The sequence below is a fragment of the Streptococcus sp. 2_1_36FAA genome (assembly GCF_000161955.2).
GTDB classification, from domain to species: Bacteria; Bacillota; Bacilli; order Lactobacillales; family Streptococcaceae; genus Streptococcus; species Streptococcus gordonii.
This window is the reverse complement of record NZ_KI391974.1, coordinates 340,824-398,494: the sequence shown is the minus strand read 5'-3', so window position 1 is coordinate 398,494 and position 57,671 is coordinate 340,824. Positions and strand designations below refer to the sequence as shown.

At 39.6% G+C, this 57,671-nt stretch carries 58 protein-coding genes, 4 pseudogenes and 1 other annotated feature (1 of these 63 only partly in view); of the genes and pseudogenes, 50 read left to right on the top strand and 12 right to left on the bottom strand.

Annotated features, from left to right (window positions below; genetic code table 11):
• On the top strand, window positions 1-1,045 hold the 3' portion of the coding sequence (locus tag HMPREF0847_RS04375) for a hypothetical protein (protein ID WP_008808985.1). It extends 584 nt beyond the left edge of the window; only the last 1,045 of its 1,629 coding nucleotides appear in the window; the start codon falls outside the window, past its left edge; the stop codon is at window positions 1,043-1,045.
• A gap of 21 nt (window positions 1,046-1,066) precedes the next feature.
• On the opposite strand, the gene HMPREF0847_RS04370 is transcribed toward HMPREF0847_RS04375, so the two are convergent.
• The gene (locus tag HMPREF0847_RS04370; RefSeq protein WP_008808984.1) at window positions 1,067-2,008 is read right to left on the bottom strand and encodes a polysaccharide deacetylase family protein; all 942 of its coding nucleotides are present in this window, start codon (window positions 2,006-2,008) and stop codon (window positions 1,067-1,069) included.
• Between the two features lie 119 nt (window positions 2,009-2,127).
• Here HMPREF0847_RS04370 and HMPREF0847_RS04365 point away from each other — a divergent pair, with 119 nt between their 5' ends.
• The 9 genes from HMPREF0847_RS04365 (at window position 2,128) to HMPREF0847_RS04330 (ending at window position 10,295) form a co-directional block, all read left to right on the top strand.
• Window positions 2,128-3,414, top strand: a complete 1,287-nt coding sequence (locus HMPREF0847_RS04365) for a homoserine dehydrogenase (protein WP_008808983.1) — start codon at window positions 2,128-2,130, stop codon at window positions 3,412-3,414.
• Between the two features lies 1 nt (window position 3,415).
• Window positions 3,416-4,282 (top strand): homoserine kinase, encoded by an 867-nt coding sequence (gene thrB / locus HMPREF0847_RS04360; RefSeq protein WP_008808982.1) that lies wholly within the window; start codon window positions 3,416-3,418, stop codon window positions 4,280-4,282.
• A 90-nt stretch (window positions 4,283-4,372) separates the two neighbouring features.
• Complete coding sequence (locus HMPREF0847_RS04355) at window positions 4,373-5,296, top strand: hypothetical protein (RefSeq protein WP_008808981.1); 924 nt, start codon at window positions 4,373-4,375, stop codon at window positions 5,294-5,296.
• A gap of 96 nt (window positions 5,297-5,392) precedes the next feature.
• Entirely contained in the window at window positions 5,393-6,301 is a 909-nt protein-coding gene (gene murB / locus HMPREF0847_RS04350) for a UDP-N-acetylmuramate dehydrogenase (RefSeq protein WP_008808980.1), read from the top strand.
• A 9-nt stretch (window positions 6,302-6,310) separates the two neighbouring features.
• On the top strand, window positions 6,311-6,466 hold the full coding sequence (locus tag HMPREF0847_RS11225) for a hypothetical protein (RefSeq protein WP_008808979.1): 156 nt from the start codon (window positions 6,311-6,313) through the stop codon (window positions 6,464-6,466).
• A 47-nt stretch (window positions 6,467-6,513) separates the two neighbouring features.
• Window positions 6,514-7,671, top strand: a complete 1,158-nt coding sequence (locus HMPREF0847_RS04345; RefSeq protein WP_008808978.1) for an ABC transporter ATP-binding protein — start codon at window positions 6,514-6,516, stop codon at window positions 7,669-7,671.
• The gene (locus tag HMPREF0847_RS04340; RefSeq protein ID WP_008808977.1) at window positions 7,652-8,458 is read left to right on the top strand and encodes an ABC transporter permease; all 807 of its coding nucleotides are present in this window, start codon (window positions 7,652-7,654) and stop codon (window positions 8,456-8,458) included. Before HMPREF0847_RS04345 ends, HMPREF0847_RS04340 begins: the two co-directional genes overlap by 20 nt.
• Window positions 8,455-9,228 carry an ABC transporter permease gene (locus HMPREF0847_RS04335; RefSeq protein ID WP_008808976.1) on the top strand — a complete coding sequence of 258 codons (774 nt, stop codon included), beginning with the start codon at window positions 8,455-8,457 and terminating at the stop codon, window positions 9,226-9,228. Before HMPREF0847_RS04340 ends, HMPREF0847_RS04335 begins: the two co-directional genes overlap by 4 nt.
• Window positions 9,225-10,295, top strand: a complete 1,071-nt coding sequence (locus HMPREF0847_RS04330) for an ABC transporter substrate-binding protein (protein WP_008808975.1) — start codon at window positions 9,225-9,227, stop codon at window positions 10,293-10,295. Before HMPREF0847_RS04335 ends, HMPREF0847_RS04330 begins: the two co-directional genes overlap by 4 nt.
• 33 nt (window positions 10,296-10,328) lie before the next feature.
• Here the strand turns inward: HMPREF0847_RS04330 and HMPREF0847_RS04325 are convergent, their stop codons facing one another.
• Together HMPREF0847_RS04325 and HMPREF0847_RS04320 are read right to left on the bottom strand one after the other, a co-directional pair.
• Entirely contained in the window at window positions 10,329-10,736 is a 408-nt protein-coding gene (locus HMPREF0847_RS04325) for a DUF6556 family protein (protein WP_008808974.1), read from the bottom strand.
• 283 nt (window positions 10,737-11,019) lie between these two features.
• A pseudogene (locus tag HMPREF0847_RS04320) lies at window positions 11,020-11,670 on the bottom strand (putative PEP-binding protein); the annotation flags it as partial.
• Between the two features lie 141 nt (window positions 11,671-11,811).
• Here HMPREF0847_RS04320 and HMPREF0847_RS04315 point away from each other — a divergent pair.
• The 7 genes from HMPREF0847_RS04315 (at window position 11,812) to HMPREF0847_RS04285 (ending at window position 16,536) form a co-directional block, all read left to right on the top strand.
• The gene (locus HMPREF0847_RS04315) at window positions 11,812-12,954 is read left to right on the top strand and encodes a cysteine desulfurase family protein (protein ID WP_008808972.1); all 1,143 of its coding nucleotides are present in this window, start codon (window positions 11,812-11,814) and stop codon (window positions 12,952-12,954) included.
• A 3-nt stretch (window positions 12,955-12,957) separates the two neighbouring features.
• Complete coding sequence (thiI, locus tag HMPREF0847_RS04310; protein ID WP_008808971.1) at window positions 12,958-14,172, top strand: tRNA uracil 4-sulfurtransferase ThiI; 1,215 nt, start codon at window positions 12,958-12,960, stop codon at window positions 14,170-14,172.
• A 74-nt stretch (window positions 14,173-14,246) separates the two neighbouring features.
• A complete protein-coding gene (locus HMPREF0847_RS04305) occupies window positions 14,247-14,846 on the top strand; it encodes a hypothetical protein (protein ID WP_008808970.1) in 600 nt (199 codons plus the stop codon).
• A gap of 106 nt (window positions 14,847-14,952) precedes the next feature.
• Window positions 14,953-15,040: a sequence feature (ribosomal protein L21 leader region), on the top strand.
• A 39-nt stretch (window positions 15,041-15,079) separates the two neighbouring features.
• Entirely contained in the window at window positions 15,080-15,394 is a 315-nt protein-coding gene (rplU, locus tag HMPREF0847_RS04300; RefSeq protein ID WP_008808969.1) for a 50S ribosomal protein L21, read from the top strand.
• A gap of 15 nt (window positions 15,395-15,409) precedes the next feature.
• On the top strand, window positions 15,410-15,754 hold the full coding sequence (locus tag HMPREF0847_RS04295; RefSeq protein ID WP_008808968.1) for a ribosomal-processing cysteine protease Prp: 345 nt from the start codon (window positions 15,410-15,412) through the stop codon (window positions 15,752-15,754).
• 17 nt (window positions 15,755-15,771) lie between these two features.
• Window positions 15,772-16,065: a 50S ribosomal protein L27 gene (gene rpmA / locus HMPREF0847_RS04290; RefSeq protein WP_003032879.1), complete on the top strand. Its 294-nt coding sequence runs from the start codon at window positions 15,772-15,774 to the stop codon at window positions 16,063-16,065.
• A 165-nt stretch (window positions 16,066-16,230) separates the two neighbouring features.
• Window positions 16,231-16,536 (top strand): rhodanese-like domain-containing protein, encoded by a 306-nt coding sequence (locus HMPREF0847_RS04285; protein WP_008808967.1) that lies wholly within the window; start codon window positions 16,231-16,233, stop codon window positions 16,534-16,536.
• 59 nt (window positions 16,537-16,595) lie between these two features.
• Here HMPREF0847_RS04285 and HMPREF0847_RS04280 read toward each other — a convergent pair whose 3' ends face one another.
• Together HMPREF0847_RS04280 and HMPREF0847_RS04275 are read right to left on the bottom strand one after the other, a co-directional pair.
• Window positions 16,596-17,123 carry a hypothetical protein gene (locus tag HMPREF0847_RS04280; RefSeq protein ID WP_008808966.1) on the bottom strand — a complete coding sequence of 176 codons (528 nt, stop codon included), beginning with the start codon at window positions 17,121-17,123 and terminating at the stop codon, window positions 16,596-16,598.
• 229 nt (window positions 17,124-17,352) lie between these two features.
• Entirely contained in the window at window positions 17,353-18,165 is an 813-nt protein-coding gene (locus tag HMPREF0847_RS04275; RefSeq protein WP_008808965.1) for a Cof-type HAD-IIB family hydrolase, read from the bottom strand.
• A 122-nt stretch (window positions 18,166-18,287) separates the two neighbouring features.
• On the opposite strand from HMPREF0847_RS04275, the gene lepA reads away from it, so the two are divergent.
• From lepA to HMPREF0847_RS04235, 8 genes are all read left to right on the top strand, one after another.
• The gene (lepA, locus tag HMPREF0847_RS04270; RefSeq protein ID WP_008808964.1) at window positions 18,288-20,111 is read left to right on the top strand and encodes a translation elongation factor 4; all 1,824 of its coding nucleotides are present in this window, start codon (window positions 18,288-18,290) and stop codon (window positions 20,109-20,111) included.
• A gap of 44 nt (window positions 20,112-20,155) precedes the next feature.
• Complete coding sequence (locus HMPREF0847_RS04265) at window positions 20,156-20,791, top strand: hypothetical protein (protein WP_008808963.1); 636 nt, start codon at window positions 20,156-20,158, stop codon at window positions 20,789-20,791.
• Window positions 20,792-21,509: 718 nt separating this feature from the next.
• Window positions 21,510-22,301 carry a nicotinamide riboside transporter PnuC gene (gene pnuC / locus HMPREF0847_RS04260; protein WP_008808962.1) on the top strand — a complete coding sequence of 264 codons (792 nt, stop codon included), beginning with the start codon at window positions 21,510-21,512 and terminating at the stop codon, window positions 22,299-22,301.
• 372 nt (window positions 22,302-22,673) lie between these two features.
• Complete coding sequence (locus HMPREF0847_RS04255; RefSeq protein WP_008808961.1) at window positions 22,674-23,168, top strand: YkgJ family cysteine cluster protein; 495 nt, start codon at window positions 22,674-22,676, stop codon at window positions 23,166-23,168.
• A gap of 197 nt (window positions 23,169-23,365) precedes the next feature.
• A complete protein-coding gene (locus HMPREF0847_RS04250) occupies window positions 23,366-24,199 on the top strand; it encodes an AraC family transcriptional regulator (RefSeq protein ID WP_020992667.1) in 834 nt (277 codons plus the stop codon).
• A 243-nt stretch (window positions 24,200-24,442) separates the two neighbouring features.
• Entirely contained in the window at window positions 24,443-25,132 is a 690-nt protein-coding gene (locus tag HMPREF0847_RS04245; RefSeq protein WP_008808959.1) for a YjjG family noncanonical pyrimidine nucleotidase, read from the top strand.
• Window positions 25,133-25,174: 42 nt separating this feature from the next.
• Window positions 25,175-27,004 (top strand): excinuclease ABC subunit UvrC, encoded by a 1,830-nt coding sequence (gene uvrC / locus HMPREF0847_RS04240; protein WP_008808958.1) that lies wholly within the window; start codon window positions 25,175-25,177, stop codon window positions 27,002-27,004.
• Window positions 27,005-27,123: 119 nt separating this feature from the next.
• Complete coding sequence (locus tag HMPREF0847_RS04235) at window positions 27,124-27,426, top strand: hypothetical protein (protein ID WP_008808957.1); 303 nt, start codon at window positions 27,124-27,126, stop codon at window positions 27,424-27,426.
• Here the strand turns inward: HMPREF0847_RS04235 and HMPREF0847_RS04230 are convergent.
• The 4 genes and pseudogenes from HMPREF0847_RS04230 to HMPREF0847_RS11570 form a co-directional block, all read right to left on the bottom strand.
• Window positions 27,410-28,277: pseudogene (locus HMPREF0847_RS04230) on the bottom strand (IS30 family transposase); the annotation flags it as partial. The gene HMPREF0847_RS04235 and the pseudogene HMPREF0847_RS04230 sit on opposite strands and share 17 nt — an antisense overlap.
• Window positions 28,278-28,438: 161 nt before the next feature.
• Window positions 28,439-29,575 (bottom strand): L-lactate oxidase, encoded by a 1,137-nt coding sequence (gene lctO, locus HMPREF0847_RS04225; protein WP_008808955.1) that lies wholly within the window; start codon window positions 29,573-29,575, stop codon window positions 28,439-28,441.
• 74 nt (window positions 29,576-29,649) lie between these two features.
• The gene (locus HMPREF0847_RS11345; RefSeq protein WP_061600770.1) at window positions 29,650-29,835 is read right to left on the bottom strand and encodes a hypothetical protein; all 186 of its coding nucleotides are present in this window, start codon (window positions 29,833-29,835) and stop codon (window positions 29,650-29,652) included.
• Window positions 29,747-29,989, bottom strand: a pseudogene (locus HMPREF0847_RS11570) (helix-turn-helix domain-containing protein); the annotation flags it as partial. The gene HMPREF0847_RS11345 and the pseudogene HMPREF0847_RS11570, both read right to left, overlap by 89 nt.
• Before the next feature lie 272 nt (window positions 29,990-30,261).
• Between HMPREF0847_RS11570 and HMPREF0847_RS04215 the strand changes: the two are divergent.
• The 18 genes and pseudogenes from HMPREF0847_RS04215 (at window position 30,262) to HMPREF0847_RS04135 (ending at window position 42,594) form a co-directional block, all read left to right on the top strand.
• The gene (locus HMPREF0847_RS04215) at window positions 30,262-30,549 is read left to right on the top strand and encodes a hypothetical protein (protein WP_008808953.1); all 288 of its coding nucleotides are present in this window, start codon (window positions 30,262-30,264) and stop codon (window positions 30,547-30,549) included.
• Window positions 30,550-30,685: 136 nt separating this feature from the next.
• Complete coding sequence (locus HMPREF0847_RS11565) at window positions 30,686-30,775, top strand: hypothetical protein (protein WP_392391709.1); 90 nt, start codon at window positions 30,686-30,688, stop codon at window positions 30,773-30,775.
• Complete coding sequence (locus HMPREF0847_RS11340; protein WP_198011732.1) at window positions 30,738-30,971, top strand: hypothetical protein; 234 nt, start codon at window positions 30,738-30,740, stop codon at window positions 30,969-30,971. Before HMPREF0847_RS11565 ends, HMPREF0847_RS11340 begins: the two co-directional genes overlap by 38 nt.
• An 11-nt stretch (window positions 30,972-30,982) precedes the next feature.
• Window positions 30,983-31,438 (top strand): DUF4274 domain-containing protein, encoded by a 456-nt coding sequence (locus tag HMPREF0847_RS04205; protein WP_008808951.1) that lies wholly within the window; start codon window positions 30,983-30,985, stop codon window positions 31,436-31,438.
• A gap of 300 nt (window positions 31,439-31,738) precedes the next feature.
• Window positions 31,739-32,125, top strand: a pseudogene (imm48, locus tag HMPREF0847_RS04200) (Imm48 family immunity protein).
• Between the two features lie 195 nt (window positions 32,126-32,320).
• Entirely contained in the window at window positions 32,321-32,866 is a 546-nt protein-coding gene (locus HMPREF0847_RS04195) for a hypothetical protein (RefSeq protein ID WP_008808949.1), read from the top strand.
• Window positions 32,867-33,122: 256 nt separating this feature from the next.
• Entirely contained in the window at window positions 33,123-33,968 is an 846-nt protein-coding gene (locus HMPREF0847_RS04190; RefSeq protein WP_008808948.1) for a metallophosphoesterase family protein, read from the top strand.
• Window positions 33,969-33,974: 6 nt separating this feature from the next.
• Complete coding sequence (locus HMPREF0847_RS04185) at window positions 33,975-35,636, top strand: hypothetical protein (protein WP_008808947.1); 1,662 nt, start codon at window positions 33,975-33,977, stop codon at window positions 35,634-35,636.
• Window positions 35,637-35,750: 114 nt separating this feature from the next.
• Window positions 35,751-36,356, top strand: coding sequence for a nitroreductase family protein (locus HMPREF0847_RS04180; protein ID WP_008808946.1), 606 nt, complete (start codon window positions 35,751-35,753; stop codon window positions 36,354-36,356).
• A gap of 45 nt (window positions 36,357-36,401) precedes the next feature.
• Window positions 36,402-37,805, top strand: a complete 1,404-nt coding sequence (pepV, locus tag HMPREF0847_RS04175; protein ID WP_008808945.1) for a dipeptidase PepV — start codon at window positions 36,402-36,404, stop codon at window positions 37,803-37,805.
• Between the two features lie 53 nt (window positions 37,806-37,858).
• Entirely contained in the window at window positions 37,859-38,443 is a 585-nt protein-coding gene (locus tag HMPREF0847_RS04170; protein WP_008808944.1) for a uracil-DNA glycosylase family protein, read from the top strand.
• A 12-nt stretch (window positions 38,444-38,455) separates the two neighbouring features.
• Window positions 38,456-38,944, top strand: coding sequence for a prolyl-tRNA synthetase associated domain-containing protein (locus HMPREF0847_RS04165; RefSeq protein WP_008808943.1), 489 nt, complete (start codon window positions 38,456-38,458; stop codon window positions 38,942-38,944).
• 52 nt (window positions 38,945-38,996) lie between these two features.
• Complete coding sequence (locus HMPREF0847_RS04160; protein ID WP_008808942.1) at window positions 38,997-39,320, top strand: TfoX/Sxy family protein; 324 nt, start codon at window positions 38,997-38,999, stop codon at window positions 39,318-39,320.
• 160 nt (window positions 39,321-39,480) lie between these two features.
• Entirely contained in the window at window positions 39,481-39,930 is a 450-nt protein-coding gene (locus tag HMPREF0847_RS04155) for a MarR family transcriptional regulator (protein ID WP_008808941.1), read from the top strand.
• A gap of 174 nt (window positions 39,931-40,104) precedes the next feature.
• The gene (locus HMPREF0847_RS04150; RefSeq protein WP_008808940.1) at window positions 40,105-41,097 is read left to right on the top strand and encodes a zinc-binding alcohol dehydrogenase family protein; all 993 of its coding nucleotides are present in this window, start codon (window positions 40,105-40,107) and stop codon (window positions 41,095-41,097) included.
• A complete protein-coding gene (locus HMPREF0847_RS04145; RefSeq protein WP_080512850.1) occupies window positions 41,066-41,380 on the top strand; it encodes a rhodanese-like domain-containing protein in 315 nt (104 codons plus the stop codon). Before HMPREF0847_RS04150 ends, HMPREF0847_RS04145 begins: the two co-directional genes overlap by 32 nt.
• 116 nt (window positions 41,381-41,496) lie before the next feature.
• Window positions 41,497-42,243 (top strand): LD-carboxypeptidase LdcB/DacB, encoded by a 747-nt coding sequence (ldcB, locus tag HMPREF0847_RS04140; protein ID WP_008808938.1) that lies wholly within the window; start codon window positions 41,497-41,499, stop codon window positions 42,241-42,243.
• Between the two features lie 60 nt (window positions 42,244-42,303).
• The gene (locus HMPREF0847_RS04135) at window positions 42,304-42,594 is read left to right on the top strand and encodes an AraC family ligand binding domain-containing protein (protein WP_008808937.1); all 291 of its coding nucleotides are present in this window, start codon (window positions 42,304-42,306) and stop codon (window positions 42,592-42,594) included.
• An 83-nt stretch (window positions 42,595-42,677) separates the two neighbouring features.
• Here the strand turns inward: HMPREF0847_RS04135 and HMPREF0847_RS04130 are convergent, their stop codons facing one another.
• Window positions 42,678-43,550 carry an N-acetylmuramoyl-L-alanine amidase family protein gene (locus tag HMPREF0847_RS04130; protein ID WP_008808936.1) on the bottom strand — a complete coding sequence of 291 codons (873 nt, stop codon included), beginning with the start codon at window positions 43,548-43,550 and terminating at the stop codon, window positions 42,678-42,680.
• Window positions 43,551-44,352: 802 nt separating this feature from the next.
• Here HMPREF0847_RS04130 and HMPREF0847_RS04125 point away from each other — a divergent pair.
• Both HMPREF0847_RS04125 and HMPREF0847_RS04120 read left to right on the top strand, forming a co-directional pair.
• Window positions 44,353-46,341: a cell wall protein gene (locus HMPREF0847_RS04125; protein WP_008808935.1), complete on the top strand. Its 1,989-nt coding sequence runs from the start codon at window positions 44,353-44,355 to the stop codon at window positions 46,339-46,341.
• Window positions 46,342-46,563: 222 nt separating this feature from the next.
• The gene (locus HMPREF0847_RS04120; RefSeq protein ID WP_008808934.1) at window positions 46,564-47,991 is read left to right on the top strand and encodes a CAP domain-containing protein; all 1,428 of its coding nucleotides are present in this window, start codon (window positions 46,564-46,566) and stop codon (window positions 47,989-47,991) included.
• Window positions 47,992-48,145: 154 nt separating this feature from the next.
• Here HMPREF0847_RS04120 and HMPREF0847_RS04115 read toward each other — a convergent pair whose 3' ends face one another.
• A complete protein-coding gene (locus HMPREF0847_RS04115; protein ID WP_002895374.1) occupies window positions 48,146-48,388 on the bottom strand; it encodes a type B 50S ribosomal protein L31 in 243 nt (80 codons plus the stop codon).
• Window positions 48,389-48,486: 98 nt separating this feature from the next.
• Window positions 48,487-49,431: a DHH family phosphoesterase gene (locus HMPREF0847_RS04110; protein WP_008808932.1), complete on the bottom strand. Its 945-nt coding sequence runs from the start codon at window positions 49,429-49,431 to the stop codon at window positions 48,487-48,489.
• A 116-nt stretch (window positions 49,432-49,547) separates the two neighbouring features.
• Here HMPREF0847_RS04110 and HMPREF0847_RS04105 point away from each other — a divergent pair, with 116 nt between their 5' ends.
• The 5 genes from HMPREF0847_RS04105 to HMPREF0847_RS04085 form a co-directional block, all read left to right on the top strand.
• Window positions 49,548-49,991, top strand: a complete 444-nt coding sequence (locus tag HMPREF0847_RS04105) for a flavodoxin (protein ID WP_008808931.1) — start codon at window positions 49,548-49,550, stop codon at window positions 49,989-49,991.
• 150 nt (window positions 49,992-50,141) lie between these two features.
• Window positions 50,142-51,308, top strand: coding sequence for an AI-2E family transporter (locus HMPREF0847_RS04100; RefSeq protein WP_008808930.1), 1,167 nt, complete (start codon window positions 50,142-50,144; stop codon window positions 51,306-51,308).
• Window positions 51,298-52,533: a tetratricopeptide repeat protein gene (locus HMPREF0847_RS04095; protein WP_020992664.1), complete on the top strand. Its 1,236-nt coding sequence runs from the start codon at window positions 51,298-51,300 to the stop codon at window positions 52,531-52,533. The genes HMPREF0847_RS04100 and HMPREF0847_RS04095 overlap by 11 nt, the downstream gene beginning before the upstream one ends.
• Window positions 52,534-52,653: 120 nt before the next feature.
• Window positions 52,654-53,373: an acetolactate decarboxylase gene (gene budA, locus HMPREF0847_RS04090; protein ID WP_008808928.1), complete on the top strand. Its 720-nt coding sequence runs from the start codon at window positions 52,654-52,656 to the stop codon at window positions 53,371-53,373.
• A gap of 319 nt (window positions 53,374-53,692) precedes the next feature.
• Window positions 53,693-57,671, top strand: a 3,979-nt coding sequence (locus HMPREF0847_RS04085) for a CshA/CshB family fibrillar adhesin-related protein (protein ID WP_020992663.1), incomplete at its 3' end; no start/stop codon positions are given.

The window sequence follows — 57,671 nt, the reverse complement described above, 5'->3', positions numbered from 1 at the left end:
TATTCTTTTGGGAGTGACCAATCTCTTGATTTTTGGATCAATTATTTTGGTCAATACTCAAAATAGAGAATTACTGCTTAAAGATACAGGTAGTTATTTGCCACCGATGGAAGCCTTTTATTATTTTGGTGTTGCTCCTTTTGAGGCCCAATCTCTTATTGGAATTGGTGCCTGGGCCTTGGTTGCCGTGCTTCTGTTTTCAATCGTAAAATGGAAGGTTCTACCAGAGTTTTATGAAGCTGCTTTGAAAACTTCTGAGACTGTTAATAAGAAACAACGTGTTCGTAAATTTCAACTTGGAAATCAGAAGTCATTCCCTCGCTTTGTTTGGAGCTATCAGCTTAGCTTGATCAGTGACGGTTCTGTTTTTCTTCAATCAGTCTTTATGTCTAGTGTTATGCCTTATCTCTTCATACTTCCTGGACTAATGGGCTTTATTCGGGGAGGAGGATTTGAGCTTAGCCCGTACTTAACACCGAAGTTTCTGTTACCATTGATGTTGATCACGGTGTTCATTGCTACTTTTAATGCAGGTTCGACCAACTTAACTATGATTGGGATTTCCTTGGAGCGCGAGAATTTTTCCTATTTGAAAGTACTTCCCTTTGATATGAAAGCATATCTTCGCTTAAAATTCTGGTATCTTTTCTTGATCCAGTCAATCTTGCCTCTCTTGATATTTGTTGTGGTCAACCTATTATTGGGCACCCATTGGTTATCTCTTTTGGTTATGGTCCTTGTCTGGATCAGTAATTGTTTAGCATGGAGTATCTGGGGCTTCCAACGGGACCATCGTCTCTTGGTTACCAACTGGTCTAACGTCACAGAATTATTCAACCGATCTAACAATACTCTAAAGACAATTATTGCTTTTCTAATCTTATTTGTTTTTATTGCCGCAATTGGTGGTTCCTATGCCTTGATATTCTACCTAAAAGAAGCAATAGTCTATGGTATTACCTTAGGATTTTTCCTTATTATCATGGTCCTTTCTGGTCTTCTCTATTTTCACTATGCGAATAAATTTAAAAAGGCTCTTGAATGAGAGCCTTTTTTGTTATGGTCTTTAATTTGCTATCTCATCTAGGAGACTCTGTGCAGTGGTCGTTGGATTGACACGAACACGATTGAGTGATAGAAGTCCGTCTGAGAGAGAAGCCAAGCCATTATTGGTCGTCAACCCCATTTTATATCCTAACTTTTCTGCAAGCTGAAGAGTTGTCTCACTGTAACGGCCAGAAGGATAAGCCACGGTAGTGGTTGTCTGAGAAAGATTACGATCTAAATACTCTTTAGAATCTTGTAATTCTGAGTTTTGAGTATCAGCACTAGATACGGATAAATCTGGATGGTTCACGGTATGATCTTCAAAAGACATGCCGTTTTTTTTCATTTCTTTGATCTCATCAAGTGTTAGAATATCTTCGCGACCTGCTTGAACAAAACCTGTAATGACATTGTTAGTAGCCTTCATTTGGTATTTTTGTAGGATAGGATAGGCTTGAGTATAGAAGTCCTTAAGACTATCATCAAAAGTCAACCAAATGACCTTCTTATTCTCTGGGAGGACATTTTCAGTCAAGGCCTTATAAGCTTCAGCAGGAGAAAGAGTGTAGTATCCTGCTTCTTTCAAAGCTTTTAAGTGGCTTTCAAAAGTTTCTGGATCAACAATTAGTCCAGAGTTAGCGGCTTCAGAAGGATCCATGACATGGATAGCATGATACATCAAGATAGGCAATTTAACAGGTTTATCTTGCTTGACCCATTTGATTTCCTCTTTCTTTTGATTAGTAGATGAGGGCTGGCTTGCCTCTTTTGAAGGGCTTGCTTTACTAACTTGGCTAGCTTCAGGCTTGCTTGCTTCTTGCTGACTGTTACTGTATTCTTTCCAAAGGAAAATACCACCAGTAACGATAAAGATGAGAAGAATGAGGTTCAACAGAAGTAAGGTATCTCTTTTTTTCCGAGCCTTTTTTTCTGCAGAACGATTGCGATTAGGATAAGTCATAATTTCTCCTTGGCTAGATATTTGCTTTTATTATATCAAATCTAGAGAGGAATAGTATGAATTTTGTGCTAAATTCTGATATAATAGACTTTATACAGAAAAAATTTGAGGAGTGCTTCATGTCTATTAAAATAGCTTTACTTGGTTTTGGAACAGTGGCCAGTGGTGTGCCATTTCTACTGAAGGAAAACGGAGATAAAATTGTTCAAGCAGCCCATTCAGAGATTGAGGTTGCTAAAGTCTTGGTTAAGGATGATGCTGAAAAAGAGCGTCTTTTGGCAGCCGGAAATGACTTTAACTTTGTCACAAATGTCGAAGAAATTCTGAATGATCCTGAGATTACCATTGTCGTAGAATTGATGGGACGGATTGAGCCAGCGAAAACTTTTATCACTCGTGCTCTTGAAGCTGGCAAACATGTGGTAACCGCCAATAAGGACTTGCTGGCTGTTCATGGAGCAGAGCTACTGGAAATTGCTCAAAAACAAAATGTAGCTCTCTACTATGAAGCAGCTGTTGCCGGTGGGATTCCAATCCTTCGTACCTTGGTCAATTCATTGGCTTCTGACAAAATTACCCGTATCCTAGGTGTGGTTAATGGAACTTCTAACTTTATGATGACCAAGATGGTAGAAGAAGGATGGTCTTATGAAGATGCTCTTGCTGAAGCTCAGAAACTTGGATATGCTGAAAGTGATCCAACCAATGACGTAGATGGTATTGATGCAGCCTACAAGATGGTTATTCTCAGTCAGTTCGCTTTTGGTATGAACGTTAAGTTTGAAGACGTGGGTCATCAAGGAATTCGAAATATCACGCCAGAAGATGTAGCTGTTGCTCAGGAGTTGGGCTATGTAGTCAAGCTGGTTGGTTCTATCGAAGAGACGCCATCAGGTATTGCAGCAGAAGTTGCTCCAACATTCCTTCCTAAAGCGCATCCACTGGCTAGTGTCAATGGGGTGATGAACGCTGTCTTTGTTGAGTCAATCGGTATCGGAGAGTCTATGTACTACGGACCGGGAGCTGGTCAAAAACCAACTGCAACTAGTGTTGTGGCAGATATCGTTCGTATCAGCCGTCGTTTGAATGAAGGGACAGTCGGCAAAGCCTTTAATGAATATAGCCGTGAGTTAGTGCTAGCTAAGCCAGAAGATGTGAAGAGTAATTATTACTTCTCTATCTTGGCGCCTGATTCTAAAGGTCAAGTTCTGCATTTGGCTGAGATTTTCAATGCTGAGGATATTTCCTTTAAGCAGATTCTACAGGAAGGTACAGACGGTGAGAAGGCTCGTGTGGTGATTATTACCCATGCTGTCAGCAAGACACAGCTAGAAAATGTCACTGCTAAGCTCAAAGAAGTTGCTGAGTTCGATTTGCTCAATACCTTCAAAGTATTAGGAGATTAAGATGAAGATTATTGTACCCGCTACCAGTGCTAACATTGGTCCAGGCTTTGATTCAGTCGGTGTGGCTGTCAGTAAATATTTGACCATTGAGGTTCTGGAAGAACGCGATGAGTGGCTAATCGAACATGACTTAAATCCAAGAATTCCTAAGGATAAACGAAACTTGCTAATCAAAGTAGCCTTGCAACTGGCACCAAACCTTCAGCCTTACCGTCTGAAGATGACTAGTGATATTCCTTTGGCACGTGGTTTGGGTTCATCTAGCTCAGTTATCGTAGCTGGAATTGAATTGGCTAACCAATTAGGAAAACTGGATTTAACGGATGATGAAAAGCTGGATTGGGCAAACAAGATTGAAGGCCATCCAGACAATGTGGCTCCAGCTATCTTTGGAAATCTAATCATATCTAGTGTTTTTAAAGGGGCTGTTTCCTCTGTTAGGGCAGATTTTCCTGAGTGCTCTTTCATTGCTTATGTTCCAAAGTACGAACTGAAGACACGGGATAGTCGCAGTGTTTTGCCTTTTAAATTTTCTTATAAGGAAGCAGTAGCAGCTAGTTCGATTGCCAATGTTGCAATTGCAGCCCTTCTTCAGGGGGACCTTGTCAAGGCAGGCCGAGCCATTGAATCGGATCGCTTCCATGAGCGTTTTCGCCAAAAACTCGTCAGAGAATTTCCTAACATTAAGAAATTGGCTAAAAAACATGGAGCTTATGCTACTTATTTATCTGGAGCAGGTCCAACAATTATGATTTTAGCTCCAAAAGATAGGGCCAAATTAATTCAAACACGGATTGAGGGATGCAAGTATAATGGAGAAGTCTTTATACTAGATGTTGACAGAGATGGTGTTCGAGTAGAATTTTGAATGCTTTAAAATAGACAATGAGACTGTCTATGCCTACCAAAAAAATTATGATATAATCAAATGAATATCCAACTAGGAGGTTTTACACGAATGGATAAACTTGAATGGCAGGATCTTGCTAGCCAGCTAGGACTTGAGTACGATGAAGATGCGAAAATTATTTTCGGTCAGAAAGATGGGTACACTCTTTTTATTGAAGATGCTGGTGAAAAAATCTACCGAATTTGCTTTTCAGTTAAAGGTGATGAAGCACTTTCCATTGCAGAAGACTTGAAAGAATTGAAAAAGTCCACTAAGGGTATGACAAATGCTCAGCTTACACGTTACAAGCTTGTTATTACCGTTAAAGGTGGAATGACTAAGGGTAGAACCAAAGAAACAATTGCTGAATGTTTAGAAGCTAGTGTCACCTTCTTAAAAGAGCATGGGTTAATCAATGTTTGTGAGCACACTGGAGAAGCAGAGCCAACAGCAGTCTATCAAGTAGGAACAAATTTGTTGATTTTATCAGCAGATAGCTTCCAGCAGTTGAGTTCTAATCTTGCAATTGAGAATCAAAGCTATGATCAGCAAAATGAAAATGTGATTGGCGGAATCGTCGGTGCTTTTGTTGGGTGTTTGATCGGTGGAACAGTTACATTGGGAATCGCTCAATTGGGTTATGTTTCTTTTGTATCTGGTTTAGTTATGGGAGTTTGTACCATTAAGGGCTATGAACTTTTAGGAAAGAAATTATCTAAACTTGGAATTGGTATCAGTATTTTCTTTATGCTTGTGATGATCTTATTTGTTCACCAGCTTGACTGGGCTATATTAATTACAAGAGAAGTAGGTACGGATGTCTTTTCAGCTTTCTCTTATTTCACAAATTATCTCTTATCTGGTGGAGAAGTTCATTATACCTACTGGCTTAACCTTGGATTGCTCTATCTCTTTACAGGAATTGGTGCCTACTCTATGGTACACAATGCTTTAGGTAATCATACCTTGAAGTATGTCACCCGTAAATTATAAAAGAAAACTGGCTGAGGCCAGTTTTTTTGTATTTTTATCGAAAATGCCGATTAATTTTGATATAATAGAATCAATTTGTGATAAGAAAGAGAAATCATGGTGAATATAGAATTATTAAAGTCGGAATTAGCGGGAATTGATATCCGTTTTGATGAACCACTGAAGAAATACACTTACACGAAAGTTGGTGGTCCAGCCGATTATTTAGCTTTTCCTCGTAACCGATACGAATTAGTTCGACTGGTCAAGTTTGCTAATAGAGAGCAGATTCCATGGATGGTTCTGGGGAATGCTAGTAATATCATTGTTCGTGATGGTGGTATTCGTGGCTTTGTGATTATGTTTGACCAGTTACATACCATTATGGTTAACGGCTATACGATTGAAGCTGAAGCTGGAGCTAAATTAATCGACACGACTCATGTGGCCTTGCATCATAGCTTGACAGGTTTTGAGTTTGCATGTGGAATTCCAGGAAGTGTGGGTGGAGCTGTCTTCATGAATGCTGGCGCCTATGGTGGCGAAATCGCTCATGTCCTAGTATCTTGTAAGGTCCTGACTCCAGAAGGAGAAATCAAGACGATTTCAGCTGAGGAAATGAAGTTTGGCTACCGCTCTTCGGTAATTCAGGAAACGGGTGATATTGTCATTTCTGCTAAATTCGCTCTTTCTCCAGGAAATTACACAGCCATCCAGCAGGAAATGAAACGCCTGACACACCTGCGTGAACTTAAGCAACCACTAGAATATCCATCGTGTGGCTCGGTCTTTAAACGTCCTTTAGGACATTTTGCTGGCCAGTTGATTAGTGAAGCTGGTCTCAAGGGACATCGGATTGGTGGCGTTGAGGTTTCAACCAAACATGCTGGTTTTATGGTCAATATTGCAGATGGAAATGCTCAGAACTATGAAGATTTGATTGCTCACGTGATTCAAACTGTTGAAAAGGAATCTGGTATAAAGTTGGAGCGTGAAGTCCGGATTATTGGAGAGACTTTACAGTAAAATTTTACTGTGATTGAAATATTAGATAAGAAGGTTAGTCGTTGTCTAGTAATGAACGACTTTCTGCTTTTTTCTGACCGCTACGTTTTAGTTGAGGGGGTGACGCCTATCGATATCGCAAGTATGCAGGGCACTAGTTGCCCTCGAGAAGCAGTAGCGGCTTGACAGAGCCCCAATCTGTTAATACATGAAAAAGAAGGAATTTATGTGAATTGAAAAAACCAATTATCGAATTCAAAAATGTTTCTAAGGTTTTTGAGGATAACAATACTGTTGTTTTAAAAGACATTAACTTTGAGCTAGAAGAAGGAAAATTTTATACTCTTCTGGGGGCTTCAGGGTCTGGTAAGTCTACGATTTTAAATATTATCGCAGGCCTCCTAGATGCCTCTACAGGAGATGTCTTTTTGGATGGGGTACGGATCAATGACGTACCTACCAATAAACGTGATGTACACACTGTCTTTCAGTCTTATGCCCTTTTTCCACATATGAATGTCTTTGAAAACGTGGCCTTTCCGCTACGTTTGCGTAAGGTTGAGAAGAAGGAAATTGAACGTCGTGTCAGAGAAGTGTTGAAAATGGTTCGGCTGGAAGGTTTTGATCGCCGTTCTATTCGAAAATTATCAGGTGGTCAGCGACAACGGGTAGCCATTGCTCGAGCGATCATTAACGAACCTCGAGTGGTCCTCTTAGATGAACCACTATCAGCTCTTGATTTGAAATTGCGGACGGACATGCAGTATGAACTTCGTGAGTTGCAACAGCGCCTAGGCATTACCTTTGTCTTTGTTACTCACGACCAGGAAGAAGCTCTAGCAATGAGCGATTGGATCTTTGTCATGAATGACGGAGAAATTGTCCAGTCTGGTACACCGGTTGATATTTATGATGAGCCGATTAACCATTTTGTTGCGACTTTCATTGGAGAGTCTAACATCCTTCCGGGTAAGATGATTGAAGACTATTTGGTTGAGTTCAATGGTAAACGCTTTGAAGCGGTGGACGGTGGAATGCGTCCTAATGAGTCGGTTGAAGTTGTTATTCGACCAGAAGATCTGCGCATCACTCTGCCAGAGGAAGGAAAACTGCAGGTTAAGGTTGATACTCAGCTTTTCCGTGGAGTCCACTATGAAATCATCGCCTATGATGAACTGGGAAATGAATGGATGATTCACTCGACCCGCAAAGCCATTGTCGGTGAAGTCATTGGTCTTCAGTTTGAACCAGAAGATATCCACATCATGCGTCTCAATGAAACAGAAGAAGAATTTGATGCTCGTATCGAAGAATATGTTGAAATTGAAGAACAAGAAGCTGGTCTGATTAACGCAATCGAGGAGGAAAGAGATGAAGAAAACAACCTCTAACCTCTTTATCGTTCCATATTTTTTATGGATTGTGCTTTTTGTACTAGCACCAGTGGCTATGATTATCTGGAATTCCTTCTTTAATATTGAAGGAGGATTCACCTTAGAAAACTACCGGACTTATTTTGCCTCTCAGAATTTGACCTATTTAAAAATGAGTTTCAATTCGATTTTTTACGCGGGAATTGTAACTTTGGTCACTTTATTGGTCAGTTATCCAACGGCATTCTTCTTGACTCAGCTCAAGCACAAGCAACTCTGGCTCATGTTGATTGTCCTACCGACTTGGATTAATCTTTTGCTGAAGGCCTATGCCTTTATCGGAATTTTCGGTCAGGATGGCTCTATCAATCAATTCCTTAGCTTTATCGGAGTTGGACCTCATCAAATTCTTTTTACCGATTTTTCTTTCATTTTTGTTGCTAGTTACATTGAGCTTCCCTTCATGATTTTGCCAATCTTTAATGTGTTGGATGATTTGGATCCAAATCTCATTAACGCTAGTCGTGATTTGGGAGCCAATCGTTGGGATACTTTCCGTCGCGTGATATTCCCACTTTCGATGAATGGAGTGCGCTCAGGAGTTCAGTCAGTTTTCATCCCTAGTCTCAGCCTCTTCATGCTGACTCGTCTGATTGGAGGAAATCGAGTTATTACTCTAGGGACAGCGATTGAGCAACACTTTCTAACGACACAAAACTGGGGTATGGGCTCAACCATCGGAGTGGTTCTGATTATTGCCATGCTTCTGATTATGTGGGCAACCAAAGAAAGGAGAGATCGATGAAGAAACTATCCAGTATCTATCTAGCTTTTGTCTTTCTGATTCTTTATCTGCCAATCTTTTATCTGATCGGTTATGCCCTCAATGCTGGTGACGATATGAATCAATTTACTGGCTTTAGCTTGACTCACTTTGAGAACCTCTTTGGTGACAAGCGTTTGATGCTGATTTTGGCTCAAACCTTCTTTCTGGCCTTTCTCTCTGCTTTAATTGCGACAATCATTGGGACTTTTGGAGCAATCTATATCTATCAAGCCAAGAAAAAATACCAGGAAGCTTTCCTTTCTGTCAACAATGTCTTGATGGTAGCACCAGATGTAATGATTGGTGCCAGTTTCTTGATTCTCTTCACCAATATGAAATTCCAGCTGGGCTTTATCTCAGTTCTGGCTAGCCACGTGGCCTTCTCTATTCCGATCGTTGTTCTGATGATTCTGCCAAGGCTTAAAGAAATGAACGACGATATGATTAAGGCGGCTTATGACTTAGGTGCCAGCCAGTTACAAATGCTGAAAGAAATCATGTTGCCTTATCTGACACCAGCTATTATAGCAGGGTATTTTATGGCATTTACCTACTCTTTGGATGATTTTGCAGTGACCTTCTTTGTAACAGGGAATGGGTTTACTACCTTATCAGTGGAAATTTATTCTCGTGCCCGTCAGGGAATTTCTTTGGAAATCAATGCCCTATCTGCTTTAGTCTTTCTCTTTAGTATTTTACTGGTGATTGGCTATTACTTCATTTCACGAGAGAAGGAGGAGCAGGCATGAAAAGACTCTATTCCTTTCTAATCGGTATTGTTGCCATTGTCGCTGTCTTATGGCTAGTTAGTGTTCAGCTTGAAAATCAAACCAAAACTAGTGGTGGAGATAAACTGGTCATCTATAACTGGGGTGACTATATTGACCCAGAATTGCTAGAAGAATTCACCAAAGAAACGGGAGTTCAAATCCAGTACGATACCTTTGATTCAAATGAATCAATGTACACTAAAATCAAGCAGGGAGGGACGACCTATGACATTGCCATCCCTAGTGAATATATGATTGCCAAGATGATCAAAGAGAATTTGGTAGAAAAACTAGATCACAAGCAGATCAAAGGGATGGAGAATATCGGTTCAGATTTCTTAGACCAGCCTTTTGATCCAGGGAACCAATATTCTATTCCATATTTCTGGGGAACCCTGGGTATTGTTTATAATAGCAAGATGGTTGACAAGGCTCCAGAACATTGGGATGACCTTTGGCGCCCAGAATACAAAAACTCTATCATGTTGATTGATGGAGCGCGTGAGGTTATGGGCTTAGGTCTTAATTCTCTTGGCTATGGATTAAATGACAAAAATGCGGATCATTTGCAGGAAGCTGTGGACAAGCTCTACAAGCTTACACCAAATATCAAAGCTATTGTAGCAGATGAGATGAAGGGCTACATGATTCAAAATAATGCGGCGATTGGTGTAACTTTCTCTGGAGAAGCTAGGCAGATGCTAGAGAAGAACGAAGACTTGCGTTACGTAGTTCCTAGTGAAGCCAGCAACCTTTGGTTTGATAACATTGTCATTCCAAAAACGGTTAAAAATAAAAAAGCAGCTTATCAATTTATTAACTTCATGCTGCGTCCAGAAAATGCCTACAAGAATGCGCTTTATGTTGGCTATTCAACCCCAATTCCAAAGGCAAAAGAGCTTCTTCCAAAAGAAATTCAAGAAGATCAGGCCTTCTATCCTACAGAAGAAACCATGAAGCACCTAGAAGTTTATCAGCAACTAGGCCCTAAATGGTTAGGAATTTACAATGACCTCTATTTACAGGTTAAGATGTATAGAAAATAAAAAAATGAGCTGGAACAGATGTTCTGGCTCATTTTATTGTTGGTTTTTCTGCTCACTGCTACTAGCACTTGTCTCAGCCTGGCTAGAAGAAGTGGTGTCATTACTTGAAGAACTTGAACTGGTCTCCGTACTAGTTGCAACTGAACTCTCTTGAGTGGAGGTCTCAGTGGCCTCAGAAGTAGATGCAGTAGTCGTCTCTTTTTCGACTTCCTTGATAATAGTAGTCGTTTGAGCAGAAGAACTGGTATCTGATTTTTTTTGTTCATTGGACTTCATTGCATTCATAATAGTAATAGTCGCTGTGATAATACCCAGCACACTACCAATCAAGGTTACGGTTTTCTGAAAAGCAGATAGGCCTTTTTTGATATGACGCCCAGCTTTTCCAGATTCCTGATTATCTTTATTAGTTTTCTTATTTTGACGAGAATAGTTGGTCATAATGTTTTTCAAACTCCTTTGCAAAAACTAAATATGAATTCAAGTTCATTTCATATTTTCCATTATACGTCTTTTATTTTAAAATGTCTTAAAAAAATAAAAATTTTATTTCTGAAAACGCAGTCAGTAGTTTTTTATCTAAAGGCAGAAGTTTAATGATAAGAGATGTCTGGTTAAACTTTCAAAATAGTGAAAAGAATACTTCTAAAGGAAAAGTAGTTTTATCATAGAGTAAGGCTGAGCATTCATTGTCCCAGCCTCCCTTAAACAACCATAAAGAGTTTTAACTTCTTTCCTCTTGGAGAACAGCTTGCGCAACGGCAAGTCTAGCTGCAGGAACCCTGTATGGAGAACAGGAAACATAGGTAACATCGATTTCCTGAAAGAAAGAGATAGAAGCAGGATCACCGCCAACCTCACCACAAATACCGATGGATAGACTTGGTCTTACTTTGCGTGCCTTGCTGATTGCAATTCTCATTAACTCACCAACACCATCCTTATCAATATTTTGGAATGGATCGGATGAGAGAATATCCTTCTTTTTATAATGGCCAATAAATTTTCCAATATCATCCCGAGAGAAGCCATAGGTCATTTGAGTCAAGTCGTTGGTTCCAAAACTAAAGAAATCAGCTTCCTGAGCCAGCTTGTCTGCGGTCAGACAAGCGCGTGGTAATTCAATCATAGTACCAATTTCATATGGGAAGGCCTTTTGTTCATACTCATTGAAGAGACATTGGATATGTTCATTTAGATATGATTTAACAAAGTCCAGTTCTTTTTTATCTGCTATCAAAGGGATCATAATTTTTGGCTTGATTTTAAGTCCTTCTTGATGCAGTCTAATGGCACTTCTAAAAATAGCCTCGACTTGCATTTTGTAAATTTCTGGCTGGGTAATTCCAAGACGGCATCCACGATGACCTAGCAACAAGAACTTTGTGCTTTGCTACATGAATTTTATGACTTTTAAAACTTGCCCTAGATTCTTCTTGAATTTAGGGCTTTTTCTTTCTTGTTCCAGCTTCTCTTTCGTGTTACAATAGGAGTATTGAATTTTAGAGGAAAGAACATGATTTATTTAGATAATTCAGCAACAACCAAGCCTTATCCTGAGACTTTGGCCACTTACACAGAGGTTGCTTCTAAAATCTGGGGCAATCCATCCAGTCTGCACAGTTTAGGCAGTCAGGCAACCCGTCTCTTAGAAGCTTCACGTCGGCAAATAGCAGAGCTTTTAGGCAAGTCTTCGTCGGAGATTTTTTTTACTTCTGGAGGGACCGAAGGAGACAACTGGGTGCTTAAAGGAGTTGCTTTTGAAAAGATTCCCTTTGGAAAACACATCATCGTATCCAACATTGAGCATCCCGCGGTTAAAGAATCAGCCCTTTGGCTACAGAGTCAAGGGTTTGAAATAGATTTTGCACCAGTGGACAAGGCAGGTTTTGTTGATGTAGATGAGCTAGCGGAGTTGATTCGACCAGACACCACACTAGTCTCTATCATGGCTGTCAATAATGAAATCGGCAGTATTCAGCCCATTCAGAAGATATCCGAACTGCTAGCAGACAGGCCGACTATTTCCTTTCATGTGGACGCTGTTCAGGCTGTAGCGAAAATTCCAATAGCTGCTTATCTGACGGACCGTGTGGATTTTGCGACATTTTCCAGTCATAAATTTCACGGTGTCCGAGGAGTAGGCTTTGTCTATATCAAGTCTGGCAAGAAAATCAGTCCGCTTTTGACTGGTGGCGGTCAAGAATCGGACAAGCGATCAACGACGGAGAATTTAGCTGGCATTGCAGCGACAGCCAAGGCTCTGCGACTGTCTATGGAAAGGCAAGAAATATTTGCTCAGCGAACGGCTCAGATGAAGAAGATTCTCCTTGAAGAGCTGCAGAAGTATCCAGATGTGGTAATTTTCTCAGACCTGGAAGATTTTGCGCCTCATATACTGACCTTTGGTATCAAAGGAGTACGAGGCGAAGTTATCGTCCATGCGTTTGAAGACTACGAGATCTATATCTCGACGACCAGCGCTTGCTCTTCTAAGGCTGGTAAGCCAGCGGGAACCCTAATCGCTATGGGTATCGAAAAGTTTCGCGCTCAAACTGCTGTCCGTATCAGTTTGGATCTTGACAACGATATGAGCCAGATGGAGCAGTTTTTGACGACTTTTAAAATCATTTACGAAAAAACCAGAAAAGTAAGGTAAACAATGCAATATTCAGAAATTATGGTGCGCTATGGTGAGCTCTCTACTAAGGGCAAGAACCGCATGCGCTTTATCAACAAACTCAAACGCAATATCCAGGCTGTTTTGTCAGTCTATCCACAGGTTCATGTCAAGGCTGACCGTGACCGGACCCATGTCTACCTGCATGGAACAGACTATCAGCCAGTCGCTGAGTCGCTCAAGCAGATATTTGGGATTCAAAATTTCTCGCCGTCTTACAAAATCGAAAAGTCTGTACCAGCCTTGATTGAAGCTGTTCAAACCATCATGAAGCAAGTCTATCAGGAAGGCATGACCTTTAAGATTACCAGCAAGCGCAGTGATCACAGCTTTGAGTTAGATAGCCGCGAGCTCAATCAGACATTAGGAGATGCTGTTTTTATGGCCATTCCTAATGTTCAGGTCAAGATGAAAGCGCCTGATATTGAGCTTCGTGTCGAGATCCGTGAAGAAGCAGCCTATATCTCTTACGAGACGATTCGTGGTGCTGGAGGCCTGCCAGTCGGGACTTCAGGAAAAGGAATGCTTATGTTGTCAGGTGGGATTGACTCACCAGTGGCTGGTTATCTGGCTCTCAAGCGCGGTGTAGATATCGAGGCGGTTCACTTTGCCAGTCCGCCTTACACCAGCCCAGGTGCATTGAAAAAAGCTCAGGATCTGACTCGGAAACTGACCAAGTTTGGCGGCAACATCCAGTTTATTGAAGTCCCTTTTACAGAGATACAAGAGGAAATCAAGGCCAAGGCTCCAGAAGCCTACCTAATGACCCTGACTCGTCGCTTTATGATGCGTATTACGGATCGGATTCGAGAGGAGCGGGGGGCTCAAGTCATTGTCAACGGAGAAAGTCTAGGTCAGGTGGCTAGTCAAACCATCGAAAGTATGCAGGCTATCAATGCTGTAACTAATACACCGGTTATCCGTCCTGTCGTGACCATGGACAAGCTGGAAATCATTGAGATTGCAGAAAAAATCGATACTTTCCAAATCTCTATCCAGCCATTTGAAGACTGCTGTACCATTTTTGCACCAGACCGGCCTAAAACCAATCCGAAGATCAAGAATGCGGAGCAGTACGAAGCTCGCTTAGATGTTGAAGGTTTGGTAGAGCGTGCCGTTGCAGGCATCATGATTACTGAGATCAGACCACAAGCAGAGACTGATGAAGTTGACGAGCTGATTGAGGGGTTGTTGTAAGAGTATAGAAGTAGCTTTTTACTAAAAGAATCTTGAATTATATCCATCGATGCTGAAGATAAGAGGAGATATTTATGAACGAGTGGGATTACTTCTTGAGTGGGCTCGTGCGAGCATTGTCATGGAGAGATGGGCAAGATAATGCTTTGCTGTTTGGAATACCCAGTTGGACTTATTTACTTGGTCTATTTGTTCATTTCCAGATTTTCCTAAGCTTGTATGCTTTCTTATTTTGGGGATATCATAAAGATATTAAGAAATCTGGCTCTATCAAGAAGTCCATGAGAAATAAATGGAATACCATACGTGAAAGCCAAAAAAGTATAGGCAGAGCTAGATTTGTTACAATAACAGGCCTTCTTCTAATTTTTTTTATCTTTCCTGCTTATGAAGGCTATCGAATTACAAATGGTATTTGGCGTTATCATTATTTTACTAATCAGATAACCGAGCTAAAAACGGCTTTAGTTACTGGTGTTGATACCGAGACCGGAGGAAGTAAGTCTACCTATTCTCGTATTACCTTTACTATTAACGTTGATGGAAAAGAGCGAGAGGTTAATGTTTCAGATAGTAATAAAAGTCTTGCCAGATCAGCTAAAAAACATTTAAAACCTCCGATAGATATTGAGGTTCATGTTAATCAAGAAGGGCAGATTGTATATTTGAAATAAAAGGAAGTATAGAATGAGGATATTTAGTTGAAAATCCGTTTTCATTGGGTAAAAAGGCTTGTCAAAAGGGAAGAGAAGTGCTATACTTAGAGAGTTGACTATGCACATTCCTGTGCAACCGCACGAACATCGTTGCTCACATAGTGAGTATAAAGTGGTTCGTCCCACGATGCTAGGCGAGTCTTCACAAAAATACGGGGTAACCCCCCAAAAAAAATCATAGGAGGTGCATAATGAGCACATACGCAATCATTAAAACTGGCGGAAAACAAGTTAAAGTTGAAGTTGGTCAAGCAATCTACGTTGAAAAATTGAACGTTGAAGCTGGTCAAGATGTTACTTTTAACGAAGTTGTTCTTGTTGGTGGTGAAAAAACTGTTGTCGGAACTCCACTTGTTGCCGGAGCTACTGTTGTCGGAACTGTTGAAAAACAAGGTAAACAAAAGAAAGTTGTTACTTTCAAATATAAACCTAAAAAAGGCAGTCACCGTAAACAAGGTCACCGTCAACCATATACTAAGGTTGTCATCAACGCGATCAACGCTTAATTTTCAGGAGAACACATGATATACGCAGTCTTTGAGAGAGCTGAGGATGGCGAACTGAGATGTGCAGAGATTACTGGACACGCCGGAAGCGGCGAATACGGCTTTGATGTCGTGTGTGCATCGGTTTCGACGCTTGCCATAAATTTTGTCAATTCAATTGAAAAATTCGCGGGCTATGAACCGACCTTAGAATTAAACGAAGATCAAGGTGGATTCTTACGGGTTGAAATCCCAAAAGATATTGCACCGAACCAGAGAGAAATGACTCAGCTTTTCTTTGAATCCTTTTTCTTAGGAATGGCAAACCTATCGGAGAACTCATCAGAGTTCGTCCAAACAAGAGTTATCACAGAAAACTAACACGGAGGAAAAACATTATGTTAAAAATGAATCTTGCTAACTTGCAATTATTCGCCCACAAAAAAGGTGGAGGTTCTACATCTAACGGACGTGACTCACAAGCGAAACGTCTTGGTGCTAAAGCTGCTGACGGTCAAACTGTTACAGGTGGCTCAATCCTTTACCGTCAACGCGGAACTCACATCTATCCAGGTGTAAACGTTGGCCGCGGTGGAGACGATACTTTGTTTGCAAAAGTTGAAGGCGTAGTTCGCTTTGAACGCAAAGGACGCGATAAAAAACAAGTTTCTGTTTACCCAATCGCTAAATAAGGTTATAAAACCACTAAACAAAAGGCTTTCTGAGAAATCAGAGAGCTTATTTTTTTGTTTTGAAACCTGTTTTTAATAAGTTAGATAATGGGAGAAACCGTTTCCTTGACTTTAAAGTATTGAAATGATTGAATAGAATTGAAAAAAAGATTATTAGGAGGGAATATGTTCCATTTTTTTACAAAAGTTGAAAGTATTTCAACGGCAGAATTAGAGAAAAGGTTGAAGACGAATATTAAGTTACTGGATGTTCAAACTCCATCTGAATATAACAGAGGGCATATCAAGGGAGCCCTAAATATTCCTTTAGGGCAAATCGATCGCTATTCGCAGTCAAAAGAAGAGAAGCTTTATGTGATTTGTCACTCAGGTGTTCGTAGCAGATTAGCAGCGAAAAAGCTTAAAAAGAAAGGCTATGATGTTGTGAATGTTTCTGGAGGCATGATGTCTTGGAAAGGGGATGTCGTTTAAAGTAAGTCAATAAAAAACTCTTTGCCAATTTTTAATGAATGGCAAAGAGAAGGAGTCGCTTATTTGACTGTTGTAGGGATGATATCTTTAGTTTTTCCAGAATGAGCAATCACACGATATTCGTTTGGTTTTGTTTCGTATTGGAATGCAATGGTTGTGGTGTCGTCTGGTAATTTTTGCGCAATGTCAGCAATAGTCTGACGGAAACCTTGCAGGATTTGTTTGTCTTCTTCTGTGGCAGTATTATTATCAAAAGCGGCCATCATTTCCTTAGTACCAGCAGCTGTATCACCTTTGATAGAAGCTGTAATGACGGTATGTCCATTCGGGAAAGCTTCGTCTTTTACATCTTTTTCAACTTTAATATCAAAATCTTTAGAATTTCCATTTGGATCAAATATTGATTTCAGCTCATTGATAACATCTTCTTGAGAAGTACCAGCTGATTTGCTTTTTTTGGCAGTAGATACTGATGAAGTGACTTCTGAAGAAGATGATGAAGATGTTTCTTCAGTTGATTTCGCAGAGCATGCAGCTAAGACGATAAATGATAGGGCAGTTAAACTATAGAGTGAAATTTTCTTCATAGATTCCTCCTGGAAAGGTTAAGGTTATATTATTCTCTTATAACTGGAAAACAGTATCAAGAAATAAATTGTAGATATATTGTAACCAACGCTAAGCCAGTCGTCAAGCGACTTTCAGGCTTTTTAGGCAACTTGAGTAAAAAATCATATAAAGGATATAAGAACTACAGATGAACATAGAAAAAAAGTAGATGATGACCTACCTTACTGGTTGGTCTCGCCTACTTTTTTAGTTTAGAAGATATTTTTCAATAGCTTTTGCTACCCCATTTTCGTCATTGGAGTCAGTGACGTCATCAGCGAGTGATTTAACATAGTCGCTTGCATTTCCCATGGCAATACCTAGACCTGCAAATTTTAGCATTTCAAGATCGTTGTTGGCATCTCCAAGAGCCATGATTTCCTCAACTTTGATATTTAATTTTTGGGCTAATTTTTCTAATGCAAATGCTTTAGTGACACCTGCTGGCATAACTTCATAAATCACATCCTGTGAGCGTACACCGCTGAAATGCTGGCAGATATCAGAGGCATATTTTTCTTCAAAGAAATCGACTGTCTCTTTTTCAGCTAAGAACATGGCCTGGAACATCGTATACTTACCACTAACTGCCTCCTCAAGGCTGATTTCAGTGGGTGAGGTAAAAACATAGTCTGTGTCTCGAACTACGATAGGGCTTGGTGTCTCTCCGACAACGAAATAGTGTTCTTCGTCAAATAAGGTAAGTTGAATGGAGCTATCTTGGGTTAAGCTATAGAGATAATGGATATCTTGCTTATCCAAGGCGACTGAGTCTATCACCTTCCAATCACTGGTTCGGTGGATGGCACAGCCATTGTCAACAATCACATATTCATTTTCTTGGGCCAGACCTAAGAGTTCATAATACGGTCGAACACCAAAAGGAGGACGGCCTGTACAAAGGACCAGTTTCACACCAGCCTTTATAGCTTTATGGATGGCAGAGATATTTTCTTGGTTAATCTTTTTTTGAGAATTCAAAAGAGTCCCATCCATATCAAGTGCAAGTAATTTAATCATTATTTATCTCCAATATTAATCTGTGATAAGTATAGCATAATTTATTGATAAAGTCTGAGTCTATAGGAAAAATCGCGGGTCTTGTGTTATAATAAATAGAATACCCTAAAAGGATGAGAAAAATGAATTTAGAAGATTTGAAAAAACGTCAGGAGAAGATCCGAAATTTCTCCATCATTGCCCATATCGACCACGGAAAATCAACCTTGGCTGACCGGATTTTGGAGGCGACTGAGACGGTTTCCAGCCGGGAAATGCAGGCCCAACTCTTGGACAGCATGGACTTGGAGCGGGAGCGCGGTATCACCATCAAACTAAATGCTATCGAGCTTAATTACACAGCTAAAGATGGTGAAACCTATATCTTCCACCTCATTGACACGCCAGGACACGTGGACTTTACCTATGAAGTATCGCGGTCTTTAGCAGCCTGTGAAGGAGCTATTTTGGTCGTTGATGCGGCTCAGGGGATTGAAGCTCAGACCTTGGCTAATGTCTATCTAGCGCTGGACAATGACTTGGAAATCCTGCCGGTTATCAATAAGATTGACCTGCCAGCTGCGGACCCAGAGCGAGTACGAACTGAGATTGAAGATGTGATTGGGCTGGATGCTAGCGAAGCAGTTTTAGCTTCTGCTAAGGCTGGTATCGGGATTGAAGATATTCTAGAGCAGATTGTGGAAAAAGTTCCAGCTCCGACTGGAAATGTAGAAGCACCACTCAAGGCCTTAATCTTTGACTCAGTCTATGATGCCTATCGTGGGGTAATCCTGCAAGTACGGGTTATGGACGGTGTGGTCAAGCCGGGAGATACCATTCAGCTCATGAGTAATGGCAAGACCTTTGATGTAACTGAGGTCGGCATCTTTACGCCCAAGGCAATTGGTCGTGATTTCTTGGCTACAGGGGATGTTGGCTATATCGCTGCCTCTATCAAGACGGTACAGGATACCCGAGTCGGAGATACTGTAACCTTGGCTGACAATCCAGCTACAGAACCTCTTCATGGCTACAAGCAGATGAACCCGATGGTTTTCGCTGGACTCTATCCGATCGAGTCTAATAAATACAATGACTTACGTGAAGCTCTTGAAAAGCTCCAGCTAAACGATGCCAGCTTGCAGTTTGAGCCAGAAACATCGCAAGCGCTAGGATTTGGTTTCCGCTGTGGCTTCTTGGGCTTGCTGCATATGGATGTCATTCAGGAGCGCTTGGAGCGTGAGTTTAATATTGATCTGATTATGACGGCTCCGTCCGTTATCTATAAGGTCAATATGACAGATGGTGCCTCGATTGATGTGTCCAATCCGAGCGAGTTTCCGGACCCGACTAAGATTGATTCGATTGAGGAGCCTTATGTCAAGGCGCAGATTATGGTGCCACAGGAATTTGTCGGTGCGGTGATGGAGTTAGCTCAGCGCAAGCGCGGTGATTTTGTGACCATGGACTATATTGATGATAATCGGGTTAATGTCATCTATCAAATCCCGCTTGCTGAAATTGTCTTTGACTTCTTTGATAAGCTTAAGTCTTCTACCCGTGGCTATGCTAGCTTTGACTATGAAATCTCCGAGTATCGCTCATCCAAGCTGGTGAAGATGGATATTCTCCTTAATGGCGACAAGGTTGATGCTCTCAGCTTTATCGTTCACAAGGAATTTGCCTATGAGCGTGGTAAGCTGATTGTAGACAAGCTCAAGAAAATCATTCCTCGTCAACAGTTTGAAGTACCTATTCAGGCAGCTATCGGTCAGAAAATCGTGGCTCGGACAGACATCAAGGCCCTGCGTAAGAATGTCTTGGCCAAGTGTTATGGTGGTGACGTTTCCCGGAAGCGTAAACTCCTAGAAAAACAAAAAGCTGGTAAAAAACGGATGAAAGCTATCGGTTCTGTCGAAGTTCCCCAAGAAGCCTTCCTCAGTGTCCTGAGTATGGATGATGAATAATCTCTTAAATCCCTAGGTAATATGTTCCAAAAAGGAGGAAAATCATGAAACGATCGTACTTACTTGGTGCAGTCCTTGTATTGACTTCACTTACACTTATGTCTTGTGCTAAATCTCAGCAAAAAAGTGAACAAACGAGCTCTTCGGCCAGTTCAAGTGTTCAAGTGAAAAAGGATAGTTCTGACTCTTCTTCTAAGGAAAGCAAGAGCAAAGACAATCAAGAAAGAAAACGTGTTGGCTCCCCTGAGTTTGGCTATATCGATATCCCAAGTAAATGGGTTAAATTTGTTGATGTAGATGTTGAGGGACTCGTTCAATATACAGATGGCTCTACCTATAATATCGTTACCATGAATGCCATTTCTAAGGCAGAGGCAGAAGTAGGTGAGGGGGAGACATTCAATGCAGAAACGATTGCTCAACGCGTCGCCTATAATTGGAGTCAAAAAGATAATCTTGAAAAGATGTGGGGAACTAAGAATACCGTATCTGGCCAAGAAGCATTTCAACTTAACATCATCTTGAAGTCAGGACAACTTGCTAATACATTGGTTTTCCAAAAGGATGATAAAGTCTATATACTGTCCATTGAAGGTGACAAAGAAACTATCAATGACTTCTTGGAAAACATGAAGGATACATGGAGTCTTGACGAAAAAAGTTCAAATGCTAAGATTTAAAAGACTTAGAAAAAATGAGATTGACTGAGAGTTGTCTCATTTTTTTGATGTGTTGATGATAAATACCAAAGAAAAAACATCTCAAGAAATCGATCTTGAGTAGTACCACCAACTAGCCTGCAAAAGCAGAAAGAACACCCAAAATTTTTAGCCAGTCTGAAAAAAGTCTTTACATAATGTTATGAAGGACTTGAGAAGCTCTTTAAGTTGCTTATATTATTTTTTTCAACCATTGTTTTTATTTTGATAGTTCTAGAAATTTATAATTAGAGTCTGTATTTTTGGGGGATTAGTTAGGTCATTATTCTGCATTTTCAGCTATGAAATGTCCTAGGCTCAAAGATGGCTTCTAAACTTCCTGATGTTTTTGGTAGCTTTATCTCTTGTTACTTATAGTCTAATGAAAATTATTGCAATCATAAATCGTCAAATTTTAATGATGTATTTAATTATGTTTCACAAAAAGATAGTGATAAATCAGGGACAATGTTCGACTACTAGCGAATCTAAGTAAGAAGACTTACAAAAATTGTAGGTCTTTTTTAAAAATCCGAACATTAAGAATATTTTTTGTATTTTTTCTTGACATTTTCTGAAAAAGGAATATGATAAATGTGAACACTGCATGAGACAAATCTTGCGCGTGTTCGAAAAAATAATAGAGCGTTGCATCCGTAAGTCAATTTGACACGGCTCTTAAAAAACAAAAGGAGAAAGAATGAATACTTATGTTCAAAAGAAAATCGCAAACACGAAGCTGACGCTTTCTGAAATGTCTGGTGGCTATCAAAGGATGGTAACTAGTATGAAGAAGCTCGGCTTTTCTGGTACCTTGAAGCTTATATGGGACGATTTGTTTGCTCATCGCAGCCTAGGTCAATGGGTCTATCTCTTAATTCTAGGGAGCTTTCCGCTCTGGCTGGAGCTGATATATGAACATCGTATTGTGGATTGGACTGGGATGATTTGTAGCCTGACTGGGATTATCTGTGTGATCTTCGTTTCAGAAGGGCGGGCTAGCAATTACCTCTTTGGTCTAATTAACTCTGTGATTTACTTGATTTTAGCTTTGCAGAAAGGCTTTTATGGCGAGGTACTAACTACTCTTTACTTTACCATCATGCAGCCGATTGGACTCTTGGTGTGGATTTACCAAGGTCAGTTCAAAAAAGAAAAGCAAGAGTTTGTTGCTCGTAAGCTAGATGCCAAAGGATGGACAAAATATCTATCGCTCAGTGTGCTTTGGTGGTTGGTCTTTGGCTTGATTTACCAATCTGTGGGGGCTAATCGTCCTTATCGTGATTCAATTACAGATGCGACAAATGGTGTAGGGCAAATCCTGATGACGGCTGTTTATCGTGAACAGTGGATTTTCTGGGCAGCAACCAATATTTTTTCTATTTACCTCTGGTGGGGTGAAAGTCTTCAGATTCAAGGGAAATATTTGATCTATTTAATTAACAGTTTGGTTGGATGGTACCAGTGGAGTAAGGCGGCTAAAAAAGCATAGTCCTATAAACGGAAAAGAAATCGGATGCGACAATGTCTCTCTTTACTTAGCTATACCTTTTGTCCTCTTGTGGACCTATCAGTATCTATACCTCTAGGAAATCACTTTATTCTACCAGTATGGTCTTATTGAGAGATGACAGTGATACAAGTAAAGAAATCGAAGAAGCTTGGGCTAGCAACAAGGACGGTGGAAATAGCATTTGGCGACACCATATGATGATTGCTTTCTAAGTTCATAAAAAGCAAATCTGGGACTCGTTCTCAGATTTTTTGTTAGATAGAATATGTTATATTCTTTGAGTTTGATAAGATTTAAGAATGTTCATTTTATGATATAATAAAAGCAATTTGAAGACAGAAAGAAAAATATATGACTCAAGAAATCGACCTTGAAAAGTATCACCAGCTAGCGCTGCAAAAGCAGAAAGAGCATCGAAAATTTTTAGCCAGTCTCAAGAAAAAGCCACCAAAAAACCTAGATAAGATTGCTCAGCAAATCCATGATGAGGTCTTTGAGGAGATCGACTGTACAGCTTGTGCTAATTGCTGTAAGACTTTAGGACCAGATTTTAAGGAAGCTGATATAGTCCGTATTGCCAAGTATTTCAAGATGAAGCTGCCGGCTTTTGAAGATGAATTTCTGCAGGTGGACGAAGACGGTGACAAGGTCTTCAAGGCCATGCCTTGTCCTTTTTTGGGTGGAGACAATCTCTGCTCGATCTACGATGTCCGTCCCAAGGCCTGCCGCGAGTTCCCTCATACAGATCGCAAGAAGATTCATCAGATTAATCATCTGACAATCAAAAATACTCTGACCTGTCCAGCGGCCTATCTTTTTGTGGAGAAGCTGCGGGATAGGTTGTAGCATTCCCCTCTAAATCTTGTACAAAAATTCTAGGGTGGAAGTATCTTCGATCTGTTAGACTATAGTTAGAATTGAACATGGCCTAAAAGCTGTGTGAAAAAGATAAAATTTTCTCGGAGCAGGAGCCCCTCCGTCAATTTTCCTATTTTCACTTTGCTTTTAAGGGCCTTAGTATCTTTTGTGAGGTGAAAAAGAATATGATGCATCAATTCAATCGAACCATGGAATATCTAGAAAGTAAGTTGGACGCAGAAGTGGATTTGCAGAAATTTCAGCAGCTATCAGGTTATTCTTATGCTCTCTTTAGCAGGCTCTTTTCTATCTTGGCAGATATGACTTTAGCAGAATACTTACGCAATCGCAGGCTATCAGAAGCTGTGACAGACTTGCGGGAAAGCTCTGAGAAAGTCATTGACATAGCGATGAAATACGGCTATGAGTCTGCGGATGCCTTCAGCGCAGCCTTCAAGAAATTCCATGGTGTGACCCCCTCAGAAGTTCGAAATGGAAAACCTTATCGGGTCTTTCCTAGACTTCAATTATCCTTAAAGATTACAGGAGGAAAGAACATGGATATCAAGATTCAAAAGAAACCTGCTTTTACCGTAGCAGGCGTCCTATTGGAAGCTATTGACAATAGCCAGTGCCCATCTGCATGGGAACAGCTCTATGCCAATCATAGTTTTGAAGGCCTAGAGAGTCTGGGCAGTGGCCAATCCTTTGGCGTCTGCTCGGATGTCAAAGAAGGCGAAATCATCAACTATATGGCTGCCTATGATGTGAAGGATAAAGCTAAAGCAGAAGAACTAGGTCTGTCAATCAAAGAAATAGCAGAAGCTGAATATGCTATCGTACCAGTCAAGGGGGCTATACCAGCCAGCATTCACCATGCTTGGAAATATGTCTTGGAAGTCTTTTTCCCAGAAACTGGCTATCGCCACTCAGGAGCACCAGATTTTGAAGTTTACACCGAGGGAGACATGTATTCCCCAGATTATCAAATGGAACTTTGGATACCTGTAGTGAAATAAAATGTGAATCGAGGCTGGGACAAAAGTCCTAGCCTCTCAATTGTCTTTGGATTGTCGAGCAAGACGCAGTGGTTGAGTGGGCTCTACTACGCTGATTCCATCAGCTTTTACAGCCCAACTCAACTGTGCGGAGGTGGGACGACGAAATCGAATTCTAACGAATTACCGATTTCTGTCCCACTCTCGTTTTTTTGTGGCTTGTGGTATAATAAACCTACTAAAGATGCAGAAAGGATTTCGACCTTGTCATATAAATTTCTACTTTTCGACCTTGACCATACGCTGCTGGATTTTGATACGGCAGAAGACATTGCCCTGACTCAGTTTTTGGAGGAACAGGGCGTGACGGAGATTCAGATCTACAAAGACTATTATATTCCCATGAACAAGGGGCTTTGGCGGGATTTGGAACAGGGGAAAATCACCAAGCTGGATCTGGTCAATACGCGCTTTTCTCGTCTTTTTGCTCATTTTGGCATTGAGAAGGATGGGGCCGAGCTGGCCCTTCTCTATCAGCAGCATATTGCTCAGCAAGGACAAACCTATGCTGGTGCAAGCGAGCTTTTGGACAGTCTGACAGCAGCTGATTATGAGATTTACGGAGCGACTAATGGCATCACAGCTATTCAGACTGGTCGCATGGCCCATTCCGACATCTCACCCTATTTTAACCATATCTTTATCTCGGAGCAGATGGGGACACAGAAGCCTGAAGCTTTGTTTTATGAAAAAATAGCAGAGCAAATACCAGCTTTTGAGAAGAGCCAGGCTTTGATGATCGGAGATTCGTTGACTGCTGACATTGCCGGTGGAAACAATGCAGGGATTGATACGGCTTGGTATAATCCGAAGAGGGTTACTAACCAAACACAGGCTAGACCAACCTATACCCTTCAGTCTTATCAAGATTTGTTGGATTTGTTGTTACAATAATAAGAAGAGGCGGTTCGGCCTCTTTTCTGCTATAATAGACCTATGAATAAGCTAATCCAATCAAAACTGGAACTGTTGCCGACCAGTCCCGGCTGTTACATTCACAAAGATAAAAACGGTACCATTATCTATGTCGGTAAAGCCAAGAATCTTCGCAATCGGGTTCGTTCTTATTTCCGCGGAAGCCATGATACCAAGACGGAGGCTCTGGTATCAGAGATTGTCGATTTTGAGTTTATTGTCACCGAGTCCAACATTGAGGCCTTGCTTCTTGAGATTAATCTAATTAAGGAAAACAAGCCTAAGTACAATATCATGCTCAAGGACGATAAGTCCTATCCTTTTATCAAGATCACCAATGAAACCTATCCGCGCCTAATCATCACGCGCCAAGTCAAAAAGGACGGTGGGCTTTATTTTGGTCCATATCCGGATGTCGGTGCGGCCAATGAAATCAAGCGTCTCTTAGATCGGCTCTTTCCTTTCCGCAAGTGTACCAATCCGCCTGAAAAGGTCTGCTTTTACTACCATCTGGGACAGTGCAAGGCCCACACTATTTGCCAGGTAGACAGCCAGTATTTCAAGGAACTAGCCCAGGAGGTAGCGGCCTTTCTCAAGGGACAGGATGACCAGATTATTGAGGATTTACGGGGGAAAATGGCTGGCGCAGCGCAAACTATGGAGTTTGAAAAGGCAGCTGAGTACCGCGACTTGATTCAGTCCATTGGCACGCTGCGCACCAAGCAGCGGGTCATGGCCAAGGATTTGCAGAATCGCGATGTCTTTGGCTACTATGTGGATAAGGGTTGGATGTGCGTACAGGTCTTCTTTGTCCGCCAGGGCAAGCTAATTGAGCGCGATGTCAACCTTTTTCCCTATTACAATGATCCGGACGAGGATTTCTTGACCTATATCGGCCAGTTCTACCAGGAAAAATCCCACCTCAAGCCTAATGAAATTTTGATTCCGGCAGATATTGATGAAGAAGCTGTCCGAGCCATGGTGGATACCAAGGTGCTTAAGCCTCAGCGAGGCGAGAAGAAGCAGCTGGTCAATCTGGCTATCAAAAACGCCCGAGTTAGTCTCCAGCAGAAGTTTGACCTCTTGGAGAAATCAATTGAAAAGACTCAAGGTGCTATTGAGAATCTAGGGCAGCTCCTCAACATTCCGACGCCAGTTCGCATCGAGTCTTTTGATAACTCCAACATCATGGGGACCAGTCCTGTATCAGCTATGGTGGTCTTTGTCAATGGTAAACCAAGCAAGAAGGACTATCGCAAGTATAAGATCAAGACTGTGGTGGGACCTGATGACTACGCCAGTATGCGAGAGGTCATCAAGCGACGCTACAGTCGGGTGATTCGGGATGGACTGACTCCGCCTGATTTGATTGTCATTGATGGTGGACAAGGTCAAGTGAATATCGCTAAAGAAGTTATCCAGGATCAGCTGGGACTAGATATTCCCATCGCTGGACTGCAAAAAAATGACAAGCACCAGACTCATGAATTGCTTTTTGGCGATCCTTTGCAAGTGGTAGAATTATCCCGCAATTCGCAGGAATTTTTCCTACTTCAGCGTATCCAAGATGAGGTCCACCGCTTCGCTATTACCTTCCACCGCCAGCTCCGCTCTAAAAATTCCTTTTCATCGCAGCTAGATGGTATTGAAGGCTTGGGACCGAAACGCAAGCAAAATCTCATGAAACACTTCAAATCTCTAACCAAGATTAAAGAAGCCAGTGTCGACCAAATCGTCGAAGTTGGTGTACCACGAGCGGTAGCAGAAGCTGTGCTGGAAAAGCTACATTTAGCAGACCAGCAGAAAGCAGCATCACCTGAAGTAGCAGAGCCAATTGAAAATATGGAATGAACAATTAAATTGTCTGACTGGTAAAAATGTTTATGTAAGATCCATAATGCCGGGTTGTAGTGTAAATGTTTCTGTATTTATGGTAAACTAATACAAATAAAAGAAAGGCAAGGTAGTTTATGTCAAGCGATGCTGCATTAAGAAGTCAATACAATAGTATCAAGGCTAAACGAGACCGATACAAGAAGGTTGCTCAGGGCATTGAAAATAATCATTTAAACTATAATCGTTCAACATCGGAGATGGATGAATACATTAATTATATTGACGATATCACCCAAAAGATTGATAGCAAAAGTGGTTACTTTTATATAGAAAATGCGTCAAGTAAATTAAAGACCAATCGAAATACACTTCAAGAGTATGTCGATTTTGTTCAAAATTCAAACTCTTCTTTTATGGCTTTCTTTTATCAGCTATAGCTGATAAATAATTTTGAGAAATATTCGTAAAATCCATTTGTTTCGGAAGTCCATTTCGTCTTAATAAGCCATTAGAATGTTCATTGAGACCTCGTTGACCAGGACATCCTGGATCCGCAAAGAGAATATCAATGTCATGCGCATTCGAAATAGACTTCCAGTTAGAAAATTCTTTCCCACAATCAAAAGTTATCGACTTAAAGAGATGACTGGGAACTTGAGACAACCATTGATTGATGGAGGCCTCAATATCACTTGCTTTCCGTCCATTGGTTTTCAGTGTGATAATAGATTTTGAGAGGCGTTCTACTAAGGTAATGACTGCACTTTTGTGTTTTTCTCCGACAATTGTATCTCCTTCTAGATGACCGAATTCCGTCTTAAAATTAGGATAACTGTCTGCTCTCTCACGTAAATCTCTGCGCAACGCTTGTTTTCCTCGTTTTTCGCTATGACCATTTGGTTTTCTTTTGCCTTTCCAAGGGAGATCCTCTTTCTTTAGAATACCATGGTCTACTAGTCGATAGAGAGTTCTCATAGAACAAGAAACCCTATCTGGATAAGTTCTTTTAATGACATCAAGGCTCCAACTTTGTTCCAAATGAAATTTGGATGAATTCTTTTTCTGATTGCGTAAGCCCGGTTTTATTCCTGCCACAGCGTTTCTTATTGATTTTATATCGGTTACAGTAATCATAAGCAGAGTGCCCCTCTCTCAGATAGTTGATGACATTGTAGATTGTCTGTTTTGATCTGCCAAGTAAAGTCACAATATCTGAATCTTTTATGTTTTCTTGATAGTAAGTCTCTATCATTAGAAGCTCGTTTGTAGTAAGATGAGTATAGGTCATTTATGTTAGTTCCTTTCAGACAAATGTGGTGTTTATCTGAAAGGAACTAACATAGATGGCTTTTTCTGTCTAGCTTAATTTTACAAATTGGGATTCTTTATGACAAAAGTGATTAAAACACAAGCAAAAACCTCCATACTTAGTGGAGGCAATCTGTTTTATCAATACAATTTCAAGTCACGAGGATCAACTGGGAAGGTTGGGTTGTATGGGTTGTGACGAAGTTTGAAGTGCTTGACATCCTCAATAGTCTGAGTTCCAGACAATTGCATGACTGTCTTCAATTCCGTATTCAAGTGTTCAAAGACTTGACGCACACCAACACTACCGCCGAGAGCCAAACCATAGATGACAGGGCGACCAATAGCTACCAAGTCTGCTCCTGATGCCAAGGCTTTAAAGACGTGCTGACCGCGACGAACACCAGAGTCAAAAACGATTGGCACACGTTTATCAACTGCTTCTGCTACTTCTTGAAGTGAGTCGAAGGCAGCTGGTCCACCGTCGATTTGACGGCCACCGTGGTTGGTTACCCAGATACCAGAAGCTCCTGCAGCAAGCGAACGTTCAACGTCCTCACGGCATTGTGGCCCCTTGACATAAACAGGAAGTCCAGAGTATGCAGCGATAAATTCTACATCTCGTGGAGATAGGCGTTGTTTAGCTGATTTGTAAACAAAGTCCATTGATTTTCCAGCACCTTCTGGCAGGTATTCTTCAACAATCGGCATGCCAACTGGGAAGACAAAACCATTACGCTTGTCCACCTCGCGATTGCCCCCTACAGTAGCATCTGCCGTCAAGACAATCGCTTTGTAGCCTTCAGCCTTCACACGGTCCATGATGTGGCGGTTGATCCCGTCATCCTTACTAAAGTAAAATTGGAACCAATGAGGTGTCCCTTGAAGTGCTTCCGTAATTTCTGGAAGGTCTACAGTAGAGTAAGAGCTAGTTGTATAGAGGGACCCAAACTCATGCACACCACGCGCAGTCGCCACTTCACCCTGTTCATTTGCTAATTTATGAGCCGCAACAGGCGCCATAATGATTGGTGAAGACAATTTTTCACCAGCAAATTCAATATCTGTACTTGGATTTTCAACATCACAAAGAGTATGCGGAACGATGAGTTTGTGGTTAAAGGCGCGAATATTCTCACGTAAAGTAAAAGTATCTTCCGCCCCACTAGCGATATAGCCAAATGCCGCTTTAGGAATAACTTGTTGCGCCATTGGCTCCAAATCATAGGTATTGATGAAATCTACATGACCTTCTGCATTGCTTGTTTTGTATGACATAAAATGCCCTCCCTGATAAGTAAGCGTTTACTTTGTATATTACAAAGGTATCTTAACTCTTTTTTCAAAACTTTTCAAATATTTTGTTTGGAAATTTCAGAAATTCTAGGACTATGATAAAAAATCCCTATAACAGCAATAAAAAATACATAGCTTGGACGCTCGAAAATATTGGATAAATTCTTTTTCTGATTGCGTAAGACTGGTTTTATTCCTGCCACAGCGTTTCTTATTGATTTTATATCGGTTATAGTAATCATAAGTAGAGTGCCCCTCTTTCAGATAGTTGATGACATTGTAGATTGTCTGTTTTGATCTGCCAAGTGAAGTCACAATATCTGAAACTTTTATGTTTTCTTGATAGTAAGCCTCTATCATTACAAGCTCGTTTGTAGTAAGATGAGTATAGGTCATTTATGTTAGTTCCTTTCAGACAAATGTGGTGTTTATCTGAAAGGAACTAACATAAATGGCTTTTTCTGTCTAGCTTAATTTTACAAATTGGGAATTAAAAAATTTCAATTGGCCATAAGGCTAGTTCGTTATAAAAATGTGATAGCCTAGTGTTGTCACATTTTTTATATTCTCAAAAGTTTTTGTTATACTTGACTTATTCCTCTAATTAACCACCTAGTCGTACCATTGGTTACCTTGGTAGTAAATACAAGGCCTACCGAGCAAGTCAAGTGGCGGATGTCGATATTCACAGTGGTGAAGCGACCAGCTTCAAGGCCAACATCAAAGAGCGAGCCAACACAGCCTGGACGGATATTAAGACCAAGGCAGGTGATGTCAAGGTCCAAGTGGGAGAACGTTTTGAATACTTCAAGAAGCGTGTCTCAAATGTGAAGAATCAAGCCATCTCAGCTAGCACAGAGGCGCTTTCAAATAAGGTCCGCAACTTTAGCGATGCCATTGAAACTGGCCGTCAAAATATTCACAACACGCTTGATTCCCTTGGGAATAAGAATTGATTTGCTTTTGTGACTGTAGATGACGTCCCAGTCGATCTTGAAGAAATGGGGGGGTAATCGTTCTGAAAAATGGACTGGTTATCAAGCTCAACACGTTATTCCGGCTGAAATGTCGAAACGTCTGGTGATTTAAAAAATGGGAATGGATTTAGATGAGGCTTCTAATGGAATTTTTTTACGAGTTCTAGATGATCAAATTAGCCCAATGTCAAGACATAGAGGTTAATTACTCTGCATATAGCGATTTTGTCAAATCAAAACTTGATAATATAGACTTAGATTTACCGCCGGAAAAACTTCAAAATGAAGTACTTAATCTTCAAAATAAATTGAAAACTATTCAAAGTAAAGGTTTACCTTTATATTCTAATCAAGGTGCAACACAAGAATTATGGGAACGATTCTACGAAAAACTTAATTGAGGTATAATTTAATGGAGATAGAGCGATTAAAAACAATTTCTTACATATTGAACTCTGAAAATAAGAACGAGACATTTGAAATCATTAGAACAATTTCAAATGAGGATGAATTGTTTGTATTACTTGATAATTACAATTGGGATAATGGTTTTGAAGTACCTACAGAAATATTGAGTAACCCTCATTGTACACTTTCAACTGCATTACTAGCTTTTTATAGAGCGGATGGCTATAGATACTTGTCAGAAGGTGACAGTATTATTTTAAATCGTTTAACAAAAGACTGGGAAATATTTTTGAAATCTGTATTGAGAAGGATTTTGAATAAAGAATTTCAAATAGGAAATATTACCTTTAACCCGGAGTTAACTAAAATTCAAAAATTTAAATTGAAGAAATTAAATCCTGCACTGGACCCTGTGCTTATAGATGGGGTACAAGGAAAAGATTTAAATATTATTCTTTAATATTAATAGGTGAATACTGAATAACGAATTTTTCTTGTGTTTGTACAGATATTGACAGAACGCTGATAAGAAAAGAAGAAATCGATGAATTCGCAGGCTGTGAGCAAGTCATTGATTCAACATCAATGCTAGAATGGAAGAGACTATAAACAGTAGTTTTTCTTTTTCATTCTTTCTTTTATCTTAGATGAAGGTAGGAGTGATCTAACCTCACGATACAAAAATAGAATTATTTTTTATGTTTTATGGAAAATAATATAGAGTTGACAGAATTAGATTTTGATTTAGAAAGGAATTATTATGAACGATACCATTACAAACGAGACTATTGAAATGGTCAATAAATTTTTAAGTTTAGCAACGATTGATTTTGATGAGGATCTTGACAGACAGTTAGCAGCAGCCTATATTTTTGGGATGTTAAACGGAAAGGCACAAAAGGATTCTATTTCACCAGAAAATGTCCAAGCCTTGATGATTCGAATTGGTATTGAGAAACTTCAATATACTCCCTAGGTAGCCTTTGAAATGACACGGTTTGTCATTAATGCGACTGATAAAGAATTTCACCCGACGGTTAACGCTATTATTCATAGAGGCATAGAAGGATATTTTCTATATGCAGACAATCAATATGATGCTCTTTCAGAGGATTTTAAAGATATTGTTCAAGTAGTGAAAAGCTAGGTATTACAACAGAGTAAGTTCGATTTTATAATCGAACTTACTTAATTTTCAAATCACAATCGGTCACATAGTGAGAAAAATTCAAGCAATGTGAAGTAAGCATTAGAAGGCTTAGAATATTTGATATCGAAATAATTTGACATTGAAATAATTTTATAATATAATATTCCTATTCTTTATTAATAGGAGACACTAATGAAAAAAATTGTTACAGCTAGTGTAGCGCTTTTATCGGTTATAACTTTAGCAGCATGTTCTGGAAAATCAACTTCAGAATCTTCTGATAAAGCTTCAAGTTCTGTAGAAAAAACTTCTACTTCAAAGAGTTCATCAAGTAGCTCTGAAACTTCATCAAAAACAGCTAGTTCTGATCTAAAAACTCCAGAAATTGTTCTTTTGACAGATGAAGAAATTGACAATGCTAAAACAATCGGCGATATGAAAGCTCTTTTTGGTAAGTTGATTGACAACTATAAGAAATACATTACTGAAATCGGTAATAAAGTTCCAGAAGCTGGAAAAGAAGCATATAATCAACAAGTCCAACCAGCAATTGAGTCTATGGAAACTTCAAGAGAAACATTTAACAATACACTTTCAGCCGCTGGTCCGGATGATACAGTAGTTCCAGAACAAAGTCGTAATCTGTTTCTTCAACAGTTGAAAACAGGACGTGATGCTATGAAGCAGGCTATTGAAGGTGCTTATAAATCTCTTGCTCCGCTTATTTCTGGACAATAATATCTCAACAAAGTAGGTGATTGTCACCTGCTTTTTTTGTACTTAAAATTAATAGTTATAAAAGAGATAGCGTGTGACACATAAGAAGTAGATGAACTGTGATTGCTGGTGAGGAGTAAAAATCATAAACTATACCGTTTCTAAAATGATCCATAAGTTCTGGAAGATAAACCACCCAGAGGATGGTTTTCACGTTTTCAGTCAGTTTTTGATATACTAGATTCAAACTAAGCAGCCATTCATTTAAGGAGTGAAGATGAAACAAAGAATTGCCATTTTATCAGATATACACGGAAATACGACTGCCTTAGAAGCAGTCCTAAATGATGCTAAAGAGCTAGGAGCGACCGAATACTGGCTTCTGGGTGATCTTTTTCTTCCTGGACCGGGTGGAAATGATTTGATGGATCTTTTGGAAGGTCTGCCAATCACTGTAGCAGTCAGGGGAAATTGGGATGACTGTGTTTTAGAAGCTTTAGATGGTGTCTATGGCTTGGAAGATCCTCAAGAAATACAACTTTTGCGCCTAACTCAGTATTTGATGGAACGACTTGATACTCGCTATATTGACTGGTTGAGAAGTTTGCCACTTCTTGACAGGATTGAGGTGGATGGTTTGCGTTTTTCACTTAGTCATAACTTACCTGATAAAAACTACGGTGGAGCTTTACAGGTGACAAATGATACTTCAAATTTTGATCATTTGCTGGATGGGGAAACGGATATAGCCGTTTACGGTCATGTTCACAAGCAGTTGCTTCGTTATGGAAGTCAAGGACAACAAATTATTAATCCAGGTACGATTGGAATGCCCTATTTTGATTGGCCAGCTTTGAAAAATCACCGTGCCCAGTATGCCTTGTTAGAAGTTGAAGGCGGGGAACTGGTGAACATTCAATTCCGAAAAGTAGCTTATGACTATGAAGCGGAGTTAGAATTGGCCAAAGAAAAAGGACTTCCCTTTATTGAGATGTATCAAGAACTACGACGTGAAGATAACTATCCAGGACATAATAAGGAGCTGTTAACCTCCTTGATTAAGAAACATGGTTATATGGAGGATGTCAAAGATTTCCTGCAGAAAATAAAAAATGAAAGTTAAAGAGAGATGACCTTAAATTTTGACAAACATAGAGATCATTTGGAACAAGATATTCGAGAAGAACTTCAGAGTATTTATATAGACAAATTCAAAATACTAGACATTAAAGAGAATGTCCTGGGTCCCTATTGTCCGATCTTTTTATTTGAGATAAAGCTTGAGGACTATCAGGATAGATTAGATATTTTAGTTGATGGTAGTGATCTGATACTAGAGTGGGGAGAGGAAAAATACGCGATTCAGTATAAGTATGATCGCGAAAGTCTAAAGGAAGGACTGGAAAGAATTAAGCTCTATCTAGATCAACCAGAATTGATTTTTTCTGAGCCTCTGAGTCCTAAAAATGTTCATCTGAAGTCAAAAGGTATTGAAAGAATGATTGCTAATGTCTTTGAGGGGAAAACGAGAACCAACTGCTGGGAAAAATCGGACCAAAAGGATGGGGATTATAAAGCTCTTATCACGAATATCTTGCCTCGCTACCAGGCTTCTTTTACACTTGAGTTAACAGAACAACACTTTATCGTGAAATATATTTTTCCTCTCAAGGCTGGCATAGAAAGTCAAGGTTTGCAGATGCATCAGCCGATTGATTTAACCTCCTCAAATATGGCTTCTTTCTTGAGTCGATTTAAGGAATTTATAGAAGCTGAGTTGGAAAGTGGAGATAATGTAACTGACTCAATGTCTGTCTCCGAGCTCATTTTGACTGCTCCTCTTAAGCCTGATACTGTAGGGGCAAAGGTTTTACAAGTACAGAGGATTATCAGCACAAGCTTCACAAAGGACGTTTCTTTTTTTGAAACGACCAAGATGATGGAGGATGGTAGTCTTTATGAGGTTGATTTTTTTGCAAAATCCAACTTTTATTCGGCAATCTTTTCTATTACTTTGATCGGCAGGCACTTTTATCTTCACGTGACTAGGCCAAATAAAGCAGATTTGAAAGATCATTGGGATTTATTTGGTTACCCTTATGAGTTAACTGAGGAAAATCTTAGAAAAGTGATAAAGGTAGCTGAGACATATTTTGCTAGTCATCTAAAAAAAGAACAAAAGCCATCAAGTTCTAATATGAGTAAATCTCAACTAATCCATCAAATTAAAGCCCAAGCAAGAAAAAAGAATGAGGTGCTCGCGAAAGAAAAAGCAGACAAGGAAGTTTATTTGGGATTGAGAAAATTGTGGAAACTGCAGTTTCTGATTTTCTTTATCCTGATAATTATGGCGTTTGTCATAGAGGTTTATATGGCTGGAGCAGGTTATAAAGCCTTTAGAATGAGGATTCAGTTTAGTCGAGTATCTGTCCATAGTTTTTCGCTTCTCTTTATTACCATGTATGGCTTTTTGACACTCTATATCACTGGCTTGAAGATCAATGGATTTTTGAAGCAGTATCCTCGTTGGAAAGGTCTTCCGACCAAGGGAAGTGGTCTTCCTAAAAAGGAGACAGGTTTGATGTTCTTGGTGCTTTTTCTTGTTCTTTTTCTAGGGGCCATTGAATTGACCCTTCGAAAACCTGAACCAAAAGTGGAGATACCTAAGATAGATCAAAATTTAAACAAGGTTTTTGAGCAAGAAAGAAGCTCTAGTTATAGCGGTTTAATAAAGGGCTTAAGAGATTCAAGTAGCCAGAATGGAGAAAACGAAACCTCTACTACAGAATAATCTTATTAAGTAGTAAGGGCTGATAGTTCTTTCTTATAGAGAATGAAAAACCTCTGCAAACTCTTACAAAATATGATAAAATGAAGCTAGTATATTAAGAAAAGGAAGAGACCTATGAAATTTCTAGAACTCAATAAAAAGCGTCACGCAACCAAGCATTTCAATGATAAGCCTGTGGATCCAAAGGATGTCCGTACAGCGATTGAAATTGCGACTTTGGCACCTAGTGCCCACAATAGCCAGCCATGGAAATTTGTAGTAGTACGAGAACGCAATCAAGACTTAGCAGAAATTGCTTTTGGCTCTAACCAAGATCAGGTTAAAGAAGCACCAGTGACCATAGCACTCTTTACGGATACAGATTTGACCAAGCGGTCTCGTAAGATTGCACGTGTGGCTGGAGTTAAAAATTTCTCTGATGAGCAGCTTCAATTCTACATGCAGAATCTACCAGCTGAGTTTGCGCGCTATAGCGACCAACAAAAGAGTGATTACTTGGCCCTTAATGCTGGTCTGGTAGCCATGAATCTTGTTCTGGCTTTGACTGACCAAGGTATCGGATCTAACATTATTTTAGGTTTTGATAAATCTAAGATTAATGAAGTTTTGGAGATTGATGAGCGTTTCCGTCCGGAACTCTTGATTACGGTTGGTTATACTGATGAAAAGTTAGAGCCTAGCTATCGTTTGCCAGTTGACGAGATCATTGAAAAACGTTGATACAGCTGCATTGATTTAAATCGAATTAGAGATTGGGGTAATATAATGACAATTGATTTTAAAGCAGAAGTTGAAAAACGCAGAGAAGCTCTCTTGGCCGATCTGTTCAGCCTTTTGGAAATTAACTCAGAACGTGATGACTCCAAGGCGGACAAGGAACATCCTTTTGGACCTGGACCTGTTCAAGCTCTGCATAAGTTTTTAGAAATCGCTGAGCGCGATGGCTATGAAACCAAAAATGTGGACAATTATGCTGGTCACTTTACTTTTGGTGAGGGTGAAGAAGAACTGGGAATCTTTGCCCACATGGATGTGGTCCCTGCTGGAAGTGGCTGGAATACAGATCCTTACAAACCTGAAATCATTGATGGTAAGCTATATGCGCGTGGTTCATCAGATGATAAAGGGCCAACTATGGCTTGTTACTATGGTTTGAAAATTATCAAAGAATTGGGATTACCAGTATCTAAGCGTGTGCGCTTTGTGGTGGGGACAGACGAGGAATCTGGTTGGCAAGACATGGACTATTATTTCAAGCATGTTGGTCTGCCTGAACCAGACTTTGGTTTCTCACCAGATGCGGAATTTCCAATTATTAACGGAGAAAAAGGGAATATCACCGAGTACCTCCATTTTGGAAATGATAACACTGGTAATGCTAAACTTCATAGCTTTACAGGTGGCCTCCGTGAAAATATGGTGCCAGAGTCTGCAACAGCAGTTGTATCTGGACAATTACCAGATCTGGCTGGTCTCTTAGATGCCTTTGCCAAGGAACACAAGCTTCAGTATGAAATTTCAACTGTTGATGAAAAAACTTATACCATTACGATCATTGGTAAGTCTGCTCATGGGTCAACTCCTGAAGATGGGATCAATGGTGGGACCTACTTGGCCCTCTTGTTGAACCAATTTGACTTTGGTGGTGCTGCCAAGTCTTATCTGGAAGTGGCAGCTCGAGTACTGCACGAGGACTTTGCTGGTGAGAAGTTAGGAATTGCTTATACAGATGCTAAAATGGGCTCTCTCAGCATGAATGCTGGTGTCTTCCATTTTGACAGTGCTAAGTCAGACAATACTATTGCTCTGAACATCCGTTACCCGCAAGGAACTGATCCGAAAGCGATTCAGAACGGTCTTGAAAAAGTTGCTGGTGTTGTGTCAGTAAGTCTATCTGACCACGGACACACTCCACACTATGTCCCAGCAGATGATGAATTGGTAGCAACTCTTTTGAGTGTTTATGAAAAACAAACAGGTCTCAAGGGACATGAGCAAGTCATTGGTGGTGGAACCTTTGGCCGTCTTTTGAAGCGTGGTGTGGCTTTTGGTGCTATGTTCCCAGACTATGTCAACACTATGCACCAAGCTAACGAGTTTACAGATGTAGAAGACCTTTTCCGTGCTGCGGCCATTTACGCAGAAGCTATCTACGAATTAATCAAATAAAAAAGAAGAACTCGTTTGGTCTTTCCAAATGAGTTTCTTTGCAAGGAGATATCATGCGAACAATAGAGGATATTGCTAAGGCCATCATGGCCGACCCAGAAAATCAAGAATACACAAAGCAGGGAATCAAGCCACTCTTTGCGGCACCAAAGAATGCTCGAATTAACATTGTTGGTCAAGCACCGGGGCTTAAAACTCAAGAGGCTGGACTTTACTGGAAAGACAAGAGTGGTGACCGACTGAGAGAATGGCTGGGTGTCGATGAAGAAACTTTTTATAATTCTGGTTACTTTGCAGTTTTGCCCATGGATTTTTATTTCCCAGGTCATGGAAAGTCTGGGGACTTACCACCTCGTAAGGACTTTGCAGATAAATGGCATCAACCTATTTTAGATCTTTTGCCAGATATTGAGCTGACTATTTTGATTGGTCAGTATGCACAGAAATACTATCTGCATCAAAAAGGAAATATCAAGTTGACTGAGACGGTCCAACGTTATAAAGACTATTTGCCTGACTTTTTTCCTTTAGTTCATCCATCGCCCCGCAACCAAATCTGGATGGCTAAAAATCCTTGGTTTGAGGCTGAAGTAGTGCCAAAATTGCAAGCATTAGTACAAAAGATTATTCATCAATAAAGGGGAAAAACTATGGATGCATATCAACAAGTGGCTAACAAGTTGCAAGAGTTGGGGATCACTTTTGATGTGGTGGAGCACCCACCTGCATTTACGACAGAGCAGGCGGATAGCTATATTGAAGGCATGGAAGGCGTTCGGACTAAGACCATGTTTTTGACCAACAAGAAGAAAACCCAGTATTATCTTCTGATTATGGATGACAAGAAAAATCTGGATATGGACCTATTTAAAGAGCTAGTTTCAGCCAACCGTATTCGCATGGCTTCAGCGGATTCCCTCTATGAAAAAATGCAGTTGTCACCAGGAACGGTATCACCTTTTGGCCTGCTTAACAATGAGGAGAAGGACATTCAAGTTTATTTTGATAAGGACATTGTATCAGAGGATATCATGACTTTCCATCCCAATACCAATGAAAAGACCATCTTTGTCTCTACAATAGATTTGTTTAAGTTCCTGCAAGATTTGGGATATTCTTATGAAATCTTAGAGCTTTAGTCAGCTTTTTCTGAGATTGCGGACTATTTAAAACAGAAGAGGAGGGCAGAAGATGGCCTCAAGCAAAGAATATTTGTTCTTCATTTTGGAGCAGTTATCTGATTTAGATGAGATCAGCTATCGGGCTATGATGGGGGAGTATATTATTTATTACAAAGGGAAAATAGTCGGTGGCATCTATGATGATCAGCTCTTGATCAAACCAGTCAAAGCGGCTCAGAAATATATGTCTGAAGCTGTGTTGGTGTCTCCTTACCCAGGTGCTAAAGAAATGCTACTGGTAGACAATTTGGACAGTAAAGACTACCTAACCACCTTATTTAAAGCTATGTTTGATGAGCTTCCCGCCCCAAAAGCTAAAAGAAAAAATAAGTAGTAATAAACCAGTTTCTGATCAAACTAGTTTTTTGTCATAATGAAATGCTTCTTAACAGGATTGTAAGTGTTTTACAGTGGAAACTAAATCTTTGACAGCTATTATTCTATTTAATATAATTAGAAAATAGTTCTATATCGTAGATTATAAAGGAGGAAAAATGACGAAACAGGTTAACTGTGGTTTTTATATCGGGAAGATCCACAGATTATCCAACCGACTCATGAATCGGATATTACTGGACCAAGAGATTCAGGATTTTAATGGTGAACAAGGACGGATTCTTCATGCTTTGTGGCAGCAAGATCGACTGAGCCAAACGCAACTAGCAAATAAGACAGGTCTTACACTCAATACTCTAACCAAGATGTTAGAGCGGATGATGGAGATGAATCTAGTTGAACGTTGTCCCCATGAAAAGGATAAGCGAAAGAAAGTCATTTGTTTGACTGATCATGCTAAGAGTTTGAAAGATGATTATGATCGAATTTCTAAGGAAATGACAGAGATCATATATCAAGATTTTTCTCCAAAAGAAGCAAAAGATTTTGAATCTTGTCTTGAAAAAATTCTGCTCAATTTGGAGAGAGTAGAAAAAGAAGAAGTATGAGTGAGCCTATAGTATTATCTTGAATTTAAAAATATTTTGCTTCAGTTGGGATGCATTCAAATATAAAATACCTTCTATTGACTCTTACAGCTTTTGATTTCCATCATGAGCATTGTCGGTTGAGTTAAGTCTAAGTTTGATTAGTTACACTATCCAAAAAAGGGAGGTGATCCTATGAAAAAAATGAGAGCTATTGTTATTTATGAGCCGGGAGGACCAGAAAAACTTCTATTAGAAGAAAGACCCATTCCTGAATTACGAGAAGGATGGACTTTAGTTAAGGTTAGAGGATTTGGAATAAACCATTCAGAAATCTTTACACGGCAAGGCTTGTCACCTAGTGTTAGCTTCCCTAGAATTTTAGGTATTGAATGTGTTGGCCAGGTGGCTGAGACGACTCGGACAGATTTAGAGATTGGTCAGAAAGTAGTTTCCATCATGGGAGAAATGGGGCGAGCTTACGATGGTTCATATGCTGAGTACGTTCTCCTGCCAAATGGTCAGGTTTATCCTATCGAAACCAGTTTGTCTTGGGCTGAGTTAGCTGCAGTTCCTGAAACCTATTATACAGCTCTTGGCTCTTTAAAAAATTTGCATATTAAGCCCGAAGATAAGATTTTAGTCCGTGCGGCAACCAGCGGTGTTGGTCTAGCGTTTGCTCGCCTTGCCAAGGCTCAGTTTCCTGATGTTCATATCGTTGGTTCGGTTCGAAGTGGCTCTAAACAATTTTTACTTAAGCATCAAGCTTATGATGACATTGTTATTGATCAAGATGGTCGTTTGGAGACTGAGGAGCAGTTCGATAAAATTCTAGAGTTGGTAGGTCCATTGACTATTAAGGATTCATTTGATCATATTGCTCCGGGCGGAATTATCTGCGTAACTGGTCTCTTAGGGGGACAGTGGGAGCTAGAAGGCTTTAACCCAATTGAAGAAATAAAGAATAATAGTTTTATGACGACTTTTCATTCAGCTCAAGTCAACCAAGAATTGATGGATGAGTTGTTTGATTATATAGACCGATACCAGGTAGATGTTTCCCCGAGGCGCGTTTTTTCCTTGGAAGAAGTGCCCGAAGCACATGCATATATTGAAGGGAAGACAGGTTTTGGTAAGGTTGTAATTATCAATGAAAATAAAAAGGAGAAGTATGATGAAAAAGATTAGTGCGAAAGAATTACAAGATCTTTTACAGACTGAAAAGATTGAATTGATTGATGTTCGTGAAGTAGATGAGTTTGCGAATGGGCATGTAGCTGGCGCTCGCAATTTGCCTCTTAGTGGCCTAGCAGAAAACTATCTCAGTCTAGATAAGACGATTTCCTATCATGTCATCTGTCAAAAAGGAGGTCGGTCTGCCCGGGCATGTGAATTTTTGGAAGGCCAAGGTTATCAAGTGACCAATGTAGAGGGCGGAGTCGAAGCTTATCCAGATGAATTGACGCAATAGAAATTTTGAGAAGACCACTAAAATTCATTGAATTTTTGGTGGTCTTTTTGTAGAATGTAGGTAAGAATTTCTCTTGTTTTATATGTCTTGTGAATGGAGGATCTTTTCCTATGAAAATGAAAACAATAGCTTATTTATTGCTTGGCTTCTCTGCCTTTACATTAGTTGCTTGTTCACTTGATAAGAAAGCTAAGGAAAGTTCTAAGACGTCAGGATCAACTTCTGTTCAAAAGAAAGAGCAATCTTCTGTCAATCAGCAAATAGAAAATCAAGCAGAAGATAAGAAAACAAATAAAAAACAAAAGGATGCAGAGCTTTCTTATAACGGAAGTTATTATAGTCTACAAGGAAAGTATGAGGAGATCCTGATTGTAAATAAAAAGTACCCCCTCTCTTCTCATTACAATCCTGGAGAAAATCCCACTGCCAAGGCAGCCTTACTCAAGTTGATTGCGGACATGAAAGCCGCTGGTTATGCTGTAAGTGACCAATACAGTGGCTTTCGTAGTTATGATACTCAGCTGGAACTTTACCAAAATTATGTCAATCGAGATGGAAAGGAGGCTGCCGATCGTTATTCAGCCAGACCTGGATACAGTGAACACCAGTCTGGTTTAGCCTTTGACCTGATTGATACAGAAGGAAATCTGCTGGAAGAACCCGGTGCCAGTCAGTGGCTTTTGGATAATGCCTCCAATTATGGATTCATTGTGCGCTTCTTAAAAGGTAAGGAAACTTCAACAGGCTATATGGCAGAAAGCTGGCATCTGCGTTATATTGGACAAGAAGCTAAGGAGATTGCTGATTCAGGTAAATCATTAGAAGAATACTTTGGTATTACCGGAGGAGATTATCAAGATTGATCGAATGTGGCTTCGTCTTTTCTATAGGTCATTATAAAATAAAACAAGGAGGACAAATTTATGAAATTTTACAAAATTGATCCATCAATTGATGTTGTTGAGACACCCGTTGAAGAAAGAGGTCGTTTGATCCGTCATCTTCATTTGGCAAAAGGAAAACAGATTCCTGAACATAAGGCTGATGCATTAGTGACAGTAGTTTGCTTGGAAGGCAAGGTGAATTTTACTGCTTTAGGAGAAACTGTTCAAATGCTTCCAGGAACTTTTCTTACAATGGAACCCAATGAACTGCACAGTTTATATGGTGTGGAAGAAAGCCATGTCCTAGTCATTCAGCAATTGATTTATTAAAAACAAAAAAGTCTGATGTAAAACATCAGACTTTTTTTATCGAGTTCTAAGGTGGATTAAATAAAGAGAAGTGGATCTTCTAGTTATGGATTGGTAGTTACAAGACCTTGTTCATTAAAGGTATATTGTTTGCCATTGATTAGAAGAGTTTCACTGTGAGCCATTTTCCCATCTTCTTTAAGGTAATACGAACCTTGCCAAGCATTTGAGAGCATGGATCCATCTTCAGTTGCAAAGTAATACCATTCGTCAGCGATCTGTTGCCAACCAGTTAACATTTCCCCGTTTACTGGATTAAGATAATAAGATTTTCCGGCATCTCCTATTTGGTGAAGTCCTGTTAGCATATAGCCATCAATCGGTTGAAAATAATACCATTTTCCTTGAATATTTTGCCAGCCTGTGAGCATGCTTCCGTCTGTTGGATTAAAATAATACCAGGCTGGTCCTTCATGGTTACCAGCACCTGTTAATTGTTGCCATCCAGTCTGCATATCCCCATTTTTATCATGGAAATAATAACATTCACCGTTTTCACCCACCTGCTGGACTCCAGTTAGCATATAACCTTCAGCAGGATCAAGATAGTACCACTTGCCTTTAATATTCTGCCATCCAGTTTTCATATCTCCGTTTTCTGGGTCGAAATAATACCAAGATCTTTCTTTGTAGTATCCAAAACCATCTAACTCTTGCCAGCCAGTCAGCATATAGCCGTTGACGTTGAAGAAATAATACCTTCCATTAATTTGTTGCCATTGATTTCTGGGAAAACTACTATCTGGATATTTGTACCACCAACCCTTCTTATCTTTAATCCACTGTCCATCTGTGTGATTAGTGATTTGCGGTCGAATCTGTTGGGCTTGAACAGAAATACCATCTTGTGTCACCAAAGTTGTTAATAGACCAACTAGCAATAGAAGCTGTACAAGGAATAGCGTGCGACGTTTCATTTTTTCCTCCTTCAAAGGTTTCAGCTGGAGTGAAATAAAAATTTCACAGAGAGAAGTGTTACTGCAGTTAAGATAACATATTTTCTTTTATTCTTCAAACAAACAGAAATGTCTAATTTATTCAAGCATATTTATTATTTGCATTTGTAAGCAAAAATAAACGAGTCTATCTAGATAGCCTTAAAATAAGCATTTATAAGAATGTAATATTCTTCTATTTTAGATAAATATTTAAAATAACGAATCTTTCAAAAATTAGTGATATATTAAAAGCATATTTTATTTCATGTATAAAACAAAAATAAACACTGTTTTATAGCTATAATACCTTTTAGTATGAAATAGCTTCACTAATCAAACTATAAAAGCGCTTACTATTTTAATTACAAATAAAATTTAGGATTATCTCTTAAAAAATCAGAAAATTGCATGTAAAATAAAACAAAAACGAACATAGATAAAAAATAGAATTACATTAAGAACAATATTGAAAAAAATAATTTTGAAAATAAGAACAAATTTCTTGCTTTGCCTAAATTTTTGTGTTATAGTTTAGGTCGATGTGAAATATGCATAAAAAAGAATTTTTTAGCAATATAGATGTCGGGCGAATTTTCTCATCTGTCAAATTATTTGTCTCAAAAGTTTACGTGAAACTGACTGATTAAAATATGATTGATGTTGATCTAAAGATTTTATGTCCAAGATGTCTTATTTACTGAAGAATTATTTTTTGTCATGGCACGTCTAAAATATAAGATCATTTTAAAAGATAAATGAATGATTTTGGAGGTTTATTATAATGTCGAAACGTTTAAGATTTTTATCTTGTTCAGTCTTAGCTGCAGCAGCAGTGATTCCAGCTTTTTCTGGAAATACTGTTCAGGCCGCTGACTACTATGGTTATAGTTCTCGCTATAGTAACTTATACCAACCAGGTGTTAATTACTGGAATACTGGCTTCACAAGTCGCCGTAATACAGTAACTAACAGCCGTACTAGTCGTCATAGCAGTCGTCGTAACTCTCGTTACAACAACTACAGCTATGGTTACAATAACTATGGCTACGGATATGGCTATGGCTATGGTTACAATAACTACTATTTAGGTTCTAATATTTGGGATTATTACTATCCAAATTACAACTACAATAACTATGGTTACAATGGTTGGAACAACTACAACAACCTAGTAAACGATGAAAACTATATCTACTGGAATGGTAATCACTACTACCGTATGAACGATGGTAGCTACCGTATTTACCGTGACGGTGAATGGAAACCATTGACAAACAATAGCAACAACAACTCATCATCTAACAATTTGGAAAACGATCCTCATTACCGTTATGAAAATGGCTACCATTACTATGTATTAGAAAATGGTGACTATTACTATTACCAAGATGGTAAATGGGTATTGGTTAAGACTTCAACAAACAATTCAACGACTCCATCACCTCAAGCTCAGCCGGAAACTCCAAGTACAGAACAACCAGCTGAAGATCCAAAACCAGCACAACCTGCAGAGGATCCAAAACCAGAAGTTCCAACCCCAACTCCAGCACAACCTGAGGCTCCAACTCCAGCACCTAGCGATAAGCCTGAAGAGCCTACTACACCTGCTGAACCAAAACCAGAACAACCAACAACTCCAAGTGTTGATTTACCAGAAAATCCGCCAATTAACGGTGCTGATAGTGAGTTTGATCCATTTAATCCAAAACCAGCACAACCAGCAGAAGATCCAAAACCAGCGCAACCAGATCAACCAGCAACACCTGGAAATTCAGGTTTGGTGACAACTGATGAACCTAGTGAAAACCAAATCCCTGATTATGTTGAAAAACCAGCAGAAGGACTTGAGCACTTGGCATGGGCACCAAATGGGCAAACTCCTAAATTGGTTTACCCACCAGGAAAACCAGGTGATAAAGCCCTTAAGAATGATAAAAACTACTACTTCGATGGTAGCACACATTACTACTATGTACCATCTAACTCAGACCGTACAGGTTATTCAGCATATTGGAAGTGGATTGGACAAAAATGGAAACTTCAAGGTATGACAGATCCAAACGATCCAGGTATTGATCCAAAACTTCACAAAAATACTGCTGACGATGAGTACATGTACAGTGATCAAAACTCTAGCGTGAAACTCTACTCAACAAACTTGGTAACTACTGCCAAAGCTGGTCAACCATTGCCATTCAAGAACGTTGAAGAGTTCAAGAAATACGTTATCGAAAAAATGAATCCTAAATTCCTTGATAACGCTGGATGGGATGCTAAAGCTGAGTGGGAAATCGAAGATGCAGATATCTTTGAAAAGACTAAAGAAAACCCATATGCTAAGGACTATGTCTTGATTGCAAACCTCAAGAGTGGTGTTGAGGACAAGAAATACAGTGACGTAGAATTTGGTTATGTGAAGTTTGTTTACCGTGTTGAAGCGACAAACGATACAAACTATGACTATGTTTCAAAAGCGAAAGAAGCTTTCGCTAAAATCAATGAAACTCGTAAAGCTCAAGGTTTGAAAGAGTTGACTTGGTCAGAAGACATTTATCAAAACCAAGCACTTCCGAAAGTAAACGAAATTTCACGTCAATACGATAGCGCTGGCTTTGTCGGACGTCGTGATGAAGATGCAGCTACTGTCGTTAAGAAATGGGCGAACAGTGGTTTGAGAGAATTGCTTCTTGATCCAAACGTAACTGAAGGAGCTGTAGCGACAGTCGTAGATGGAAACGGTGTATACTACTGGACTTACAACTACAAATAATCAATCTTTTCCTAATGATTTCACTTAATTAACTAGAAAATCCCTTAAGATCAAATTCTTAAGGGATTTTTGTTCTAAACCTTTAGTAGTATATATGCAAAAAACACAAAAAAAATAGGATAATATTTATGTTTTTGTTTGACTAAGAGATTAGATGGGGATAAAATATTATATAGAGGAGGAGTAGACTATCATTGTTTTTATTACAAAGGAGTATAAGTAATGAAATCAAAAAGAAAGTATCTATCGAGAGTGATGCTGTTTAGTTCTGCCTTAGTATTAGCTTTTCTTGCTACAAATACTGCTCAGGCAGAGGAACATAATGACGTATTTTATTCTCGCTATCGTCCAGGATTTAACTATTATAATCCGCGAGTCAGAAATAACTATAATTACGGTCGATACCCTGGTTATTACAATCCATGGTATAACTATAATGTCTTTTATTGGAATGGAAATTACTACTATAAAAACCAAAACGGAGACTATTATGTCTACAAGAATGGTAGGTGGGAACTCTATTACCAAGATGGCTTTAATAAACTGAAGAATGATCCGCATTATCGTTATGAAAATGGCTATCACTATTATGTGTTGGATGATGGTTCATACTATTACTATGAAAATGGTAAGTGGGTTTATGTTAAGAAAGCAGCAGATCCAACTCCAGAACCAGATCCGACTCCAGATCCTAAGCCAGATCCTGAAACACCTAAGCCAGAGAAGCCTGATTGGGCACCAAATCCAAATATAGATTATAGTAAATTGCCAAAACCTCTCTACAGACCTGATGACCCTCGGATGAAGAATGATCCTCGCTTTGTAGATGATAACGGCACCTATTATTACCGAGTCCATCTTGGAGACGAAAACCCTGATGGTATCGATGGATATTACAAGTGGATGGGCGACCGCTGGAAACTATTTAATGGAACGGATCCAGACGATCCGGCTCTTGATCCAAATAATCATTCTAATCCAAAGGACGATGAATATAATTATGATGATAATGCTTCTACAGTTAAACTATACTCAGAGAATCTAGTTGGTACTGGTAAAGCAGGAGATCCTCTTCCATTCAAGAGCAAGGAAGAATTCATCTCTTATGTTCAGCAACATCTGGCACCAAAAATGATAGATAATGCAGGCTATGACTGTAAGGTTACATATGAACTTGAAGAAGAAGATGTCTTTAATCAAGCAGTGGATCATGCTTGGGCTAGAGATTACGTTTTGACAGCATATTTGACAAGTAGCGTCAAAGGATATGAAAAGACAGAATTTGGCCATGTGAAGTTTATTTATCGTGTGGAAAAAACTGAAAACTCAAACTTCCCTAATATTGATAAGGCTAAAGCTGCTTTTGCAAAATTAAATGCGGAACGTAGAAGACTTGGCTTACAAGAACTAACATGGTCTGATGAACTTTATAACAATCAATCTTTACCAACAGCTCAGAAACTTTCTGTCAATTATGATAGTAGCGCTGGTATCACCTTCCGTCGAGAAGAAAATGCTGAAGTAGTTGCTAACAAATGGCTAAACTCAGGAAATAGAGAATTGATTCTAAATCCTGATGCCAAAGAAGGTGCAGTTGCCTGTGTACAAGCAGGTGATGGTACATATTATTGGGTGTTTAATTATAAATAAAATAAATGAATATAATGGTCTATTCCTTTAACCGAGAACTTCCTCCATCTTTTAGATGGAGGAAGTTTTATATTGCTAAAAGCAAAACAAAAACCACTTCCGATTAATCGGAAGTGGCTTGAATTCAATAATCGAATGTATTGAATAGATGTTCTTATTTGAGACCGTATTTTTTGTTGAAACGATCCACACGTCCATCTGCTTGAGTGAACTTTTGACGTCCAGTATAGAATGGGTGTGAGTCTGATGAAATTTCAACACGGATCAATGGGTAAGTTTCCCCTTCGAATTCAACTGTTTCGTTTGAACGCTTAGTTGAACCACTAAGGAATTGGTAACCAGTTGAAGTATCCATGAAGACAACAGGACGGTATTCTGGGTGAATATCTTTTCTCATTTTAAAAAATTTCCTTTCTGCCATGGTCTCTTTGCGAGCCATAGATTAGTTACTTTGATAGTTTATCAAATTTCATTTGCTTTGACAAGCCTTTTCGCTCATTTTCTTTGCTTTTTGGCTAATTCTTTTAATTCTTGGAAGATTTCTTCATTTTCTTCTAGTGAATAGGAGTTGGCGCCACTAGCTAAGGGATGTCCTCCGCCATGATGATTTTTTGCGACTTCATTGATTGGAATGAATTTGCTGCGCAATCGTACACGGAAATGACCGCTTTCTTGTTCAACAAAGATTCCCCACAACTTGACGTCCTCAATTCGACCAGGAGTTGCGACAATATCTGCAGTTTCAGCATCTGTCAGTTGGTGCGCTTTTAGTAAATCCTGAGTGATGATGACACGTGCAGCACCATTTTCATCAAGTTCAAGATGATCGTAAACATAGCCTTGAAGCTTGGCAACTTTATAGCTGAAAGAGTCCATTTTCCGAGCCAGCGTAGCAAAATCAAAGGGATATTCCCTTAATTGACTAGCGACTTGTAAAGTCCGAGCGGTAGTAGCAGGGTAAAGAAAACGTCCCGTGTCACCAGTAATTCCAGCGTAGAGGAGTTTAGCGATATATGCATCCATTTTTAGGTGATTGTCTAAAGCGAATAAAGAAATTAGTTCGCAGGTGCTACTTGAATTGGTATCAACCCACGCTAAATCACCATAAACGTCGTCATTAGGATGATGGTCTATCTTAATCAAAAAGGATCCATTTGGATAACGTTTATCATCAATTCGAGCTGTATTAGCAGTGTCGCATACGATAACCAAGGAGTTTTCATAATCTTGATCTGAGACATCGTCCATCTGGGCTAGCCAGGTTAAACTTGGTTCATCGTATCCAGTTACTTTAACTATTTTTTCAGGGAAATTTAGCTGAAGGAGCTTTTGTAAGCCGACTTGGCTACCTAAAGCATCAGGGTCCGGATTTACATGGCGATGAATAATAATCGTTTTATATTCCTTTATCTTTTGTAAGATTTGATGTTGAATTGTCATAGAAAAAATTGTTCCTTCTTGCTTAGAGTTATTGTTTAATTGTAACACAAGATTTCTATTTTTAAAATGAAAAATATGTGCTATAATTATCAATAGAAGATATTTTGGAGGAAACTATGGCTTTAGCAAAAATTGTATTTGCAAGTATGACAGGTAATACAGAAGAAATCGCTGATATCGTTGCTGATAAGTTAAGAGATTTAGGTTTAGATGTTGATGTTGATGAGTGTACGACAGTTGATGCTTCAGATTTTCTAGAAGCAGACATTGCTATTGTGGCGACCTATACGTACGGTGATGGAGAATTACCTGACGAAATCATGGATTTCTATGAAGACTTGGCTGATTTGGATTTATCTGATAAGATTTATGGTGTCGTTGGCTCAGGTGATACTTTCTACGACGAATTCTGTAAAGCAGTAGATGACTTTGATGCTGTTTTCGTTTCAACTGGTGCAACAAAAGGTGCTGAAAATGTTAAGGTTGATTTAGCAGCAGAAGAAGATGATATTGAAAATCTGGAGAATTTCGCTGCTAGCTTAGCTGCAAAAGTAAGCTAAGATATTTCCTAAAAAGTATAGAATAGTCAAAAGACGGAATATATGGGAAGGAAGAGAGGATTTGTTGTTCTCTCTTTTTTTCTTTAGTTTCATCGGGAGTTTTTCTGTAAAAAATGCTACAATAAGAAGATAAAAGAAAAGGAGAGAAGGATGGAACCTAAAGAAAAAGAATTTAGCATGAGTTGGTTTTTTAGATGGTTTTTGGATAATAAAGCCATTACGGTTTTCTTAGTTTGTTTATTGATTGGACTCAATCTCTTGGTCTTGAGTAAAATTAGTTTTGTTTTCACCCCTATTATTGAGTTTATTTCGGTTATTATGTTACCAGTGATTCTGGCAGGTTTGCTCTATTATTTGCTCAATCCTCTGGTAGACATGATGGAAAAGCGGAAGATCAATCGTTTAGTAGCTATTACGATTGTTTTTGTATTGATTACTGTGCTTTTGATTTGGGGTTTGGCAGTTGTCATTCCAAACCTTCAGACTCAGATTGTTAGCTTTTTTAGGAACATGCCTGCTTATCTCAAGCAATCTAAAAAAATAATTGATGATTTACTGGATAGCCGCTTGTCTGAAGAGTTTCGTCCACAGATTGAGCAAGTTACGGATAATATTTCTTCTCAATTAACTACTTGGGCAAGTAACTTTTCTGCTCGGGCAGTTAACTGGGCAAGTAACTTTGTCAGTGCTGCTTCTCAAGTTATTGTTGCTGTCATTATTATGCCTTTCATTCTATTCTACCTCCTTCGAGATGGGAAAAATTTGAAAGGCTATGTAACTCAGTTCCTACCTAAGAAATTACGTGAGCCGGTTGGTCAAGTTTTGTCTGAAGTGAATAGTCAGTTAGCTAATTATGTTCGCGGACAGATAACTGTTGCAATCATTGTTGCCTTTATGTTTATGATTCTCTTTAAGATTATTGGCCTGCGCTATGGAGTGACCTTAGCAGTCGTGGCCGGTGTTCTCAACTTGGTTCCGTATTTAGGAAGTTTTTTAGCTATGTTACCAGCGCTTGTTTTGGGACTGATTGCGGGACCTGTTATGCTCTTGAAAGTTATCATTGTCTTTATTGTGGAGCAAACAATAGAAGGACGTTTTGTCTCTCCTCTTATTTTAGGTAGTCAATTAAGTATTCATCCGATTACTATTCTCTTTGTACTCTTAACATCTGGATCAATGTTTGGAATTTGGGGTGTCTTATTGGGAATTCCAGTCTACGCTTCTGCAAAAGTGGTGATTACAGCTATCTTTAAGTGGTACAAAGTAGTGAGTGGTTTGTATGATGATGAAGTAGAGGAAGAAGTAAGTGAAAAATAGTGAGAAAATGCTGTCTGCCATTGAGGCTCAGGATTTAGTGCAAGCAGAACAGTGGTTTGAAAAAGCCTTGTTAGAGGATAGTGATTCTATCTTATTGGACCTAGCAGAATATTTAGAAAGTATCGGCTTCTTTTTACAAGCCAAGCGTATCTATAATAAACTGGCTCCCCTTTATCCGCAGGTTAATCTAAATTTGGCAGCTATTGCCAGTGAAGATGGAGACTTAGAGGAAGCTTTTGGCTACTTGGAAGAAGTCAGATCGAACGATCCGTGGTATGTCAATGCTCTTTTGATTAAGGCAGATTTATACCAGATGGAAGGTCTGCCTGATGTAGCGCGTGAGAAACTAGTTGAAGCCAGTCAATTAAGTGACGATCCTATCATTACCTTTGGAATGGCTGAAATAGATTTCGAATTAGGCAATTTCACACAGGCGATCAAGGAATATGCCAGTCTTGATAATCGGACAATTTATGAGCAGACAGGGATCTCAACCTACCAGAGAATAGGGGTGAGCTATGCTAGCTTAGGAAAGTTTGAAGCTGCCATTGAATTTCTTCAAAAGGCTATCGAATTAGAATATGACGAATCTGCAGTATTTGAATTGGCCGTGATCCTTTACGATCAAGAAGACTATCAGAAGGCGAATCTCTATTTCAAGCAATTGGACACTCTTTCACCGGATTTCGAAGGTTATGAATATATCTATGCACTGTCTCTTCATGCAGACCATCAAGCTGAGGAGGCTCTATTCATGGCTCAGCAAGGTTTGAATAAAAATCCGTTTGATAGCCAGCTAGCACTATTAGCCTCGCAAGTTTCCTATGAACTTCATGATACTGAAAAAGCAGAGAGCTATCTATTAGATGCCTGGGATAATGCTGATGATTTAGAAGAGCTAGCTCTGCGCCTGACTAACCTTTATCTAGAACAGGAGAGATATGAAGATATTCTTGCTTTGGAGGATCAGGATTGGGATAATGTGTTGACTCGATGGAACATAGCTCGAAGTTATCAGGCTTTGGAGAACATAGAAAAAGCTCGAGAGCTCTATGGAGAATTGCATAGGGATTTGAGAGATAATCCAGAATTTTTGGAAGAATACATTTACCTGTTGAGAGAATGTGGCGAGCTTGAAAGAGCCAAACAAGAAGCTCAGCACTATTTGAGTCTGGTGCCAGATGACAGTGCAATGCAAGAATTTTATGATAGCCTAGACTGTTAAATTTTTTATAATTAATTGTAAAAGCATATCATCTAGATATGTTTTTTTGCAATTATAAAATTTTGTGTTATACTAATTTTGCTTTATAAGAGAAGATGAAAGAAGAGTAGAGGATTAAAAATGTTTGAACCAGTTAAATTATTTCAATATAATACTTTGGGTGCATTGATGTCTGGTCTTTATGGTGGGACAATGACGATTGGTGAGTTGCTTCACTATGGTGATTTAGGTATAGGTACTTTGGATTCTATTGACGGCGAGCTGATTGTTTTAGATGGTAAGGCTTATCAAGCTAAGGGATCTGGAGAAGTGCCAGAAGTAGTTGAGGTGGATCCGTCAGAGAAGGTTCCTTATGCAGCGGTAGTCCCTCACAAGGCAGAGGTGATTTTCCGCCAGCGTTTTGAAATGAATGATAAGGAGCTGGAGGAGAGAATTGAGTCCTATTATGATGGGGAAAATCTTTTTCGTTCCATCAAGATTCATGGCGACTTTTCTCATATGCGAGTTCGCATGATTCCTAAGTCAACGTCAGACCGAAAGTTTGCAGAAGTTGCTGTTAACCAACCTGAATACAGCAAGGAAAATGTAACTGGGACAATCGTTGGTATCTGGACACCAGAGATTTTTCATGGAGTCAGCTTAGCAGGTTATCATCTTCATTTTGTATCAGACGATTTAAGCTTCGGTGGACATGTCATGGACTTTGTAATCAAAGAGGGTATTGTTGAACTTGGAGCAATTGACCAGTTAGATCAACGTTTCCCTGTTCAGGATCGTGACTATCTATTTGCCAAATTCAATATGGATGAAATGAAAGAAGATATTGATCAAGTAGAATAATAAGATAAATTCCTTGGCCAGCAGCCTAAATTTAGGTTAGTTTGGTCAGGGCTTTTATTTTGTAAGATAAAGGAGAATAATAGGGATTTAATCAATGCGATTTTATAGATCAAGTAAGTAAATTGTATCAATTCATTTCTAATGTTCATACTGTCAAGTATAGGCTAGACAATTTCTTTTTATAATGGTCTGTAATATATAATGTTTGCTGAGCCCTTTCAAAGTATCGAAAATCTAATTTTTTAGTGTATTTATATAGCCAAACAGAAAAAAATGCTGTATAATAGCTTGGAATATAATTAATAGTTAGGAGATCATTATGGGAAAAGATTTGTTTAATCCACACCTGCGTAAGTTTTCTATTCGAAAACTAAACATTGGTGTTTGTTCTGTGCTCTTGTCAACCTTGATTCTTTTGGGGGCGGCAAGTCAGGTTAGCGCTGATGAAACAAGTGCTTCTAATGTCCAAAATGAGGTCGCTCGAACCGACCTTGCTGAACCATCATCAACTGCTACAGCACCAGTAGTTTCTGAAGCTTCACAAAATTCAGGAACTACTTTAGCAACTACAGTTACTGAGGCACCACAATCAGTTGAGAATACTGCACCTACAAACTCAGCTCCAGAGTCTAATGAGAAACCAAAGGACGAGCAGCCAGTAGCTTCTGAAACACCTCAGCCTTCAGCTGAGAAGCCAATTGCCCCTGCAGAGGTTAAGCCTGCAGAGAATGCTAATCCAGTTTCAACTGTAGCTAGCTCAGAAGCTGTAAGTACTTCAACAGCTACAGAACAACCAGTAGCGATTAGGGAAGCTACACAACCTACACGTTCTCGTCGAGCACGTCGAGACGCTACACCTACAGGTTTACGAGATGGCGATCCAAATAATACTATTGAAAAACCAACTTTAGCGGATTCTGAAAAGAAGAGACCAGCAGACCTAGTGAAACAGATCAACTGGCTAGATTTTGGTGATTCTCAGGCGTTTAGAAATCTTGATACCGACGGCTCTCTTAAAGTAGGTAGTGTGTATGAGAAAGAAATTTCTCCGGGCTATGTAGTTAAATTAACAGTTACAGAACTAAAACCATTTCATTCTACAGAGATTTATCGTAACCGTGTAGCAGGCACTCAGTATGAAAATAGTTATGATCCTGATGCCAAAAACACATGGTTTAGATACGTGCCTGCGGACTATAATCGACAAGTTAAAGAAGGCGATTCTGCACGACCAAAAATCATTGGTGCTCCTATGAACCAATGGACATCTCTACGTGAACAGGGGATTGATACTAATGGCCGTAAGACTCAGTTACAAGTACCTAAAAATGGTGCTAGCTATGGTGTGAAGTTTAAGGTCGAAGCAACTTACCTTAACAAGCCAGTTAAAGCAACCGTCGTTATGGCGGATGGTGAAGAAGCTAACCCAGGTGAATATGCTATCTTTACTACAAATGGGCAAGGCTGGGAGCATCTAGCAGAATGGAAACGTGTTTCTCCAAGCGGTAAAGTAATTACCGAAACTTATGCGCCTATGAATCCTAACAGACTTGGTCAGTATATTGGTGATAACGCGACTACTCCAACAATTGACTGGACTAAATTTACAAATCCTGATCAAAGAACGGGTGGTTTAGGTTCACAAGTCTTTGGTCCTAACACTTCGAAGGATCATACAGTACCAATTGTGATGACTCGTGAAGCATCAGAGGTAGGTATTTATATTGCATCTTCTGGTCAGCAAGCTGCTATGATTGGTTTCATGGTTGTAGATACTGGGGATGCGCCTGAAAGCTATGGAAATGCAGTTCATGCTATTTCTGGTTACAATGCTGCTACGGGAGCACAAAATCCACAACCATATCTTGGTCGGAAGCCTGCGGATATTGATACAACTTCAGGAAACGATTGGACTCACGATGATAGCACTGATCACGCTGATGAAGGGATTGATCAGCTTTTACCATCAGATTTAGTTGGTAAGACTCATGACTTGTTCCAAGCAGATCGTCTTCGTGATGGTGATTATTCGCTTCGTTTCCATGCTTCAGCTAATGGAAATGAAAAAGCCTATGTTCGAGCTTGGATTGATTTTAACAATAACGGGAAATTTGACGAGAACGAAGCCAGTGAGTTTACTGAAGTCACTTCTGAAGGAGACTACACAGTTACTTTCAGAAATCATGCTCCAATGAATGACGACTCAGTCAAGAAGTTAGGGATGCGTGTTCGTATTGCCTTGAATCAAGGTGATATCGAGAAGCCTACCGGTACAGCCTTCAGTGGTGAAGTTGAAGACTTACAAGTCAACCTTACATACCCACCAAAGGGTGAGAAGAAGGAAACCAAGGGCTTACGCGATCAACAACAACAAGCAAGCCTACACTTCACATCTCGTGGTTATTCTAAAGAAGACGAGAATGCTAGAACAACGATTGATACTAATAAGGCGCCTGTTGTTTTAGATAATAATGGACGTGAATTAACGGCAGATGCAGAAGGTTGGTATACAACTGCAGAAGGCCGTTACAAAGTGACGCCAAATGGTGATAATGTCGATGTTGTTTTTGTTCCAAATGCTGGATACGTAGGGACTACATCAGGTATTAACATCCGTCGCTTTGATAGCAACGGTGCAAGCACTGAATGGACTGCAAAAAATAATTCAGAGCCTGTTGTCAATCAGCCACTAAATTCTATGGATGCTCGTTATGTTCCTACAGTAGTTGATTACACTGAACATCGTTCAACTGATGCCCAAGGTTTAGCGCAAGTAAAAGACATCTCATTTACAGATGGTAATCCAGCCAACACACCGGTTCAACCATCTGCAAGTAATCCTGCTACTTTCTTGGATGGAAATGGAGATCCTATCTCAGGAACTAGTATTCCTGCAACATCAGGTGGGAAAGAGGTTGGTACCTTCAACTTAGATCCAACTACAGGTCGAGTAACCTTTACCCCAAATAAATCATTTGTAGGAACTGTTGATCCGATTAAATTAAAAGTAAATGATGCAAGTGGTAATGATCACTTTGCAACTTATCAACCAACTGTTACCCGAGTTGTTCCAACATCTCAAAACGCAAGTTCTGAAGGTATTCAAGGGGCAGAACAATCTGGGAACTTGGTCTTTACTCCAGGTGATAACCGTGTTCCAATTGATGAATCAATTGCGCCAACCTTTGACAACGGTCAATCGACAAAAGAGGTTCCTGGTGTTGGAACTTATAAGGTGGATAGTACAGGCCGCGTTACATTCCAACCAGTTTCTGGATACTCTGGACGCCCAACTGCAGAAACCGTTAAGCGTGTAGATAAGAACGGAACAGAAGTAACAGCTACTTACCAAGCAGATGTTAAGGCAGCAACTCCAACAGGGCAAGGAGCAGAAACTACTGGACTCCAAGGTCAAAAGCAAGATAGCCACCTCACCTTTACCCCTGGTCAAGCAACTATCAATGGACAAAATGAGACTGTACCATTTGCACCAGAAGGTCCACAATTTGTGGTTAATGGACAAGTTCAACAAGGTAACAGCTTACCAGTACATGATGCTAGCGGTAAACTTCAAGGAACCTATACTGTTCAACCGAATGGGGATATTAGCTTCCAACCAGCACCTGATTTCTATGGTACACCAACTCCTGCAACTCTTCGTGTGACAGATAAGAATGGTTCTACTGCTGAAGCTGTTTATCAACCTACAGTGACTAAAGTCACTCCAACAAGTACAAATGATACCTCAACTGGTCTGCAAGGACAGCCACAAAGCGGTAAGCCAACCTTTACAGCAGGTGATCCAGCAGTTCCACTAGATGATACGAAACCATTGACTTTCGAAGATGGTCAGTCAACTAAGACTGTTTCGGGTGTAGGTGTGTACGCTATTAACTCTGATGGATCTATTACCTTTACGCCTGACAAACAGTACGTTGGCACTCCAGATCCAGTCACCGTGAAACGAGTGGATAAGAATGGTACAGAAGTCACTGCGACTTATACGCCAACAGTGACTAAGGTAACACCAACTTCAACGGATGCCACTTCAAATGGTATCCAAGGTCAACCGCAAAAAGGTACCCCAACCTTCACAGAAGGTAATCCATTGGTTCCAATTGATGATACGAAACCAATGACCTTCGAAGATGGTCAGTCAACGAAGACTGTTCCGGGTGTAGGTGAATACAGCATCAATCCAGATGGCTCTATTACCTTTACGCCAGACAAACAATATGTTGGTACACCAGATCCAGTCACAGTGAAACGAGTGGATAAGAATGGTACAGAAGTTACCG

Coding starts and splice junctions, on each gene's coding strand:
- HMPREF0847_RS04370 (WP_008808984.1), bottom strand. CDS start 2,008: ATGACTTATCCTAATCGCAATCGTTCTGCAGAAAAAAAGGCTCGGAAA.
- HMPREF0847_RS04365 (WP_008808983.1), top strand. CDS start 2,128: ATGTCTATTAAAATAGCTTTACTTGGTTTTGGAACAGTGGCCAGTGGT.
- thrB (WP_008808982.1), top strand. CDS start 3,416: ATGAAGATTATTGTACCCGCTACCAGTGCTAACATTGGTCCAGGCTTT.
- HMPREF0847_RS04355 (WP_008808981.1), top strand. CDS start 4,373: ATGGATAAACTTGAATGGCAGGATCTTGCTAGCCAGCTAGGACTTGAG.
- murB (WP_008808980.1), top strand. CDS start 5,393: ATGGTGAATATAGAATTATTAAAGTCGGAATTAGCGGGAATTGATATC.
- HMPREF0847_RS04340 (WP_008808977.1), top strand. CDS start 7,652: ATGAAGAAAACAACCTCTAACCTCTTTATCGTTCCATATTTTTTATGG.
- HMPREF0847_RS04335 (WP_008808976.1), top strand. CDS start 8,455: ATGAAGAAACTATCCAGTATCTATCTAGCTTTTGTCTTTCTGATTCTT.
- HMPREF0847_RS04330 (WP_008808975.1), top strand. CDS start 9,225: ATGAAAAGACTCTATTCCTTTCTAATCGGTATTGTTGCCATTGTCGCT.
- HMPREF0847_RS04325 (WP_008808974.1), bottom strand. CDS start 10,736: ATGACCAACTATTCTCGTCAAAATAAGAAAACTAATAAAGATAATCAG.
- HMPREF0847_RS04315 (WP_008808972.1), top strand. CDS start 11,812: ATGATTTATTTAGATAATTCAGCAACAACCAAGCCTTATCCTGAGACT.
- thiI (WP_008808971.1), top strand. CDS start 12,958: ATGCAATATTCAGAAATTATGGTGCGCTATGGTGAGCTCTCTACTAAG.
- HMPREF0847_RS04305 (WP_008808970.1), top strand. CDS start 14,247: ATGAACGAGTGGGATTACTTCTTGAGTGGGCTCGTGCGAGCATTGTCA.
- rplU (WP_008808969.1), top strand. CDS start 15,080: ATGAGCACATACGCAATCATTAAAACTGGCGGAAAACAAGTTAAAGTT.
- HMPREF0847_RS04295 (WP_008808968.1), top strand. CDS start 15,410: ATGATATACGCAGTCTTTGAGAGAGCTGAGGATGGCGAACTGAGATGT.
- rpmA (WP_003032879.1), top strand. CDS start 15,772: ATGTTAAAAATGAATCTTGCTAACTTGCAATTATTCGCCCACAAAAAA.
- HMPREF0847_RS04285 (WP_008808967.1), top strand. CDS start 16,231: ATGTTCCATTTTTTTACAAAAGTTGAAAGTATTTCAACGGCAGAATTA.
- HMPREF0847_RS04280 (WP_008808966.1), bottom strand. CDS start 17,123: ATGAAGAAAATTTCACTCTATAGTTTAACTGCCCTATCATTTATCGTC.
- HMPREF0847_RS04275 (WP_008808965.1), bottom strand. CDS start 18,165: ATGATTAAATTACTTGCACTTGATATGGATGGGACTCTTTTGAATTCT.
- lepA (WP_008808964.1), top strand. CDS start 18,288: ATGAATTTAGAAGATTTGAAAAAACGTCAGGAGAAGATCCGAAATTTC.
- HMPREF0847_RS04265 (WP_008808963.1), top strand. CDS start 20,156: ATGAAACGATCGTACTTACTTGGTGCAGTCCTTGTATTGACTTCACTT.
- pnuC (WP_008808962.1), top strand. CDS start 21,510: ATGAATACTTATGTTCAAAAGAAAATCGCAAACACGAAGCTGACGCTT.
- HMPREF0847_RS04255 (WP_008808961.1), top strand. CDS start 22,674: ATGACTCAAGAAATCGACCTTGAAAAGTATCACCAGCTAGCGCTGCAA.
- HMPREF0847_RS04250 (WP_020992667.1), top strand. CDS start 23,366: ATGATGCATCAATTCAATCGAACCATGGAATATCTAGAAAGTAAGTTG.
- uvrC (WP_008808958.1), top strand. CDS start 25,175: ATGAATAAGCTAATCCAATCAAAACTGGAACTGTTGCCGACCAGTCCC.
- HMPREF0847_RS04235 (WP_008808957.1), top strand. CDS start 27,124: ATGTCAAGCGATGCTGCATTAAGAAGTCAATACAATAGTATCAAGGCT.
- lctO (WP_008808955.1), bottom strand. CDS start 29,575: ATGTCATACAAAACAAGCAATGCAGAAGGTCATGTAGATTTCATCAAT.
- HMPREF0847_RS11345 (WP_061600770.1), bottom strand. CDS start 29,835: ATGATTACTATAACCGATATAAAATCAATAAGAAACGCTGTGGCAGGA.
- HMPREF0847_RS11565 (WP_392391709.1), top strand. CDS start 30,686: ATGGGAATGGATTTAGATGAGGCTTCTAATGGAATTTTTTTACGAGTT.
- HMPREF0847_RS11340 (WP_198011732.1), top strand. CDS start 30,738: ATGATCAAATTAGCCCAATGTCAAGACATAGAGGTTAATTACTCTGCA.
- HMPREF0847_RS04205 (WP_008808951.1), top strand. CDS start 30,983: ATGGAGATAGAGCGATTAAAAACAATTTCTTACATATTGAACTCTGAA.
- HMPREF0847_RS04195 (WP_008808949.1), top strand. CDS start 32,321: ATGAAAAAAATTGTTACAGCTAGTGTAGCGCTTTTATCGGTTATAACT.
- HMPREF0847_RS04190 (WP_008808948.1), top strand. CDS start 33,123: ATGAAACAAAGAATTGCCATTTTATCAGATATACACGGAAATACGACT.
- HMPREF0847_RS04185 (WP_008808947.1), top strand. CDS start 33,975: ATGACCTTAAATTTTGACAAACATAGAGATCATTTGGAACAAGATATT.
- HMPREF0847_RS04180 (WP_008808946.1), top strand. CDS start 35,751: ATGAAATTTCTAGAACTCAATAAAAAGCGTCACGCAACCAAGCATTTC.
- pepV (WP_008808945.1), top strand. CDS start 36,402: ATGACAATTGATTTTAAAGCAGAAGTTGAAAAACGCAGAGAAGCTCTC.
- HMPREF0847_RS04170 (WP_008808944.1), top strand. CDS start 37,859: ATGCGAACAATAGAGGATATTGCTAAGGCCATCATGGCCGACCCAGAA.
- HMPREF0847_RS04165 (WP_008808943.1), top strand. CDS start 38,456: ATGGATGCATATCAACAAGTGGCTAACAAGTTGCAAGAGTTGGGGATC.
- HMPREF0847_RS04160 (WP_008808942.1), top strand. CDS start 38,997: ATGGCCTCAAGCAAAGAATATTTGTTCTTCATTTTGGAGCAGTTATCT.
- HMPREF0847_RS04155 (WP_008808941.1), top strand. CDS start 39,481: ATGACGAAACAGGTTAACTGTGGTTTTTATATCGGGAAGATCCACAGA.
- HMPREF0847_RS04150 (WP_008808940.1), top strand. CDS start 40,105: ATGAAAAAAATGAGAGCTATTGTTATTTATGAGCCGGGAGGACCAGAA.
- ldcB (WP_008808938.1), top strand. CDS start 41,497: ATGAAAACAATAGCTTATTTATTGCTTGGCTTCTCTGCCTTTACATTA.
- HMPREF0847_RS04135 (WP_008808937.1), top strand. CDS start 42,304: ATGAAATTTTACAAAATTGATCCATCAATTGATGTTGTTGAGACACCC.
- HMPREF0847_RS04130 (WP_008808936.1), bottom strand. CDS start 43,550: ATGAAACGTCGCACGCTATTCCTTGTACAGCTTCTATTGCTAGTTGGT.
- HMPREF0847_RS04125 (WP_008808935.1), top strand. CDS start 44,353: ATGTCGAAACGTTTAAGATTTTTATCTTGTTCAGTCTTAGCTGCAGCA.
- HMPREF0847_RS04120 (WP_008808934.1), top strand. CDS start 46,564: ATGAAATCAAAAAGAAAGTATCTATCGAGAGTGATGCTGTTTAGTTCT.
- HMPREF0847_RS04115 (WP_002895374.1), bottom strand. CDS start 48,388: ATGAGAAAAGATATTCACCCAGAATACCGTCCTGTTGTCTTCATGGAT.
- HMPREF0847_RS04110 (WP_008808932.1), bottom strand. CDS start 49,431: ATGACAATTCAACATCAAATCTTACAAAAGATAAAGGAATATAAAACG.
- HMPREF0847_RS04105 (WP_008808931.1), top strand. CDS start 49,548: ATGGCTTTAGCAAAAATTGTATTTGCAAGTATGACAGGTAATACAGAA.
- HMPREF0847_RS04100 (WP_008808930.1), top strand. CDS start 50,142: ATGGAACCTAAAGAAAAAGAATTTAGCATGAGTTGGTTTTTTAGATGG.
- budA (WP_008808928.1), top strand. CDS start 52,654: ATGTTTGAACCAGTTAAATTATTTCAATATAATACTTTGGGTGCATTG.